The organism is Edaphobacter sp. HDX4, from assembly GCF_036877565.1.
In the GTDB taxonomy this organism is placed as follows: domain Bacteria; phylum Acidobacteriota; class Terriglobia; order Terriglobales; family Acidobacteriaceae; genus Edaphobacter.
Genome location: NZ_JAEDXW010000008.1, coordinates 1 through 57671 on the forward strand (window position 1 = coordinate 1; position 57671 = coordinate 57671).

Genomic DNA, 57671 nt, shown 5'->3' on the forward strand with positions numbered 1-57671 from the left:
GCGTTGATGCCTGTGACGCCCGCAGCCTTGCCCTTCGCCTGTGAGTACAGCGCCAGCCGAAGACCCTCCGTGAGCAGTATCGCCATACGATCGACAGCAACACCGCCCGCGCGCGCATTCCGATGCAGCGTGACCGGCAGCTGTCCCAACACAGGCAGACCATAGCGCGACGCCGCCGACACAAGCCCCTCCGCCAGATTCAGCCCCGTGCGCGCCGTCACTCCCATGCCGCCAAGCAGAGCCGCCCACAGACCATCCAGACTAGGGCTGTTCGCAGCAATACGATAGGGCAGACCTGCCGTCTCCAGTTGCTGTATCGCGCACCGGCGAAAAGCGCACTGTGGACCCAGCACAGCCAGCGGCAACGGCTGTTCCCGAGGTGGCATAAACGAAGACGAGGCAATCCAGACCACATCCAGCTTCCCAACCATCTCCGCCGCAGCACGATCCTCATGACCGATCACCACGGCGAGATCGATCTCCGTCTTCTCAACCGCATCCGCCAGCGCAGCGTTGCCCTCAATGCGCAGTTCGATCTGCATCCGCGGGTAAAGCGATGAGAAGTGCGACAGCACCTGCGGCAGCATCGCCGCAAAGTCCTGCGGACAGCCCATGCGGATGTGACCCGCCATCTTTGCGCCCTGCATCGTGTCCACCAGCTCGTCATTCAGCGTAAGAATGCGACGCGCATACGCCAGTGCAACTTCTCCGGCTTCGGTCAGAGCCAACCCGCGCCCGCGCTTGCGGAACAGCGGCGCGCCCAGCTCTTCCTGCAATCGCTTCATCTGCAGGCTGATGGCCGAAGGAGTACGTCCAAGACGTTCCGCCGCCTGTGCCAGACTGCCAAGGTCGTGCGCAACCGAAAGCGTACGCAGCGTATCCAGATCGAGATTGATTCGCATTGGCATCCCCAGCGCAACTCCTGACCCCAGCGCAACTCCTGGACCTCAGCACAACTCCTGACCCCAGCAGACAACCAAAATCCTCACCCCGCCGCCAGCGCCCGCAGCACACCGACGTTCCGCGCCTCATCGCCCGGAGCATCTACCGGGGTCTCTGCAATAAATGCGCAGTGGCTGAAGCGATCATCGTGCAGCAATCTCCGGAACGCCTCCGCCCCAATCGTTCCTTCGCCGATGTGCTCATGCCGGTCCAGCTTCGAGCCCATCGCCGCCTTGGCATCGTTGCAGTGCCACACCTTCACGGCATCGAACCCCACCGTGGACTCGACCAGCTTCATCGTCTCGATATACCCATCCACCGAAACGATGTTATACCCTGCGACATGCACGTGGCAGGTATCGAGACACACCGCCACCGGAGCGCATGCCTTCAGGCACTCCACCAACTCCGCCACCTGCTCCAGCTTTCCACCCAACGAAAACTCCGCCCCCGCCGTGTTCTCAATCAGGATCTTGAAGTTCTTCCCTGGGCCGTTGGTTCTAGAGAAGTCGATCCCATCGATCGCGCGTTCAATCGACTGCGCCGCATAGGTCAGACCCTGCTCCCGCGTCAGCCCCTTCCAGCTTCCGGGATGCAGCACCAGAAACTCCGCACCCAATGCGAGCGCCCTCTCCACCTCGCCCCGAAACGCCGTCGTCGAGTTCTCCCGCACGCTCTCCGTCTGGCTGCAGAGATTGATCAGGTAGCTCGCATGGATCGCCACCGGGTTCACATCATTCTTGGCTCGCAGCTCCTGCATCTTCGCCGCATCGACGGGCTTCACCGGCGCGGCCTTCCACATCCTCGGGCTGGACGAAAAGATCTGAAACGTATTCGCTCCCGCGGCAGCAGCCCGCTCCACCGCCGTCCAAACCCCGCCAGCCGTCCCTACATGAACTCCAATCCTCTTCTTCGCCTTCGTCGCCATCCCTCCAGCCTACCGCACTTCAATGCTGCTATTTTGCGAGCTGTTATCGGGAGGAAGAGACCAAGTGTCATCCTGAGCGAAGCGCAGCGAAGTCGAAGGATCTGCGGTTATGCTGCCATCCCGTCTATCCGTAGCGAACGCAAGAACCTGTCCGCGCTAACCCGCATGCTATCCTCATCCCGCATCCACACGAACAGAACGAAAGGATCTCCATGGCCCCTCCGCAGAGCTACGCCACGCACGCCCGCGTCGATGCCCCAATGCACCTATTCGTCTTCCCGACGCTCATCGCCAACCTTGGCGTAGCCATCTGGATTGCAATCCACTTCCGGCACGACTATCCGTACCTCGGCCACTGGTCCATCATCGTCTCGCTGGCACTCTTCATCCTCGCCCTCAAGTGCCGCGTCAACGATCTCAAGCTGCAGGACCGCATCATCCGCCTGGAGGAACGTCTCCGCATCGCCTCCGTGCTTCCGCCCGATGAGATCAAGCACATTCCTGAGCTCTCGATCCGGCAGCTGATTGCGCTCCGCTTTGCTTCGGATGAAGAACTCGCCGCGCTCGTTCGCACGACTCTCACCCAGAACCTCGAGCCCAAGGCCATCAAGCAAAGCATCACCCACTGGAGAGCAGACAATCACCGCGTCTGAATAGATAACTCGCGACCTGCTCAGAACTGATCCAGCGGCAGATCCGATGGCTCAATGAGCCCATTGCCTTTGTTATCCCTACTCGTAGACCTGAATGGGGTTTGATAGGTAAACATAAGCCGACATATCGTTACTAATCTGGGCTCGATGATTGACTTGCGATTTGGTGTAAAACGAGAACTCTCCCGGTACCAGAAGGGCTACGGCAGTGGAAGAGGGGTTGAGTCCTGGTACTCCATGGGCATACCTCCAACAACTTCTAAGTAGTCATAAACTTTTTAGTGCTTTGAGGCACGGGATCGGCCGGACCGCTTAGAGACTGCTCTCTTCGGCAATCGCGGAACAGCCTGGACGCCCGCCCAAAGCGTGGCGATCGTTTGCTCGACCACGAGATTTTGGTCAGGCAAGTCAGGCACAACACCCTGGATGACCATGAGCGTGGCGAGACCGAAGATCGTGTACCACCAGGTGTGAGCCACCACTATGTCATCGCTACTTGGCAATCCTTCTTCCCTCGCAACTTCGAAGAAGAGCTGCACGAAACGTTGGAACAAAGGCCTGCCAATGTCGTCGATATATCGTCCAGCGCGGATGCCGTTGCGGTTCTCCGGTCCGAAGAAGACGTTGCGGAACTGCTGTGGATTGGCGGTGCAGAACTGAATCAAGCCACGTGAAGTCGCAAAAAGACGCTCTTTCGGTACAGGATGTTTAGCGGCAATCGCGTCGAAGTTCCGAATCAGCAGCCCGATCGTCTCGTTGCTTAACTCGGCAAGAATATGCCATTTGTCAGGAAAATGTTGGTAGATCACGGCGTGCGTATAGCCGATCTCTTTAGCGATCTCACGAAGCGTCACGGCTTCGTAACCCCGATCGGCAAACATTTTGCTGGCAGCTGCGAGGATTTCACCCCGCAACCTCTCCTTGCGCTCTGCCCGGCGACTTGGTGATGTCGATGTCATTTCGATAGCTTAGTTCTTTCCAACGATATTGTCGGCCATTTGTTAATTACCAACCATCGGTTATGCCTCTGGACGGTACGGGCATTGATCGGCTGAATTTAATAACCCATGATTATTTTGTAACCAATGGTTAAAGTATGTCTCTAATGGTCAGGTCGCTCGTTTAGATGGGCGGCAAAAAATACGAGCAGAAGGAGAAAACGAGCATGTTTTTAGTCATGGGCATTACTGGAAAAGTTGGAGGAGCCACCGCGCGGCACCTGCTGAAGCAAGGCAAAAAGGTGCGGGCACTTGTGCGTGATCGCGAGAAGGCGGCGAACTGGGCAGACCAGGGCGTGGAGTTGGTCGAGGGAGACTGGAACAATTCCACGGCCATAGCGGCGGCGCTCAAAGGTGTTGAGGGCGCGTTTGTTATGTTGCCGGCTGTATGGGCACCATCGCCTGATTACAGCGAAGCAAAGGGCGTCATTGCGAATTATGTCGAGGCGCTGACCAAGGTAGTGCCCTCACGGCTGGTGGCGCTCTCCTCTATGGGCGCAAATAGGACAAGCGGGCTGGGGATGATCACGGCCTTATCGCTCTTGGAGCAAGGTTTTCGCAGCTTGCCCTCTCCTGTTGCATTTGTGCGCGCAGGCGGCTTCTTCGAAAACTTCCTCTTCGGCTTACAGGCCGCCCAAGGCGGAACACTACCGGTCTTCTACAATCCTACAAACCGGAAATCGACAATGGTCGCATCAGACGACATCGGCGCGGAGGTGGCAAACCTTCTCGCTGGGCCGACATGGTCAGGTCATCGCGTCATCGAGCTGGGTTCGATGGTAAGCGCGGATGAAGTGGCCGCACAATTGGGTGAAGTCCTGACGCTCGACGTAAAAGCTTTTGCGGTCCCGCGTGCAGGGTGGGCGCAAGCGTTCGAGCAGTTCGGCATCCCGAAGGGCCACACTGGGCCTGCCGAAGAAATGTACGAGAGCGTTAACGCGGGATGGATGGACCTAGGAGTCACGGGTACAGAGCACGTAGCAGGTAAGACGTCCGCACGCGATGTATTTGCGGCTGCACAAAACGCCCTCAAGGCATAAGTCCGGAGCAAGCCTAACCAGCGTGGCTCCTTGGGAAGCTGTGGCGCTAACGGCCAAAACGATTGAGCCAAACATGAAAGTTCTTGTTGGGTGCAACGGGCGGGACCGGACGGCTGACCGTCCGGTTCCGCGCAGGCGAAAGGCTATCCCATCGGGACCGCAAGAGAGGATTCTTTTTACTATGAAAACCGGACAAACAATAAATAAATCCATGCGGGCAGGCCGAGCAACTCAAATAGCCGCGATGGGAACAACCGTGCTTGTAGCCTTCATGTGGATGTACTTCGGAAGGTTATATCTAATTCACGATCCGGGCGAATGGAGGATCGCCAACCAGCAGCTCGGATACCCGCTCTATATCATCCCTTTGATTGGCGTGACCCACATCCTTGGTGGAGTGGGTCTTCTGATTCCCAATGTGCCTCGATTGACCGAGTGGATTTATGCGGGTTTCGCGATCACTCTTTTACTCGCGTTCTATTCACAACTGAATGGCGGAGGCAGTACCTGGGATAAATTCGATCCGATTCTCGTCATGGCGTTCGTCTTCGCTTCGTATGTATTAAGGCGCTGCATGCGCGCAAATAGATGGTCGATATGAAGAACACGCTCCGCGGCAGTTTTACTCTTTCCAGGCACATCGCGCAGGCCCAACGACGGTCCAGCCCGCTCATCCGAACTCTAAACGTACAAGTCGTCGCTTAACTTCTGGGCAGCGAAAGTTCAAATGGCGAGAATAGGTCAATGCACTCATTGGACAGGGCCTGCGTCCGTTTGGATCAGTCCCGAGAAACGCAGATATGGGTAGAAGGGACGAGTAAGGCATGTCCCTCGCGACAGTAGACAACGAAAAGGGGCGGCCTACGGCCGCCCCTTCCTGCCAGAAAAAATTTAATATCCGACTGAGAACAAGGTACGCTCATGCTTCGGCGTCTCGATCTCATCCACCAGGGCGATCGCATAATCCGCGAAGGAAATCCTGCTGTCGTTCTTCTCATCCGCCACCAGGTTGTTCGTTCCCGTCCGGTACTTGCCAGTGCGGTCTCCCGGGACGAAATACGCCGCCGGAGCAATGTAAGTCCAGTTGATGTCTGAACCCTTCAGCACCTGGGCGGCCTTCTCGTGCGAGATCGCAATTGGCATATACTCTGCCGGAAGATAACCCGACTTGATCAGGGTTACTCCGGGGGCCACTTCAAGCTGTCCCGCTCCGCCAACCACAACCAGGCGAGGCACACCTGCCTTCTTCACCGCTTCAATCTGGCGGCCCGTTACATCAATCAGGGCATCCGTGTTATCCGCAGGCGGCTGATAGGCGGAGACTACAACATCCGCTCCCTTGATCACCGCTGCAATTGCATCGACATTCGACAGATCGTCCGTCTTCGCCGTGACTCCGGGCTGGCCCTCAAGCGACTCAACATTGCGGGCAACACCCGTTACCTTGTGCCCACGACGAACTAGTTCCTTGACGATCTCAGAACCCGCATTTCCAGTAGCTCCATAAACAACAACGTTCATCACTTTCCTCCTCTTGCATTCCGTTTACTTAGATGGCCCACGGATCCGTTAGATTCTATTTAGACGACACTTGTTGTTTTAACCCAGGCAGAGAATTTACGATCTACGTGCCGTCAGGCCCCCAGAGCGTAAACATACTGTTATCAGTAACATGTAAGTGCCGATCTGTTTAGCTCAGCCTGCTACTCTTAAAAGAGAATCAGCCTGGCGGGATACCCGCCAGGCTGATTCGCATGGACGCAAAAGAAAACGAAGGATCGAGCATAAATCCTCTTCTATGAAGACTTTGGCATAAAGGTCCAAGCCTAAGTCCAATCGTTTGAAGATTTTGCACGAAAAAGGGTAGGAGGGGGCTAGTAGACGTCCCTCTGATAACGCTTCTGCTTCTTCATCGTGGCCAGGTACTCTGCAGCGTGCTCCAGCGTCCCATTGGAACCCTTTGCGATCGCGTCCAGAAGCGCATTCTCGACGTCTTTGGCCATACGTGTAGCGTCGCCGCAGACGTAGAAGTAGGCGCCGTTCTCCAGCCACTCGAACACCTCGCGAGCGTGCTCCTGGATGCGGTCCTGCACATACACCTTGTTGTGCTGGTCGCGTGAGAAGGCCGTATGCAGGTGCGTCAGCACGCCGCCGTTCACCATGCTCTGCAGCTGGTCCTTGTAGAGAAAGTCCAGCTTCTCACGTTGCTCTCCGAAGAAGAGCCAGTTCTTGCCGGGTGCTCCCGTAGCATCGCGCTCCTCGAGGAACGCACGGAACGGAGCGATGCCGGTGCCCGGGCCCACCATGATCACGGGAGCCGAAGCATCTTCAGGAAGGCGGAAGTTGTTGTTCGAGTGCAGGAAGATCGGCAGATTGGCGCCTTCCCCGGCCCGGTCCCCGAGATGGCCGCTGGCCACTCCCTGGCGGCTGCGTCCATGGGCGTCGTAGCGAATCACGCGGACCGTCGTGTGAACGCTGTCGGTATGAACCTTCTGGCTCGAAGAGATCGAGTACATGCGCGGCGTCAGCCGCTGAAGGATATTGAAAAGCTGCTGCGGGTCGGTGACGACGCCGGGAAAATCCGTGGCGAGATCGACGAACTCGCGGCCCCAGCAGTACTCTTCCGCGCGAGCGCGATTGTCAGGTCCGGTCAGAACTTTCAAACCCTCCGTCTCCGGAGCAAGCTTCGCGAACTGGCCTACACTGCCGCGCGACAGCTTTCCAATTCCGAGCCGCGTCCGCAGAGCCTCTTCAAGGGAGATCTCAACCTTGTAATGATCCAGCACCCGCTCATCGCCCTTGAAACCGAGCGCCTTCAGAACGTCCTCGACAGCTTCCGCGCGATTCTCCGGAATGATTCCAACGGCATCGCCGGGCGTATAAGTCATGCCCTCTTCCAGGGCCAGCTCTACATGACGCGTCTCCTTCTCCGACCCTTCCGCGGTCAGGAGATAGTTGACGTTGACGACAGACATGTAGGGGTTATTACGGGTGTACTTCTGGGCGTGCCCCGCCCCAGTTTTTGTTTCCTGCTCCAGAACTTCGCTCATCCCTATATGGTAAACGCTTCGCGGCCAAATTCCATGGTTCGGATGCAGCAAAAATCTGCGCCGGAGAGGCGCAATTGACGCATTCTGACCGTAGTTCAGGCGACAAGAATTGGCTCTGACGAACTCTCCGTCCGGCCTCTAAACCACCTTCAGAAACCTCTCCGCAACCTGGGTCGCGATCTCACTAACAGACTGGCTCCAAAGCCTTTCATTGAAGATCTCAACCTCAATCGGTCCCTTGTAGCCGGCCTGTTCGACAGCACGCCGGAGCCTTTGGATCTCGATGACACCGTCTCCCATCAACCCGCGACCCATCAGCGTATCGGGGAGTGGGACGATCCAGTCGGAGACATGAAAGCCGAAGATGCGTTCGCCGGCCCGTGAAATCTCATCGTAGACACGCGGATCCCACCAGACGTGGTAGACATCGATCACCAGTCCGACTGTGCCCGGAGAGAAGCTCTCCGCAATTGAGTTCGCCTGGTCCATGGTTACGATGACGCTCCGGTCCGCGGCGAACATGGGGTGGAGCGGTTCGATACCCAGCCGGACGCCGCACTTTTCTGCGTGACTCACGACCGCACCGATTCCGTCGGCAACCATCTGCCGTGCTCCCTGGATGTCTCTACCAGGAGCAGGTCCGTTCACAAGCACCAGCAGATCTGTGCCGAGGGCTGCAGCCTCATCGATGGCCCGAAGATTGTCGTCGATCCTCTTTCGCCGCTCTTCGGAGGTCGCTGCTGGAAACATTCCTCCCCGGCAGAGACTCGAGACCCTAAGACCCGCCTCGCGCAGGTCTCTTCCCCACTGTACTGGGTTCTCAGCGATGGCATGACGCCACGGACCGATCCACTGTATCCCGGACTGGAGGCAGGCATTCATAACCTCCCGCAAGGAGGCTTTGCCTGCCGTCATCTGGTTGAAGCTCAGCCTCTCGAGATCAGCCACTATGCCTCCACTCCGGATAGTTCAAGTACCAACCTCATCCGATGCAGCGCCAGCTCAGGGTCCGACAACAGCCGCGACCTGTCGGCCAGCACGAAGAGCTTAGCGAGGTGCTGGATAGAGCGAGCGCTCTCCTGACCACCCAACATGCGAAAGTGTCTCTGATGGCCGTTGAGGTAAGCAAGGAAGATGAGACCCGTCTTATAGAAGTAAGTCGGAGCCTCGAAGATGTGTCTGGATAAGGGAACGGTCGGCTCCAGGATCTTCCGGTAGGCAACAGGGTCTCCGTCGTCGAGCGCCCGGAAGGCTGCCACCGCTGCAGGTGCGATTCCGTCAAAGATACCCAGCAGCGCGTCGCTGTAACCAAGGTCATCTCCCTGAATCAACTCCGCGTAGTCGAAGTCGTCGCCGGTATACATGCGCACGCCTTCCGGCAGCAGACGGCGCATCTTGATCTCCTGCTGTTTATCGAGCAGCGAGATCTTCACTCCGTCGATCATGGATCGATTTTCGCCAATAATCGCGAGGCAGGTCTCCATAGCTTCAGGAATCGATGAGGAACCCCAGTACCCTTTCAGCTGAGGGTCGAAGGATTCGCCCAGCCAATGCAGTATCGCCGGCTGTCGCAAACCAGAGAGCAGGCGGCTATAGACGCGGACATAGTCGTCGGCGCCGCGCGCGCATCGTGCCAGAACACGGCTGGCCATCAGGATTACCCGCCCACCAGCGGTCTCGATGACCTCGCATTGTTCCTCATATGCCCGGATGACATCATCCACCGTGGCTGGCGTGTCGGCATCCAGTTTGTCGGTGTTTGCTCCGCAGGCAATCGCTCCGGATCGGTCGCTGGCCGAAATTCGGATGAGTTCTCGAGCACTCTTCCAATCCAGTCCCATTCCTCGTTGCGCCGTGTCCATCGCTTCGGCTACTCCAAATCCAAGCGACCAGAGATGACGCCTGAAAGCCATGGTCGCTTCCATATCGAGCCTCTGCGGCTGGAGAGGATCGATCACGACGTGGGCGGCAGCGTAGACCACGCGCGAACGAGGGGGCGGGCTGGGAGAAGCGGGCCAGGGGCTTTGATCGCTCAGGCAATACTCAGTTATCCCTCCCTCGAGGGGGAGCCGAATCTTCTTCATCATTGCTCCTATCATTGTTCGGCGAGATCAGCCTTCGTTCAGAATAAGTTCGGGGACGTCCACCCAACGTCTTTCAGACCAGGAACGCATCCCTGCTTCCGCAAGCTGTACACCTTTCGCAGCCTCGAGAAAGGTGTGAGGGAATGGAGCATCTTCGAGTACGTGACGCAGGAACATCTCCCACTGGACCTTAAATGCATTCTCTTCCGGAACGATCGCAGGAACGGATTGCCAGCCATCCAGGAATGGAATCGGGTTGGGAATATCAGGGTTCCAGATTGCCTTCGGAGTGACGGCTCTGGGTTGGACCTTGCACTCACGAAGGCCAGCAACAGCGCTACCTTCCGTGCCGTCAACATGGATCTCCAGGAGCTCTTCGCGATTGACCCGCGTGACCCATGACGAGTTGATGTGGGCGACGGCGCCTCCCTCCAGCTCGAAGGTCGCATAGGCAGCATCGTCTGCTGTACATGCGTATTCGGATCCCGTCTCGTCGACGCGGCGAGGAATAGTGGTGCGGGCTGTGCAGCTTACGGTTTTAACCTCGCCGAACAGATTGCTGAGAACGTACTGCCAATGAGGGAACATGTCGAGGATGATGCCTCCACCTTCTTCCCTGCGGTAGTTCCAGGAGGGGCGCTGGGCGGGAGGATTTGGACCTTCGAAGACCCAGTATCCAAACTCGCCCCGGACTGAAAGAACTTTGCCCAGCAGGCCGGTTTGTAGCACATGCCTCAGCTTAATGATTCCGGGAAGAAAGAGCTTATCCTGCACGACTCCATTCTTGATGCCAACGCTCTGAGCCTCCCGAGCGAGTTGCAGGCTTTCCTCAACCGTGGAAGCCAATGGCTTTTCGCAGTAGATATGTTTGCCAGCCTTGAGAGCTGCCTGGACGCTGTTGAAGCGAAGGCGGGTAAGCTGCGCGTCGAAGTAGATGGTGTTTTGCTTATCGGAGAGGCAGGCATCGAGATCGGTCGAGAAGCGATCGACACCCCAATGATCTGCAAGAGCCCTGAGCTTCTCTTCGTTTCTACCAACGAGCACCGGGTCAGGCATGACAACGGTCTGGTTCTGCAGACGGAGCCCGCCCTGCTTACGAATTGCCGCGATGGACCGCCCCAGGTGCTGGTTGGTTCCCATGCGCCCGGTCACGCCATTCATGATGATGCCAATCTTTTGCATTCACACTCCAGGAAAAGTGAATGTCCTCCAAGTAAATTGAAGCCCTGCAGGAGGACAAAATTCGGGATTGCAGCAGAAAGAAACTTTCACGGGATCATAATGAAGGATGGGAGCGGTGGCAATTTGAGCAGAAGAATCGGATGGGATTTACCGGTATGGAGCCCGCTGTTATGGCTCCTGATCGTGCTTCCGTTGTGGCAACCGCTTTCAGCCGAAGAGCCTCGTATCGTGGGTCCGGGTGGAGGAGGCGCGATGTTTCATGTCACGATCAACCCGCACGATCCGAATGAGGTTCTGTTGTCGTGTGATATGACGGGAGCATATATCAGCCACGATGGCGGCCATCATTGGCGGATGTTCGATCTCAGAGGAAGCATCCACTTCTTCGCCTTCGATCCGAATCGCCGCGGCACCCTTTATGCAGGAACCGATGTTCTGTGGCGGAGCACCAATGATGGCGCGACCTGGCAGCTGGTATGGCCCAGGCCCGAGACTGTGAGCGCCATTGTGATGGATTCCGACCATGCTGATGAGACGGTGGTCGCAAAGTCGAACCTGATCGGTAGCATCACAAGCATTGCTGTCGATCCTGCAAATTCAAAGACCCTTTATGCCACCGCTGAAAACCAAGGTAGTAATGAGGTAGTTGTGTCGTACGACGAAGGGAGAGCGTGGCGCGTGTTGCTCCATCTCTCGGAGGGTGCGTTTCGTCTATGGTTGGACCCGCGTTCTGAGGAGCATGAGCGCGATATTTATGTCGCCACGGCGCACGGTATCCAGACTCGCCTTCATGGAGAGTGGCGGGAGAGATCCGTTCCCGCGGGGATGACCCTCCGTAGTCTGTCACTCGGCTTTCCCGCGACAGTGGATCTTCCTTCGACTGCGTACGGGGTGACCGACGGAACACACCCAGAACTGATGGTTACGAAGGATGGGGGCAGTACATGGGAACGATCAGTCCTCCCCGGCGAGGGAACAAAGGTTCGAGAAGTCGCCACGAGCCTCTCTCACCCCGAGATTGCATATGCCTCTTACCGAGGCATGCAACTGGATAGAGAGACGCTGCAGGGAGTCGCCAGGACCGACGATTTCGGGCAGCATTGGCAGCTGGTCTGGAGATCGACTCCGAATCGAGAGGCCAGCAATGTTCACGATGCGTGGATCGCGGACGCTATGACGCCCGCGTGGACGGAGGAACCGCTCAGCCTCACGGTGGACGACCAGAATCCTGATCTTGCTTATGTAACGGACCTGGGAAGAACGCTCGCGACAACGGATGGGGGGCATGTCTGGACAGCTCGATACTCGAAGCCGCTAACCGATTCTGGTGGAGCTAAGCAAGCGTGGACTAGTACCGGACTGGACGTGACGACTACCTATGGGTACCTCTTCGATCCATTCGATTCGAAGCGCCGGTTCATCCTTACTACCGACATTGGACTCTTCAGGAGCGAGGATGGTGGCCGTTCGTGGTTGCGGTCCGTCGATGGTGTTCCTGCACGATGGCGGAACACGACATACTCGGTCATGTTCGATCCCACGATACCGGGAAAGATGTGGGCCGCGATGAGTGACATTCACGATCTTCCACGACCCAAGATGTGGCGTCACCGCTCGACCGAGGAGTACATAGGAGGAATCTGCGTCTCGGAAGATGGGGGCCGAACATGGCGGTCGTCAAGTACGGGGATGCCGTCGACGGCGCCAACTTCGTTGGTGATCGATCCGAGTACTCAGCCCGGCCATAGAACGTTGTGGGCCGCAACCATGGGACACGGAATCTATCGATCGAGAGACGATGGACACTCGTGGTCTCCGGTGAATGCAGGCATTGCACAGAAGAATGCATTGGGATGGCGGCTAGCGCGCAGTTCCAACGGGGTTCTGTATGCGCTGATAGCGCGCCGGAGCGAAGACGGAAGCATTGGGAACTCGGGAGACGGAGCGCTGTATCAATCTACGGACAATGGTGAACATTGGACTTCGGTAGCGCTTCCGAAGGGTGCCAATGCGCCGAACGGCATTGCAATCGACCCGGAGGATAGCTCCCGTATCTACCTGGCGTTGTGGGCTCGGGCAACTCCGACGCTGGATCTGAAAGAGACGAAATCGAACGACAACAATCGCCCGGGGCGGGCCACACATGTATTCAACGGCCGTTATGGAGGTATTGCCATTTCTTCTGACGGCGGCCGCACCTGGCGATGGACGCTTGAGCGCGATCGCCACATCTACGATGTCACGATCGACCCCCATGATCCGCACACCTTATATGCGGCTGGTTTCGAATCGACGGCCTGGGTATCTCACGACCGAGGTGAACATTGGACGCGGATCCCGAGCTTCAACTTCAAATGGGGGCACCGTGTGCAGGCTGATCCGGAGCATCCCGGGAAGGTGTATATCTCCACCTTTGGAGGTGGCGTATGGCACATTTCTCTATCAGGCCCGGCAGCGCAGGACATAACGACCTCCAGGCTGAAGCCATAAGCAAGATCGTACGTTCGAAATAGTGAACAGATTCCCAGGTTTTGTCGTAATAGTAGACAAACGTTTCCTCCTACAGATAGAAACGAGACATAAGGCTACCTGGTAGCGCTCGAACGACCCCCAGGAGACAGATAGACACCGTGCCGAGAACTCCAAGTCAGGAAATTGCAGCCCTTCAACCGCTTGATAAAAGCGGCTTCATCCCTCTCTACTATCAAATCCAACGCGCACTTCTGGAGAGGATTCACTCGGGAGAACTTGCGGAAGGAGATCTGCTCGCGTCCGAAGAGGAACTCGCACGCTCCTATAAAGTGAGTCGAATGACCGCCCGACAGGCTCTCCATGGCCTGAAAAGCCGGGGATATGCGCTAAGTCAGAAAGGGCGCGGGACTTTTGTCACCAAGCCTAAGCTGGAGAAGAACATCATGCATCTCCGTGGGTTTACGGAGGACATGAAACAGCGGGGAATGCAACCCAGCTCACAGCTTCTGGAGCAGACCGTGATCGACGCAGGAGAGGATCTTGCAGAGACGCTGAGAATCTCACCTGAGATGCAGCTGCTGAAACTTCGGCGCCTGCGGCTGGCAGACGGGATGCCTATGGCGCTGGAAGAGTCCTTTGTTCCCCTGCAACGCTTTCCAGGACTGGAGAAGATCAGTTTCGCAAACCAGTCGCTCTATTACATCCTGCGTGAGAACTACGGGGTGAAGGTGGCGTGGGCAGATGAGATTATCGAAGCTTTGCCGGCCACACGCGAGGAGTCGGAGCTGCTGACGATTCCTAAGCGAGCAAGTGTCCTATCGATCTCCCGCACGATCATGACCAAGGAGCAGAGACCGATCGAAGTGGCGTGTTCGCGCTATCGCGGAGATCGATATCGCGCCCTGATTCGCATTCCGACGACGACGATCGAGTAGCTGCCTTACTCAGAGCGAGGTGCTGGCGGCAAAGAAGCCATTAGCGTGGCTGGAGAATCTTGTGGCACGCTAATGGCCTTTGTTGATCGATGCACACCCCTTTGGACCCTAGTTGTGGAGATGCATAGGCCAGCCGAGGTATTTGTGCGCTGCCTCCCGCACGGCTTCTGCAACGTGAGAGAAGTTTGCAGCGACATGGTGTTCGAAGCCGTTCTCGCAGATGTAGCGCAGGAGATGTTGCATATTCGGGATCTCTACAACGCCTGCTCCGCCAAAGGTGTTGAGCGAATCATCGGTGAAGCTTCCCTGCCCAACGTATCCCTTGATGGTGCCCCCGAAGTCATCGGTCGAGAATCGCACAAAGCTCATAGGACCGGCTTTAACCCTGCCGTCCAGAGTTCCGAATGTGTTGTCCTTCCCTACGGTTCCGGCGATGATCTGCTGGAAGTCCATCTTCACACCTTCGCGGAAGAAGTGCTTCGGGAGATTTGAGCAATGAAAACAGACAGCCTTGTCTGGATCGCCGCCGTAATTATTGTTCCAGTCGAGGAGAGCCGAGGGCGTCTCGCTTGCAAGGGTGAGAGCGTGCATAGATAGGGTTCCCATGGTGTCGACCTCGCAGGCACTGGGCAGGAGCTTTTCGCTCATCATGCTCATTACCGTGCATGGAACCACGCCGAAGAACTCTTCCATTGAGGTCCAGCACTGGACGGACGTCACATCGAGCGTGTTGGACTTCATCCAGTTATCTATAACCACGCCGAGTTTGGACATCTTGATGAGCGCGACCTCAGGCACCTCATGAACGGGAAGGTAGCTCTTGATCGCACTGAGCTTCTCCTGCACTTCGTGTTCTCCGTCCTCGAGACGATGAATCCTGCCGATGACCTCGCTCAGATCAAGGGTATCGACAGTAATGCCGCTCTTTTCGAGCAGTTTCTCGGAGTAACGCACGGTGTTGAAGGCCGCCGGACGGGCACCGATCGCCCCGATGCGGAGATTCCGGAAGCCACGAACGATACGGCAGGTGCCAGCGAAGGTCTGCAGATCGGTCGTGAACTCCTCGGAGTCCGGAGCTTCCGTATGCAATGTTGTAAGGGTATAGGGAATTCCATACTGACGCAGGTTGTTGCAGATAGACATCTTGCCGCAGAAGCTGTCGCGGCGAAAAGCGATGCTCATTTTGCCAGCGTCATCGGGAGTCGCCTGGATCAGAATAGGAACCTGAAGGTTAGCTAAACGGATAGCGTCGGCTATACCCCGCTCTTCGCCGAAGTTCGGCAAGGTAACGACGATTCCGTCGATCTCGTTGGCGTGCCGCTGAAACAGGTCGGCACAGATCTTTGCTTCTGTATAACTCTCCACCGCTCCGAAAGCAGTCTGCTCCGGAGTGACAACGACTGCTTTGTAACCCTGCCGCTCAATAGCTGCAATCATTTCCGTCCGGCCTGTCGCTGCCAGGTGGCTCGGAAAGAAGCCGCGATTCCCTACAATAACGCCAAAAGTCATCTGCCTGCCCATACTTCCTTTACCTCTTTTCTTGATGCCGCGAACGGCTGTTTTTAGAGACCTCAACCTTTACGAGGTCGAAAACGGATTACGTAAAATGCACCGAAGATCAGCAGCAGCAGCCCCCACCACATCGTCGGATGAAGCTGATGGAGGGTGGTCGGGGACTCATGTCCCATTGCTTCATAGATCCCGTAAGGAAGCAGAATTATCCCGTACATCAACGGTAGGATCCCAACAAAAAACCAGATGGAGAGCTTCTCTCCACGCCCTGTCCCTTCAGCCATCACTGTTCTCCTTACCAGAACATCAGGTTTAAGATAAAGAAGACCACGATTACGACGCAGGCCCAAAAGATAGGCTTTTGCCAAAGATGTGGCGAATCGTCGTCCGGGATCTCGGTCGCTCCGTAGACGAGACCCGCCAACTCAGCAACCGGTGTCGGTTTTGTGAGCAGGCTTACAACATAAGTGACCACGACGCAGATCAGAAAGCTCCAAAGTGCGCGATATAGGTTCTCTGCCATCGGACGGGCATCCGGCGAAAGCGCAATATAGCGCAGAGCTGCACCGTCCCGCTGAACCCAAATCCACATGGCTATAGACGCTACGGTTCCCGAGAGCAGACCCCAGAAACCGCCGGAGCGTGTTGCTCGCTTCCAAAGCATGCCCAGGATCACGGTTCCGAACAGCGGCGCGATAAAGAAGCTGAACAATGCCTGGACATAGTCCATGATGCTGGCTGCATGGGCCACCAGGTAGGCGGTTCCTACCGACACCAGCATGCCGACAATCGTCGACCAGCGCCCCATAGAGACATAGTGACTATCCGGAGCATCCTTCTTCATGTAGGCTCCGTAGAGATCGTAGGTCCATACGGTCGAGAATGCGCTGACATTGCCTGCCATGCCGCTCATGAATCCTGCGACAAGAGCCGTAATTCCAAGTCCAAGCAGTCCAGGACCGCAATACCGAATCAACATCAGCGGAAGAACTTCGTTATAGCTGTGCTGGCCAGTCGCAGCAGCTACGTCCTGCCCCACGAGATGCATCATGCTTCCATCCGGGTTCTTGAGGACGGTAAGAGCGAGAAGGCCCGGCACGATGACGATGAGAGGAACTGCCATCTTGAAGGCCGCCCCGATAATTGGGGCCAACTTCGCGGAGCGAAGATTATTCGCGGAGAGCACACGCTGTACGACAAGGAAGTCTGTGGTCCAGTATCCGAAGCTGATGACGAAGCCGAGACCGAAGATGATTCCGGTCCAGTGGACACCCATGGGATTATCGCGGAAGCTGCCCAGTGTGCTCCACAGATGGGTGTAGTCGTTTGAGCCTACGTTGGCAGCAATCTGAGCCTTCAGGTTCTGCCAACCACCTGCTTCGATCAGGCCGAGAATCGGTATCAGTGCAGCGCCGGCCCAGATGAGCACAAACTGCAGCACTTCATTGATGATGGCCGAGCGGAGCCCACCCAACATAACGTAAACAGCCACTGTGACGGCGCCGATCCAGATGGAGAAGCTGATGTTCCAGCCGAGTACCACTTTCATCACCAGAGCCATGGAGTACATGTTGACTCCGCTCATCAGTACTGTCATGAGGGCAAAGGAGACAGCGCTAACCCCTCTGGCACCTTCTCCGAACCTGAGTTGCAGATAGCCAGGAACAGAGTGTGTCTTCGAGATGTAATAGAACGGCATCATCACGATGCCCAAGAAGAGCATAGCGGGAATCGCGCCGATCCAATACCAGTGCGCTGCCAGGATGCCGTACTGGTACGCCGCACCTGCCCACCCCATCAATTCAAGAGAGCCAAGGTTCGCTGAGACGAAGCTCAACCCTGCTATCCAAGCCGACATCTCCCGTCCGGCGAGAAAGAACTCTTCGCTTGTATTTGTAGATCCTTTGACGTAGAAGCCGATGAAGATAACGAGTACAAAGTAGAGCGCGAGAACCGCGATGTCGATGGGGGCCAGAACGGTCAGTTGATGAGGAGCAAAGAGCAATAACAAATGTGAGCAGGAGATCGGCATCAGGCTAGCCCCAGAAGATTACAGATGAGATTTATTTGTTCCCGCGAAATAACCATGACAGTCTACAACCTCTCAGAGGTCCTGACGAAGATAAAGTTCCTGTAATTGAGACCGATACTTCTGGATTGCGGTGCGATAGGCTTCCCAATATTCAGGACGTGGCACCTGCTTGTCCTGTTGGGAGACGGCAACGCACCGATCCGCGATTTCCGCCATTGTTTCGGCGCGTCCGGAGGCCTGTCCGAAGGCATACATCGCCTGCATCGCTGCTCCCAGGCATCCGGCTTCTTCCTCGACCGGGACCTGAATGGTTGCACCAGTAGCATCAGCCAGAAGCTGACGCCACTCCTTTGACCGTGCCCCCCCACCAATAGCGAAGATAACGCTCGGTTTCCTACCATCAAGGACCAGATCCAAGCCACTCAGAATCCCAAAACTTACACCTTCTACTGCGGCACGGATCAAATTGTCGGCCGTGAAATTGGTCGACGAAATTCCGGTAAGCGTTCCCCTCGCACCCGGAAGGTCAGGCGTACGTTCTCCATTGAGGAAAGGGATAAAGCAAAGGCCATCTGCTCCTGGTCTGGTTTGGGCAAGCGCGATATCGAGATAGTCGACGTTCTTGCCGACCGTATTCAGCGTCTGCGTTACGACGTTGGTGGCGTTCATGGTGCAAACCAGAGGCAGCCATCCGCCGGAGGAAGAACTGAAGGGAGCAACAGAGCCTGTGGTGTCTGCGACGGGATGGCGGGAGAAGGAGTAAACAGTGGAGGAGGTGCCGAGGCTCAATGTGACGATGCCCTCTTTCACGTTGCCGGTACCGATTGCTCCCATCATGTTGTCACCCCCACCTGTGGAGACGACACAATCCATGGGAAGGCCCAGTTCACTTGCGACCTCGGGTCGAATGGAACCAATGATGTCCTCTGCCTTATGTAGTTTCGGTAGAGCCTTCCAGAGATGTCCTGATCCATCATCGATGGAATCCAAAACCTGCCTGGACCACTCGCGCGTCCGAACATCGAAGAAGGCGGTGCCTGAAGCGTCACCATATTCGGCGACGCATTGCCCAGTCAGCCAGAAGTTCAGATAGTCATGCGGCAGGAGAATATGGCGGATGCGAGAGAAGTTTTCCGGCTCATTCTGCTTGAGCCAGAGGAGCTTTGAGGCCGTATAGCCGGTCAGGGGAAGAATGCCGATTTTGTCGAGTACTCCGGTAGCACCCCCGAGGCGGGCAATCAGTTCTGCATTTTGAGGTGCAGTCTCCGTGTCGTTCCAAAGCTTTGCCGGCCGAATTACCTGCATGAATTCGTCCAAAACCACCAAGCCATGCTGTTGTCCGGACACCCCGATGGCCAACACCTTGGCGGTGGGAGCCTCAGCCATGGCCTGCCGAACTGCACTTCGCAGGGCGTCGATCCACCATTGCGGCTCCTGCTCGCGCGCTCCTGTCTCCCGCTCGATCAATGCGTGTCGTGCGTAGCCTCTGCCTAGTGGCTTTCCTTTCTCCTCGATGAGGAGAGCTTTCGTTCCCTGCGTTCCGCAGTCAATCCCGAGGTACATCCCTTGCCTCCGCACAGAGCACAACGCCTCTGCCTGCCGCTCTTCTCTTGAGTAAACGTATACCGAAAATCGACGAACAATGCATGATGCCTGAAGTTGCTGATAAAAAGCTAATTTCTACTCTTAGGACTGGGTTCGCGATCGTCGCTCCCGGCGGTTCGCGCGTGATACATGTGTGGATCGGTGATACCGGGAGTGTCTTTGCATCAGCAGCGCGGCTCCCCCGCTCAAGCGGGCGAGATAGCCATCTCCGGCCGGCATCAGTTGCGGAGCTGATCCAGCAAGCATTCCAGACTCCAGTTCCGCCCGCATTAGCGGTCCGACAACATCCCAGCATGAGGTTATCTCTCCGGTGATCAGGATTCTTTCGGGGGACAGGGCCGCGGTGACCAAGCGGAGGCCCCGTCCAATAGCCACAGCCTGTGCCTTGATCGCCTTCAACGCGGAAGCATCTCGATCCTGGACCAGACGGAGAAGCCCCTGGATATCTTTCACCTGGGAATTGCGAGAGAACTTACGGTGGGCCCTGAGGGCAGCACGCGACGAAGCAAACATCTCCCAACAGCCGCGCTGACCACAACCACAGAGCGGCCCGCGGGGATCCACCGGGATGTGGCCGAACTCGCCGGCGAGTCCGTTAAAACCGGACAGTATTTGGCCGCCAGCCAGAATCGCTGTGCCTAGACCTTCAGATACCGCAATGAGAATCGCATTCCGCACGCCTTCCAGATGTCCGAACCATAGTTCAGATAAAAGGCAGGCGTTCGCATCGTTATCGATCTCTACCTGCAGGCCCATGCTTTTTTCGAGCGCAGCCTTGATATCGAAACCACCCCACTTTAGGTTGGGAGCCATCAGCAGGCGAGAGGTAACGGGATCGACACGCCCCGGGACGCTTACCCCAATGCCTTCGAACGTCTTCTCTTTGTATCTACTCCGTAAAGACTGCATCTTCTTTACGAGTTTGGCGACAGCGGCTTCGGGGGATGTAGCGGTTGCGATAGTTTCGTGTGAGAGGAAGCGTCCGGTCAGATCGACTACGGCGACAATTGCCTGATTGGGGCGTATATCCAGGGCAAGAGTTACTAGGTCTTCATTCACCGACAACATCGTTGAGGGACGGCCACGGCCTCCTCGAACGACAGCTCCCTCCTTGACCCAGCCTTCGGCGATCAAGTCTTCTACGATGGCAGAAATTGTACTCGGCTGCAGTCCGGAAAGCCTGGACAAATCGACTCGAGACACTGGTTGTCTGAATCGGATGAACTCCAGAACAATGTCGCGATTGATATCGCGAGCCATTTCGCTGGACGCAAGCTGGGCAGAAGAAAGGTCGATTCGCCGTATTCCGTACTGTTGCGAAGATACGGTCGGACCCATGGCGCCTTCACGTTTATCAGATTGAGTCTTCATTAATTTCGACGATCATAATATAAGCCGGTTTATGGAAGGTAAGATAGTCACCCCCTAAACCGCATATGTTCGTCTACGGTTCACCTGGACTCTACTCTGGAAGGTAACTTCCAATTTGGACGAACGAAGTGACAGGTATAGCCGTGCGGGATGCGCTGAAGATAGTCCTGATGCTCTGGCTCCGCCTCCCAGAAGGGGCCGGCGGGTACAACCTCCGTCACCACGGTTCCAGGCCAGAGTCCAGAGGCATTCACGTCTGCGATGGTCTCCTCCGCCGTCTCTTTTTGACGAGGGGTCATGTAGAAGATCACCGATCGATAACTCGCTCCCATGTCGTTTCCCTGCCGATTTCGCGTCGTGGGATCGTGAATCTGAAAGAAAAATTCAAGCAATTGACGATAGCTGATGATGTCAGGGTCGAACAAGATTTCTATCGATTCAGCATGAGAGCCGTGGTTGCGGTAGGTTGCATTGGGCACATCACCACCGCTATAGCCAACCCGAGTCGAGATGATGCCGAGGCGATGACGCAGCAGCTCCTGCATCCCCCAAAAACATCCACCCGCGAGAACCGCCCGTTCGCTTGAAGCCATGATTCACCTCCAGGTTTGCACGCGCCCTAAGCGCTTCGGCGCCTTTCGGATCAAGTCTATCGGAAGTCTCTGTCAAAAGCTGCACACTCCAAGTGCGAACAAGCTCGACATGCGGTGCGGGACTTTCAGGTCTGCAGGCTAGAAAGTGCCTGAGTCTTGCAGGGCTTTTTTCATCCCGCTCCAGCTGACGCGAGTCGATTCCTCCGGGGTCGCTCCTCCATGCCAATGAGTCTCAAGGCTCACGGCATCGCGATAACCCGCTCGGGCCAGGTCACGGAATTGCGCGGTCCAATCGACGAAACCCTTGCCAGTTGGCGACCATACAATCTTGTTGTCGGGTCCCTTAACGGCATTCTTCACATGGCAGTGGTGAATGCGCTCCTTTGGGAGCATGTTCCAAGCCGTCGGATATGCATCGAACTCTCCGCGCATAACGGCGTTTGCCGGGTCCCAGTTCAACGCAAGGTGAGGCGAACTTACGGATTTTAAAAGACGGGCAGCCTCTCGTCCAGTCGCAGTGTTGCATGCCGGTTCATTTTCGACAACCAGCAGAATCCCCTGCTTGCCGCAGAGATCCGCGGCTTCGGTCAGCTTCTGGTCGATCTCGTTCCGGTAGGGCGCAACGTCTTCAATTCGCCAGAAGTCGAAACACCTCACCTTGTTTGTCCTGAAACGCTTGGCAAGCGCCATGCTCTTCTCAAGCACCTGGTCCTGCTCTTTGAAAACGTCTCCTGTAGATCCTCCCTGTTTCGGTCCCTCAGAAGACCGCGGTGCACCGGGCCAATATGCTTTAAAAAGCGGGCTAGCGATATCTGTGACCTGAAGACTGTACCTGGATAGGATCTTCTCGACTTCGGCCAGCTCTGAATCGGATAAAGACAAGAGGCTCTTCTTCCACATCCCACGCAGTTCTACCCACTGCATGCCGAATTCTTTAGAGGCAACGGAGCATGCATGATCGAAGTCCTGAGTGATCTCATCTGTAATCACGCCGACTTTGAACGGATCCGACTGCATGAAGCTGAAGGAGTATCTGCCAGCCAGACCTACAGATGCCATCGCCGTGGCACGCTGTACGAAGTTCCTTCTCGAAATTCCAACCATTCCGTATCCTCGTTGCTAAGTATCGGTTAGCTGAAAACCGAACCGTTCTAGCAAAGCCGGCCAGCTCTCATATCAATATCGTATCTAAAACGTAATTCGTACAGAGGCCTGAAGACTGCGGCCACCACCGACACCATTTACGCTACCCTGCCCACTACCCAATGTACTCGTGACCCGTCCGAAATTTCCCGCGGTGAAGATATTGCCACTTCCCGAGTTCGGGTTGTTGAACTGAGGAGTATTGCTTAGCTGAAAAGCATCCAGACGGGCGTCCAACGATGCTTCCCGCCAGACAGGAAAGCTCTTGAAGATCGAGAGATTATCCTGCACATAGCCAGGACCGCGGAACTGGTTTCTGCCAGTGTTTCCCAACCCGACGTTTTGCGCGTTGCACCCGGTCGACGGACAGCCACGGGGTTGTAAAAAGGCAGTCGGATCAAGCCAAGGTGCATTGGAGCCTATTCCATGTAGCACTTTGTAAGTTCCTGTCAGATTTGCAAGCTGAGCGGTCCCAGGAGTGTTCAAGCTTGCACCGTTAGCGTACACAGAGAATGGCAAGCCGGAAACGGCAGAGATGATGCCTGCAAGTTTCCAACCACCTAAAACTATCGATCCGATTCCAGTGCTGAGATAACAATGACCTCGTCCAACGGGCAGCTCATAGGTAAAACTCTGCTCGTAATTCAAAGTTCGATCGTAATCATTCGGAGCATAGTTCCTTCGGAGATTTGCCGTTGAAAAGAAGAGAATGCCACCATCGTCACCTGTAACATATCCCAGCCCCTTGCCCCACGTGAACGCTGTCGTAAAGGAGAGACCGCCCGAAAACCGCTTGTTGAGTTGAGCCTGGAGCGAATGATAGTTCGAGGAAAAGCCCTGAAAGAGTTTTTGCGTTGAGGCCGTTCTGTGCACACCTGGAGGACACCCCTCACAGTTGTATTCCGGCTTCGATGCATTGCCTCCACCATAGATATCCGTAGGATTGTTGATGTCGATGTTACCGGGTATTCCTACACCATGGTTTCCAACATAAGCAATCTGCATAGACATATCGTGCGGTAGTGCCTGTTGGATCGCGACGTTCCAGGATTCTACGTAAGGATTTTTATAATCCAAGGGAACGTAGAACATTTGCTGCGACGCTAGACCTCCGGTCGTGGCGGGGATGATTCCGTTGGAAGGGATGGGAACGGGAGCGGGAAACCCAGCCTGAAAGGTCGCTACTGTCGAACCATCTGCGAGAACCGCTGGGGTCAAGGTACTTGCCCCGACCGGCCCGTAGGAATTATTCGAGCGCACCGGATAATTGAATGCGTAACTGTTGTATCGATAGCGAGTTTGCATTCCAAGATTCGAATGGATTATCCCCGACTCCGGCGATAACAAGATTATTGTTCTGGGGATCGTAATTTCAGAATCCACTGGCGATCTTAGGGGTGGCTGAGGGGTAAAATTCCCAGCGAACACCAAGATCAACCGTGAGACGTGAGGTCATCTGCCATTTATCGGTAGCGAACGCGAAGAGCCACCACTGTCGGTAGGCTGGAAAATAAGTATTAACATCTCTGCCGACCTGATTGGGAAGATCCAGAAGGAAGCTCGCGACGTTGTTTGCAATGTTAGTCGTTCCACGTACGTCGGAGGTCTGCAGGTCAGAGAAGTTGAAAACTCCACGTGGGCTGAAGGTCTGATCCTGCAGTAAGTCATCGCGCACTCGGCGAAGATCACCACCTAACTTGATGGTGTGGTTTCGAATAATTTTGGTCCAGTTATTTACCAGATCGATGTTCGACTCGCCACGAATCCATGGCACTGATGCCGAGTAGCCGATCATCGTTCCCGTAAAAGCGCCTCCTAACGAGACCCCGACCTGGCCACTGGTGAATTGATTGATATTGACACCGGGAATCCCAAGCGCCGTCGCATCCTCAGCACCGTAGTCGCTTGGCTCGGCATTGTTGCGCAGATGTGCAACTCCAAACCGGATTTCGGTAAATAGAGTAGGCGAAAAGACATGGTCATAGTTGACGCCAGTACTGTAGGAGGTTTGCTTACCGGTGCCTTGGAAGCCTCCACCAGCCGGACCTCCGAGGAATGCGCCGAACGCAGGTGCCTGGAACGTATTAACTCTTTGCCAGCTGAACCGCCCGTTCACGTGATTTCGTTCATTCAGCGTGTAGTCGATCTTTGTATCCCAGCTATTGGTCGATTTAGTGAGGGGAAGATTGCTTGTGTAGTTGTTGCTGGGATTGGATAAAGGCCAGGGAGGAATTGAGTCTACCGTACTGTGAGGCGGCTGCATTGAGCCTCCTCAAAATGTCGAGTGAGACTGGATTGACACGGCTTATAGGGATTTGATTGTTTGGAAACGCTGTACGCGGGCCTAGAGCTGTTCCGTTTCCCGTTGCGGGATCGAAGATCTGTCCGGTACGAAAGCCGTTCTGGTTTGTGCTTCCCAGTGCTGCACTTAGATCGATGAGCCCTTGAGCGTTGGGGGTAAAGTATCGAGCGTCAGGAATTGTAAAAGTATTCGAGACAGTCTCATGATCCGATGTTCCGAGATAGTCCGCGAAGAAGAATAGCTTGTCTTTGATGATCGGCCCACCAAAAGAGCCGCCGTAATAGTTGTAGGAGAGGTGTCCGAGCGGCCCAGTGAAATAGGAACGCGCATTCACGGCATTGTTTTGTATGTACTCGAAGGCCGATCCGTGAAAAGCGTTGGTGCCCGATTTGAGTATGACATTCGTTACAGCTCCCATTGCGCGCCCCATCTCCGCGTCAAAGTTGTTGGCCGAGATGTCTACGGACTGAATGGCATCTGCGGGGGGAATGATTATCTGCAAAAGACCAGTCCGCTCATCGTCATCGATACCCTCAATTAGATAAAGATTGCCCATTCTCGGCATGCCGTTACCTGCGTTTGCAGGGAACTCTGCGCATTGAAAAATTGGGAGTGCTGGAATGTAGCTGGAGATGTACCCGGAACCAGATTGAGTAATGACTGGAAGTTCCGGTTGGTCGACATGGGCAAGTTCTCAAGTTGATGAGTTTCGAGCTTTGTACTGATGTCTGCCCGATCGGTCTGAAGCAATGGAGGTGCCGCAGTCACCATAACTTCTTCCGTAACACTACCCGGGGCAACGGCGAAGTCGACGCGCGTAGAAGAGTTGATCAATACGTTGATGTTTTGATGAGTTTCTTTCTTGAACCCAGATGCAACCACAGTCACTACATAGAGACCAGGAGGAACATTCGGTATCGTGTAGTTTCCTCCGTCGTTTGTGACAGATTCATAGACAGTCGATGTCGCCGCAGCAACAGCCGTTACCTTAGCATTTGCAACCGTGGCACCCGTGGAGTCGGTAACCGTTCCTAATAATGTTGCGTTCACAGCTTGCGCAGAGGAGAACTGCGGGAGAGCCAGCGCACATAGGGCGATTACAGTGAGATATAACCTTCGAAACATAAGACTTCCTCCCGCAAAAGAGAGAGGCTCGCCGCCTCCCGACAAGACTATTGTTTGAACTGCGAACGGACGGTACCAACATTCCGGCGCGAGTGTCAACACAAAAGAACGTTGGAGCGAACGAGTTATCCGAAGTTCTAAATTCGCAGAATTGGAGGAACCTACTTTTTAACCAACGGCGCGACTACATAGAGGTTCGCTGTACTGAGTACACGGCCAACCTCATTTTGAACGCCGATGCCGCTTGACGAACCCCACAGTCCTCCATATGGCTCGAACTCGCTGGCATCCAAAGCTGTGTAGATGTCCAGATCGGAACATCCATAGTCCATCACATAGTAACCGTAAGTCTGCATCGCCTGGAGAATGCGATATGCGGGAAGAGATAAATTCAGTCGGGCCAGATCGAGGTGCGGATCAAGCTGGATGACCCCACCATACGGAACGAGTCCACTATTCATCATCCCCTTGCCGGAGCATGTATCCGTAGCGGTAGTCACACCAGCATCCCAGGCGCTTGCAGGATATACACGGGCGGCCCAAACGCGACGGACCGGCCCGCCGATCGCATGCGGAATCGGCTTATCACGATTCGTACTCTCTCCAGGCTGTATCAACAAGGGAAGCTCTGAAAAGTTCGCTGCAATCGAGCCGCCGCTGTCTCCCATCGAGTCAAATTGGGTAGGTGTCGCAGCATAGAGGGCGTTGGGAGCTCCAGTAGACGAGTCAACGGATGTCTTGTAAGTGCTCACGAAGGACATGCTCCGCGGATCGATGAAGATCACGTGGCGATCTCCTGCGGGGGTCGTGGGCAACTCCTTCGACCAGCCCGAAGGAATTCGAAACGGGATCTCCTCCAACGTCGATTGCACGTTGTACCACTGACTCCGCACGAGACGCGTCGAACTCTCCTCATCTGAAACAACAACACCAAATCCGATTCCGTCCCCGCCGTGTGCGGTGTTGAGCTGAATCGTGTGAAAGTACCCGGAGGGGAGAGCAACACGGGGCCATTCAGCAGGAATCGCGTGATAAAAGACAGAATCAGGTGAAAACCTCATGCTCCACGGACCATTGTGGTCTTTCGCTTCAGAATGTGCCCAACCCCTAGGAGCAAGCGATCGAAGGCGTGCCGAGCGATCCGCTCCCGAATCGAAGAATATGTCGATTCCCCAGTTGCGGTACATGGCTTCAACGGCTCGTCTTACGACCTGATCGGTTAATGATAGTGATGAAGCAGATGGGAAACTTTCATCAGATATATGAGGGTGACCGGAAAGATACGGGAGATTTGCGACGTAGGGAGAAAGGCCTCTGCTGAAACTCTCGTCATTTGAACGGATCACATGGATCGCAATTACATCGCTGGGATGGATCCTCTGAGCCGGGTCAGTGATCACCGCACGGACTGTATGGTTACCATATCCAACCTCTTCTACGCGGAAACCCGTAGGTTTCCCGTCTCTGGTACCTCCTAGCCAGTAAGGAGATCGAGATTGTGTATCTACTACCTTTCCGTCTATATAGAACGTTACACGTGCACCTAGCGGTGCCTTGTCTAGGCACAAGAAGATCGAATTGGAGACAGTTGCGGGACTAGTGAGCCCCACGAGATGAAATGTATCGTTCCCGTTGCGTTTGTCTGAGGAATTCTTGTGGATTGTGGCAGAAGAGTTTGCCGCTCCAGCAGTCATCAGCAAAAGCGCTCCCAGAAGCGTCATCCATCGCATGGAGCAATACTTTGGCCCTTTGACAAGCATGGGACTAGCTTTCTAGGTGATTCACTGCTTCGCGAGATGCGATACCGGTCGCATCACTGTGATGTCTCGTACCAGCCGCACGTGATTGACTACGGCTGATTTCTTCATACAACTGATGAAGTTGTTTAGAAATAGCATCTAGGCTACAGGTTGCGTGAATTGTCTTAGCTGCTTCCTCGCCCATCCTGTTGCTTTTAGCAGGATCATCTAGCAGTTGGAGCAACGACTCAGCGATCGAGACAGGATCGCCCGCGACAGCGAAGAGACCATTCCGATCGTGTTCGATGTAGTCAGGCAAGCCGCCGACCTTTGTACAAACGACAGGTAGCCCGCGCCCCATGGCTTCTAGAACGACCATCGGAACCCCCTCGTTGTAGCTTGGAAGGCAGAAGATCGTCGCGTCTTCGTAGGCAGAAGACATTGCATCAACATTCAGCCAACCCATAAATCTCACGGATCCCCTTACCCCAAGAGTTTCCGCCATCATCGCAGCTATCTCAACATCGCCATGCCCAGCAAACCAGAACTGCGCCGCAGGGTATGAGCGCAATACGGGTACAGCCGCAGCTAACAAATCTTGATAGCCTTTGCGCTGCTCGAGCTTGCCGGCAAACAGAATGACCGGTTCTCGTCCGACTGGGCGCACCTTAGTTGGCGAAGCGGATACGGGATTGGGGATAACGGAAAGTCTGAGGGATTGATCCCGTGCGTTTATAGCGTCTGCCCAGGTTTGTGATAGGGCGATTACACGATCCGCATGTCTCAATGCCCATTTACCAGCAGATAAGGCCGTGTTGTCGAAAAGAGACTCCACACTGAAAGCATGGACATGAACAATCATCGGTTTGCGGAATAGTTTTGCCAATAAAATCAGCGGGAGTTTTCTAAGTACGCTCTTTTGGCCTGCAAGATGAACGTGGACGATGCCTGCGCGATAGATTGCAGTGGGTGCCACGCAATATGCCTTCAGGGCTGCTACTATCTTTCGCCGAGAACTCCTATCATCGTATGTCGATAACAGCTGGCAACCCTTTGTCCGCCAAACTTCAGTCTGAGCATGCAGCCGAATCACCGAAGCGATTCCGCCTCTTCCGTCTGCTGGAGCGATAACCAGAATCGGCGCATTTTTAGGAGTCTTAGTCATTCACGCTCCAGCTAGTTAGAGCTGCGGCGGATTCAGGAACCTGATTGGCGGATGGGAAATTAACCGCTCTCACAACAGCTGAGCGACGGGGGGAAGTCTGCGCTGGAAGTCGGATGTCCTGCTCGATGGAATGGACTATCGTATAGTCGATGCCACTCAATTTGCAAAGCTGAATCAATGCAAGCGCGGCTTTTGAGGAAACGTAGTTCGACGGCAGCAGAAGCTCATGAATCCCATAGGTCTCCACGGTGGTTAGAACTGCAGTAGCTGTTCCTAGGACCGGGAGGCCACATAGGTATGCACCTTGAAGTTCTTGCCTGCTATCAATAAATCCGAGTGGTTCATACTCGGTGCACAGCCGTCGAAGGCTAGCCAGGATGTCGGCACCCGCCTGATCAGCTCCGAAGATAGCTATGCGTCTCCTAGTTCGTACATTCTTGCGCGTACGCAATGCGTTCACAGCTAACGGAGTGGCTATCTGCATGCCAACGGTCAGAAAAATCAGAAAGAAACATTCGAACAGAACAAAGCGCTGAGGAGCTATGGCGAAGCTTCCGGGGAACAATGCAAACCCGACTACGGCACCGATAAGAGCTGCAACCAAACTCATGCCGGCAATTGTGGGAATCTCCTCCATGGACATGAGGCGCCACTGTGTTCGGTAGACGCGAAATAGCACTAAAATCATGCTCTGGGTCACAGCCCAAACGAGGGTCATCGGAGAGAACATGGTCACGTTAGCGACAGCTTGCGTAAACTGACTCAGTAGGGCCAAATAGAGTGCGAAGCAGCTTAGTCCGGCCAAAAGAAGGATCTTCGCGGCATTCATGAAAGCCGAGGATTCGACAATCGCTGGGACGCATACGCTATCGAAAAAACCAAATCCTCTCCCTTGCTGCCCCGACGCTTTCAGAAGGAAGCTCTTCCCAGGTAGCAGGTCCGAATCGGTCTGTTTTGAAACTGCTCCCGCTCCTAAATGATGAGCCATCACAACCAAGGGCAACCACGCTACAGCAAGTAGCAACCATCCCCTGGATGAGTAAGACTCGGCGAGAACGGCAAGGGGTGCAAGCCAGATGATATTGATAGCGGCAACCGCAGAAGTAGTTCTCAGGTGACCGTAACGTTTGGCAGCATGCTGAAATGCATGAGTACAGTGAGGTAGGTACCAACGCTCTCCGCGAATCATACGCTTGCCCAGAGTCAAACTAGCATCGATGATGAAGACTCCCAGGAGAATCAGTGGCGTTGCCAAGGATAGATCGCCGCGCACCACCGCCGTCAAGATCAATGCCCCAAGCATGTAACCGAGAAAGCAACTGCCTGCGTCTCCCATGAACACTGAAGCCGGCGGCCAATTCCAAAACAAAAACCCGGAGGTGCTAACAGCCAGCAAAGCGAACGAGAGGGCGACGGTATCGAAATTATGGCGTGCCAGGACCATGAGGCAGCAGATGGATGAGACGCATACGATCTCTGTAGTAGCTATTCCATCGATGCCATCCATAAAGTTCGTTAGATTTATGAGCCAAACAAATCCAAAAACCGCCCCGATAAGAATGAGCGGAAGGAAGTGATGGTTCCATACCTGGGGCCACCATGTCCTTAGCACACAAAAGACCGCAATTATAGAAACAAGGATCTGCGCAGCGAGCCGGCCTATAATCGGCAGTCCTGCGATGTCATCCCAGAAACCCACGACCGCCACAAGGGCACCCGCAAATAGACTGACAATCTCAAGAGGTTGTAAGAGATGCAGTGCGGCGAGAGATGCCACCCCCCCAAGAAAAACAGTTGCGAATACGATGCCGCCACCACGAGGAGTAGGAACGCTATGGGAACTTCGATGATTTGGCACATCTACCAACTTATGCTCAAGGGCGATCAGCAGGTATTTCTTCGTGCCGAACCACGAAAGCCAACCACATGCCAGAAGACTTGCGCTGACCAACAAAACATTCATTGGGCAATCTCCAGATGTTCATGGTCCTGACTGCTCTCTTCCGCTACATTCCCTACCGGCACGACTCGGTCAGCCATGGGGAAACTGCGGCCTATCCTCTGCTTCAGCGGTTTCTCCGATGCTGTCGGAAGTGTGTGGATTCGTCCCGGCATGAAGAGATGCTGAATAATTTGTTGGAAGGCCAGCCAAGCAAATACCGGAGAGGCCAAGTTCCGACGAAATAATCTCCTTGGCTCTTGGCAAAGCCTGATCAACCAGTTCAGACCGAGGCGCTGAATCCAAAATGGGGGGAGAGTCTTCTCTCCAGAGAAGAATTCAAACGCCGCACCGACCCCTAAACTCACACAGGGTATCTCCGCCGCCCATCGCCGCATCCAAAGCTCTTGTTTCGGCGATCCGAGACCGACGAACAATATCTCCGTCCCGGTTTGTTTGATTCGCTCGAGATCCTTTTTTTGCTCGTTCTGACTCAAAGGCCTAAACGGAGGCGAATGCACATAGGATATTTCGAGATCTGGTATATCCCGCCTGATGCGTGAGGAGATACGTTGCAGCGTTTCTTCTCTGCCACCATAAAAGCCCACACGGAGACCATTCTCTGCGGCCAGACGTAGCAGCCGTGGGAATAGGGTGGGACCACTTACACATTCGGCATTCCTGAAACCCAACATTCTCAGAGTCCAGGCTATGGGAACACCGTCAGGATTTACCATGTCTGCCGTTTGATACGACTCGTGAATCTCCGGGTCACGCGTCGCTTCCACCAGCATGTGAGCCGTGGCAAAGCAGATGTAGGACGGCCTACGCTCGCGGGCAAGATTTATAATTTGCCCACACGTAGCACACATGGTCGTAACATCTATGGCCGTGTTTAGGACCCTTGCGGTTTCTCTGGTGGTTGACAACATCGTCAGCTTCCTCTTAGGCAGTGTGATAGGGATGTCTCAGATCCGTGAAGCCGATAGACGAGGCTTCTATTTCGGTTCTTTCTTCGCACAACGGAGCGTTACGTAGAACAAAAAATGATGATAGTGCGATCGTGTAATAGGTCATGGAATCTGTGCCCCATATCTGACCTGTAAGCTGACCATGACATAGATAGATCAGCAGAACCGCAGCAGCAGCGGCCCTGGACCGCGAAGCAACGGGACAGCGCACCGCTCTGGACGTAAAGTCGAACAGGAGCGTCAACAGCCACACACCACCTGCGACCCCACCCACGAGCAACATATCCAGCGCATCGTTATGGGTATGCTTGATATCGTCCCCATATTTCTCGTACAACATCGTCGACATCGAGAAGTAGCCACGTCCCGCGATCTGATCAAGCACGTCTTCTTGTGCGAAGTTGTCTACTGCAATCTTCCAGAACGTGGCTCGCCCGGATCCTGCCTCCCCACCATCTTCGACGTCATTCCAGCGTGAGAGTAGTTGGGTCGGTGATACAGCCGCAGCCGCAAGGATGACAATGACAAGACAGAGCGATGCGAATTTGATTCCAGAACGTCGCGATCCGTATCCCCACACACATAACCAAACTAAAAGCCAAACCAGCGCCGCCAGCATGGCTACTGTTCCTGCCCTCGCATATGTTAGAACGCAGGCAGCAAAGTTAAAACATGCGAGCACCGGATAGAGCCAACCTTGTCTCTTCTGACCGAGGTAGAGCAAGACAACCCCTCCGGTCGTGAGAACTCCGGTGATCATCTTCGCTGTCTCAAACCACCCAGCCGATGCACTCACAGCATCCCCGCTGTAGAAATTACCAACTCCGACCACTAAGCCAAGGAAGACCGAGGCCGCAGTCATTACGGATCCGAGCGCCAAGCCTTTCAAGAGGATCAAAGCGTCTGCTGTGGTGGAGCAGAAGAGGGCTACTGTCGTCCATAGCATTAGCCAATAAAGCATTTGGCCGTATGGAACGGATCCCGCAACCACAAGCGTACCGGTTCGGCTAAGCTCTTTTGACACAGCCAAAGCTATAAGCGCCACGCCAGCAAATACAGAGATGGGTATAGTGAGTAGCTTCCGAGGGTTCTTTAGAACTGCGGAGCCACATGCAGCAACAAACACCAGCAAGAGGGTACCCCGGACAATCTGAAGGATACTGACTCCACTGCCGCTTGAAGCAAGTACGGTATTTACCTGATTCAGTACGCAGTCACAGATTGGAATGGCCGCGAGGGCGACCGCCGTTCGGCTAGACGGCGGATTAACGGACAGACTCGTTGTCATGAGACCGCCTTGTTTTCAGAAAACGATCGAACAGCCAAACGGGCTGCTGGCAACATGTAGATGACACTAAACGAGATCACCGTTCCCCAAACCACACCAGGCAGCCAACCGTGTCTGGCGAAGGCAATCTTCAGCGCCAAACTCACAAGGGACCCCGCACCAAACAGGACCAGGTGTCGGTGCATCATAGAGGGCTGGTTCAAAAGTGCATTCATCGTAGCTATATATCCAGCAACGACAACCCACAGCGCAAACCCTACCCGAAGCGAATCGATAGGGCCTGGATCGACCTTGAACCACATCTTTATGATCGGCCTGCTCGCCAGGAGAAGAAGGGTCGACAACGCCACACTGAATACGCTCCCGCCAATGATCGCGCGTTTGGTTGCGCGCGCGGCCCAAGCGTAATCAGCCCGAGCGCGCGCCTCACCAATAGCCGGCCAAAGCGGAGCAACCATGTATTGAGTTATGAGCCCAAGGGAGAAGAGCCGTTGGACTAAGGCGTATTGAGCGACACTCGTCGCTCCCATCGTCTTCGCGATAACGATGTTGTCGCTCGCATAGTAAATAAGTCCGAAACATTGCTGGACGAAGAACAGGAAGCCAATTCCAGCAAGTTGCAGCCCCTCCCTCATATCGAATAGCGCTGCACGTGGCCTGAGAGATGGATTCCTGATGGCAAATTCTGTGATGAAGTTACACAGTGTCATTAGAACCGGCATCCCACCAAACACGAGAACCAGCAGTGCGAGGTCGCCTTTGTAGATCACAACAAAAATGGATCCGATCAGAACCAGGATGTTCGCTAGGCCATTCCATAAATCTGGGATGAACCCTCGTTGATAGCCAAGCTGCACACGGGGCGCTATGCCGAGAGGCATATTCGCCGCCGTACACAACATGAGAATCAAAGTTGATAGAGCTGCCTCGCGCCCCATCGAAGTTGATGTCAAGCCATAGAACTTCGTCCACCTAACGGAGCGGAAGCAGGCGAACGCGATCGATGAGAAGAGGACACATATTGCACATAATAGATAAAACGCACAAGAGATCTGCCGAATCGCGAATTGCCTATCCTCTCTTCCATTGGCTTCTGCGATACGCATCGTTAACCCATTGCCGATACCTAGGTCGGCGAACGTCATAAAGAGGACAAAGGATGTCATTGTCATCCAGAGACCGAATTGCTCGGGTCCAAGATATCGATAGGCTAACGGGGACACTACCAACGTAATGACGAGAGTTCCCGCCTTTGCCACAAGAGACGTACAGCCGTTGACGACCATACTGCGATAACGGCGCAGGCTATGAGCGCGATTCTCGTTGCTATCGATTCCGCCAACGTGTGCGCCTTCCATGGCCGCAGGAGTCACCATGGCGGGGAATTCCAGCGAGGAATCGGCACAGGCAGAACTATCGTGCTGGATTGTAAATGGCACCGAATTGTCCTAAGCGCATAATTCGCTCGAATTTGCTAAAGCCACTTTGAGTGACATAAATGACGTCACCTGACCGGAGATCTGGCGCTTCTTCGAGCTTTCGCTGTTTAACCAACTGTTGGAGATTCACGACCCTTGTCTGATTCGAATCCCTTCGAAGCAAGAGGACTTCTGAAGCCTTTCCAGTGTTCTTGAACCCTCCAGCGAGCGCCACTGCATCCAGTGCAGTCAAGTGACCACGCATCTCGACGCGTCCTGGGGAGTTGACTTCTCCCTCGACAAATATGTGAGGCTTCACATACTCCTTTAGAAGCACTGAGATCTCAGGATTGACCAATCGTGCTGTGGAGAGGGTTACGAGCCGAGACTTGAACTCATCGACGCTGAGACCGGCTGCGTCGACAGACCCAATTCCCATAATGGCCGCCTGACCGTCGGGCCCCACACTAACGGTCTGATCGAATTCGGGAGTGTACCTGTAATGCACTTCCAGAACATCACTCGGCTGGATGCGATAAGGCTCGTTGTGGCTCTTAAGCTCCTGGCCCACAGCAACACCGCAAAGCACTAGTGAAAAGAACAGAGATCGATATTGCATTCTCATTTTCTACCTACCATTTCTGGACGTCTCTATATAAATGCCACCTATCGCGCGGGCACCATTTTTATCTAGGTATTTACGAAGATTTGAGATTTGCTGAACTTCGGTTCTTCCCTCGGTGGTCACCAAGACAAAACCGTCAACACAACTGAGTAGACCCTGTGCCTTACACACTGCCGAGGTGGCGCCGGCATCAACAACAATGAAATCAAACTGACGCTTCAGGTTTGTCATCGTTACCGACAGCATAGCTTCGTCAGCGAACTCCCCAGGTACTCCTGAGCGGTCACGGGGAACAACCCAGATCGGGTTATCGCCGGCCTTAGCGAAATCGACCTCTCTAATCTCGCGCATATCTGTTCTTTTTCTCAGCAGATCTTGGGCGCTAATTACTAGAACCGGCCCATGCATCTGACCTAGTTTGCAGCCGAGGAAGGCACAGAGAAGAGATAGATCTTTGTCTGGTGTAGGCGAAGTGAAGGCGACAACTTGATAACCACAGCCATCCGCTCCAACAAATACCTTCCGAATAAGATCACTAAGGGCGCTTTCGAAGGTTGTGGACGGATACAAGGCTGATGCAGGCGATCTCCCTGCTCTGTCGGGAAGTAGTGTGGCTATGCTCACGATAACCTCCATGCGGGAACGTGGGGTTCACGGTGTAGCGAACTGTAGATTGCTGCGCTCATCTCGTTGTAGCCCGGAATTGCAGCATCTGCCGGCAGCAGACCGACCAAAGGAGCGCCGAGCGCCAATTCAAGATCGTACGGCGAGTCGATTCGCTTTGCCGTTAGATCTGCTATGAGCGCGGTGGCAAGCCCCAAGACTGCCGCCCAGATGGTACCGATGAGAAGAAGTAACCCGCGCCTGGGAGATACCGGTGAAGAAGCCGTCATCGGCGCCTCGACAATCGCAACATTGGCGACTCGCTCCTTATCCAGCAACTCCCCTGCCTGAGCCTCGTAGGCCTTTTTCTCGTAAACCTGGTTTAGGTCTGCGAGTCTGGCAACTGCTCTTGTCAAGGTGTCATAGGCGGCCGTCTCGCCATCTAGATCTGAAATCCTCTTCTGCTGTCGGCTCAGTTGCCTTTGGATTTCGCTGGCTTGTCTGGTGAGTCCAGCTATTTCTGTCTCCGTCTTCATGAAGTCGCTTTGAGCTGAGACGTGGAGTGTGTTTCTCTCTGTTGAGACTTCTTCTGACTTGGTCCTCTGGGAGGTATTTAGTGCTTCTTGCGTAACTCTTATCTGCTCGTCGATGTCATGCACAACCCGGTCCGTCGGCTGATATCGTGCTGCTGCTTCTACACGCTTGTTCTCCAGATTGACCAGATTTACGTTGAGTTGCTCCGTTTCAAGTTGGTTTGGAAGTGAGCGCCTCTCCCTCTCGACGATTGGAGGAGTTGTGGCAATAAACTCTTGTAGGCGGCTGCGCTGATTCTGATCGCGCTTGATCGCCACCTCTACATCGGAACTCTGCTTGCTCAGGTCGGCAACTTGCTGGAGCGTTAGCGCCTTTTCATCAGGGAGTGATGCGATTGCGTGCTGTTTCTTAAACTCATCGAGCTTCGCCTGCTCAAGATCGCGTTCACGGGCGTAATTCCCTGCCATCTGCCTGAAGACATCTGCGGCACCAGGGGCACTGTGCAAACGAAGATGAAACTCGAGATATAACTCCATCAGCGCCCGGAGTACCTTTGCTGCCTCCGCTGGATCTTTCGAGGTATAGCTGACGGCGATAATATCTGACCTTCGGACAGGAGCAATGGTCAAATTTTCCTCGAGATGCTTAACGGCTAAGTCCATGCTTTTTTCTGCAGATGAGGAGTGTTCCCGCGATGCCAGATTGCACCTACGAACAACTTCTCGGATGAGCTGGCGACTCCTCATTAATTCAGTTTCAGTGTTGATCCTGGCTTCACTTACCTGGTCTACGTAATAAAGTCCCTCCGTCTGGGAGTCAGAGCTGACGACAGGATTGACTCGTTCGTTCTTGAGGAGAACTTTGAGATCAGCTCTGTAGAGCTTGGGAAGCAGGAGGGTGACAAGAACTACTACGGCGAGCATCGACAACGCGACGCCGACCGCCAGCTTCTTCCGAGTGGCGATTCTTTCTAAAAGACTAGGTTCAGCGCTGTTTTGACGTTCCAAATATTGCATAGAAACTCTCATCTCATCCATGAAAGAAGATGCCGTGGGATTGGTTCCCGCTAGTCAGGTCAGTTCGTTGATGCTGTCATACTGCGATTTGAATTGTGTCGTCATCGGACCACATTCCGTCTAACAGCGACACAATGTAACGCCAACTGCGGAGACACTACCTTCAACAATGCCAGCGTGGGGCTACAGAACCTCGCAACGACCTAGCGCTGTTGGGCCCAGATTTGATATTGCTTGCTGCATCTCCACTGCACTAGCGCACTACAAGTAACCATACAGATGGTTACCTATAGCGAGAGGATATTCCGATGATTAAGATACACAGCCTGCTTTCGTTGTCACTGCTTGCCTTGGGAAGTGCCGTCGCGTCTGGCGCAACGACGTACTATGTAAGTCCGACGGGCAGTGATTCTTCCCCTGGCACATCTACCACGCAGCCCTGGAAGACAGTTGCCAAGGTAAACAACTTCACCTTCAGCTCCGGCGATCAGATTCTGTTTCTACGGGGCGGCACATGGCGCGAGATGTTAACGCCCAAGGCAAGCGGGCTGTCGTTCGGCGCATACGGAAGTGGCGGTCGGCCGGTGATCACAGGAGCAAATCTGGTTACCAGTGGATGGACGCAAAACTCCGCGAATATATGGTCTTATCTGTTAGGAGGCTATCAACCCACCCAAGTTTGGTTCAACACGGTACTCGGCCACCAGGTTTCATCCAGTGCATCCATAATCGCTCCAAGACAGTGGGCATATAGTTCGGGTAGGCTCTACGTCTATTCCGCATCTAATCCATCCTCAGCTTACAGTGCGCCAGGCGTTGAGGTGACACAGCGTGATCGTGGACTTCTAATACAGAACATAGGAAATATCACAGTAAAGAATCTCGCATTTGTGAATGCGACATATACAGCTGTATACGTTGCTGGCGGGGTTACCGGTTATCAAATTTTTGACGATATTGTCTGGCAGGGGTCCCCTTATGAAGGCTTTCGGGTAGATTCGGGGTCTCCTTCTATAACGAACAGTAAGGGACTATACAACGCCACAGGGATCGGAGTGGGTGGCGGCGGCGGAATAAGCATCAGCAATTCGATTTTGAGCGGGAATTATGATGATGCAATCGAGATCTATGGCACATCAGGTCCAAGCACGATAGATAGTTCAACCATCACAGGAAATTCGACGAGCGCGGCCACTTGGAATACGATCTCGAACTGGAGTTCGTATCCTCTGCAGGTTGGCAACTCCGTGCTTCTTCCCAACCCTTACGATCCCAAAACTTATAGCTACGTAGGGATTACTGATCTCGGGACCAATATCTATACGAGTCCGCGGTTTCAGACACGCGCAGCGCCAATGTTTATACTTCCTTTCATAGATGACTACAACAACCTCGGAGTCGCTGAGGACGTAGCTGCATTAGCCTCGAATTATGGATGCCATATCAGTTATGCGCTTAATACAAAACTGGTGACACCCGCAAATTGGACACGAATTGCAGCTCTGGCGGCTGCTGGAAACGAAATCGTCGCGCATACTCGAAGCCACGCCGACATAGCAAACAACAATGTATTCACGATGAAGTATCTAGGTTCGGCGACTTCGGCGACGATGACTATCAACCAGGCAGCCGGCACCGTGACCACCTATCTAAACGGTCTGACTACACCAGATCTGACAGTGCCGTTACTCGATTCATACAACAGCATGCTGAATGTATGCACACAAATTAACGCAAATTCCTCCTACAGCTGTGTGATCCAAGACAATCAGAACTACTTCACGCCGCTCATGCTGGCGGATGTGTCACAGGTCAATATAAAATCTCCATATGTCGCTCAAGCGAGTGCGGGGTTCCTAAACTTTGAGATTAATGGATCTATCGCAGACATTCAGGCGAATATCCCCGGGTATGTGGTCAAAGCGTTCGCTACACCGTTTACCTCATCAAGCATCACCGCTGAGAGTCAAATGCACTCAGCTGGTGTTCTGGCGAATAGAAACGGTATCTTCACGCCGAAATACACACCTAATGGCAATTGGCTGCTCTCGGGACTCGATGTTTACAACATCGGCGCAGAGTGGCTTCCCGATGGGTACGATGCGACCAAGCCCGATGCGTCCATTGGAACCCTCACAGAAGGATTAGGAGCTGCAGGTGGTGTTTTGTCCGTTTACTCTCATGGCTATGATGAGTTCACTCTTGCACAATGGCAGCAGTTATTTGCAACATTGCAAAGTATTGGAGGAACATGCGCAACAATTTCCGAGGCATCGAGCTACATAAGCTCTCATGGAAATCTCGTGCCGGACGGTACGGGCAGGAATTGGGTCGTAAATGTTCCGCTGCAGCCTAACTATGCCACCACCAGCAACTCTCCTAGCCAAGGTGCTCACAATCTTCTTCCCTAGGGATAACTTCCAAGATAAAATGGCGAGACTAGATGGAAATTTTACTGGAACATGCCTTTACACGGTATAAAGTCTCATCGTAAGAGACAATGACACTAAACGGATTCATCCGGTGCTTCTGAGTACATTCGGGTTATCTTCAAGGGCTCATTTTCCTCCATAAGGTAAAGAGCATGATAGCTAATGATCGACTTCTGCCAGGTCAACCTTCTCGATCGAGCGGGTATGTGGCTTCGCACGATTTCACTAGGTTTTCTCAACTGCAGCGCAACAGCAGTTACTCATCCGCGGATATAAGCAGCCGTTTTGGTGCTCGCCTTCGAGAGCTTCGGAGATCTCGCAACATGACCCAGCTCGAGATGGCAATCGCCTTCGGAATCGACCGTAGTTATATTTCCGATGTTGAACGCGGCCGCAAGGCAATATCACTACCTACTCTTGAGGTAATTGCGTTGGGGATGGATGTATCGCTCTCAATGCTCTTGAAGGACATTTGAAGAACAACTGAAGGGGCAATGTGAAACATCACCACCTTGCCCCTTCAGTTTTACTGCTTTTTGATTAGCGGCGCCACGACATAGAGGTCACTCGTCGAAATGACTCGCTGCACCTCGTTCTGGACTCCAGGACCGTTCACGTTGCCGTACATGCCTCCATACGGTTCCACTTCCGACTCTGAGATAGCCGAGTAGATGTCCATATCTCCGCACCCGAAATCCATCACGTAATAGCCATAGGTCTGCATGGCTTGGAGGATTCGGAGAGCAGGAAGAGAGAGTGACAGCTTGGTGAGGTCCAGTTTAGGATCCAGTTGGATTACACCACCATATGGCACGAGGCCAGTGTTGGTATATCCGCTGTTCGAACATGAGTTGGTGCTCGTCATCATACCGGCATCACGAGCAGTTGCAGGATAGACGCGAGCTCCCCATGTTCGCTCCACGGGGCCCCCGATGGCGTGCTTGATAGGTTGTGCGGGATTTGTTGCTTCTCCGGGCTGAATCATAACCGGCAGCTCAGCGAATTTCGCCGCTGTTGAACCGCCCGAGTCTCCAAGCGAATTGAACGAAGTGGGATTGCTGGCATACAGTGCGTTGGGACCGCCGGTCTGCGAATTGAGTGTGGTCTTGTAGGTGCTAACAAACGTGTTTGTTGCTGGATCCACAAAGATCACATGGCTATCGCCTTCAGGAAGACTGGGCAGGCTGCTAGTCCAGCCTCGAGTCATGTGAAAAGGAAAGGTTCGAAGAGTACTTCTGTCGGAATACCACTGGCTTGTGACGGTCAGCTGCGGATCGGAAGATGCGGCAACGGTTTCTCCGTACCCGATCCCGTCTCCTCCATGAGCCGCATTCATCTGCAGTTGCTGAATGTAGCCACTCGGTAATTGAACCTTGGCCCAAGCGGCTGGAATTGCGTGGTAATACGGCGAATCCGGAGAGAATGACATGCTGAGGTTAGAATTCGCCGCTACTGAGGCCGCGGGAGCCTTCCAACCTTTGGGCTCGAGACTCGCCAGGACGTTTGACTCGTCGTTGCCTGAATCCAAAGAAGGATCGATACCCCAATTGAGATACATTACGAGCACCGCCTGTCGTGCACTCTGTTCTGTAGAAGACAGAGACGCCCCGGACGTTGCGACTTTAGTGAGAACGGCGCTAGGGGTGGCCTGCTGAGCTGTTGGCTGATTCGCATAAGGAGTCAGTGCGCCGCTGAACTGCGGATTGACGGAAGGAACAATGTTCAGAGTGACATCATTTGAGGAAACGGTGGTTCCGTCAGATAAAGTTGCAGTGGCCCGCAGAATGTGTGTGCCACTTCCGATCCCGTTAACATTGAATCCTCGAGGAGTGGATCCAGACACTCCTCCCATCCAAAACGGCGAAGTGCTCTCTGTCGACTGAAGCACATTGTCTATGAAGTAGGAGACCGTCGCCCCCGCAGAAAGCGCGTTGGCAGAGACAAAGATCGATTCCGTCACAGTAGCAGGACTCTGAAGGCCGGTTAATGAGAAGTTCGCTGGGTTCGTCGAAGGGGTGGTAGTTTGAGGCGAGGATGGTGGAGGTGCCGACGGGCTTGAGGTAGGGGTGGACGTCGATTGAGCGGGAGTGGAGGAAGTGGTTGTCTTCGAAGGGCTCCTGCGCCCCTTAGCCGCAAAGGAGTGGACAGGAAGCACCAACTCGGTGGGTCCTAGAATGGATAATGTGACTGTTGAAAGGAGAGCAAAACGGAGTCGTTTCGAAGCTCGTGCGGGGAGTAAGTTCTTCACAGATTGAAGCTTTCTTGGTTGGATGGAACTCGGCGTAAACCATGTGTGGGGGGCCCTTGTCAACAACCGTTGATTGAAACTGCGAGCCACAGGAGCATCGCAGCCAACGGTCAAATTGGATGTGCAATTGATTGCCACTAATGCGCATGCAATTGCACACCCAAACTTGTCGCGCTAGCCAACCTCAGCCCAGCCAACAGCATCGTTAAGCCGTCGACAAGGAGGCGGGAAGTTTTTACCTTCCAGAGCTTCAAAAGTTCGAACTGCTAACAGAAGTTTCGGCGGGCGAAAGAAATTCGCCTGGGATTCAGACCGCGAGGAATCACGATGACGAAACCTTAGAGGGGAAATTCACTCACTTGCGATTGGATGGAAGCAGCTGGTTTTATTGTTTTCAGCAAGCGGACGAATGCTGTGAAGGCGCTGATCGCCGCGCGGAAGCATCACCTGGGACGGCATACGCAACAGCAGCGCCTATGAGTGCGGGGGATTTTAAAGCTGTTTCCACCGTAAGCTTCCGCAACGGGAACCAGGATAGCCAGAGATATCTCGTAAGCCGTTGCGATGAAAGACACCATACCGACTGCCGCGTACAGACCAACAATCGGTCTCTGAACGATAGACTGCGCAAAAGCAACCCACCTGACAATGTATTCGCATGTGCGCCAGCGACCTGCAGCAGAAGTCGATGCTGTCGAGGGTAGTCCTACGCGATGAGCCGCAGCTCGCTAACTGCAGAAACGCGCTAAGCGTTGCTCCAAATCAGCAATTCCACGAAGTTTCGCTACGAATCAGAGAGGGCTTGGAATTCCCGAGCGGTGAGTATTTCCAAATACGTATACGAAGGGCTCTAATGGGTCATCGCATAGATAACATAGTTCACACCAATCTCTGTACCAAGCACTGAAAAGCGGGAGGGATACCGCGAGTCGTCCAAAAACTCCCAGGAATCCCCGAGGTCGGAGTTTAGCGAAAACGCCACCATCACTCTATGCTTGTCGTCATAAATTCCCTTCCAGTGAGCTATATATCCATCTTTCTTATGCCCAGTACCCAAATGCTCGGCTCCTGGAACTTGAAAACGATCTTCGAGATCGAAAAAGGTATGGAAGATAGGGTCGTCATTTGGGATATCCACAAGGTCCCGTTCGGGGAATACCATTTTCATCGTCTTTTCGAAGTAGGCCTGCTCTTGAGAACCATGGCAGTCGTCCGCCATGAAGAAGCCGCCGCGCAACAGATAATCGCGCAACTTCTTCGCCTGCTTCTCGGTCAAGCCCCATTCGCCTACCTGTACTGCATATATCCATGGCCAGTTATAGATCTCATCGCCGTCGTCAAGATTAACGGGCTGCTCAACGGATCGAGCGTCAATGTTAGTAAGGCGACGAACTGCATTGGCCATAGCGCGATCTGCGCGCGGATAATCCTGGGTCCACAATGAGAGTCCCTGCTGCCATGGTCCGTCAAAACGTCCGCGATAACCATCCAGAGGCCCCGGAGGAAACATCAGCCGGGCAAACGTCCACTCACCCGAACGATTCCAATCGGAAGGAAGAGGGAGATGCGAGCCATACTCAACCGAGGGATATTCTCGAAAGCTCCGCTGCGCCAAGAGGCCGCCTGCTAGAAGTCCGATCAGAAAAACAAAATAGCTGACCCTCTTTCGCAGATGTTTCATTGTGATAGCCTCGCCGTTTGGATTGTAGATCAGCTATGGAGAAACAGGTGCTTTATAGCCCAATCGACGTACTGCTGAACATCACAGGACAGTGAAAAAGAGAGCCCGGGGGCATAGCAGCCATGAATTCAACAGGCGGCGTCCGAAGCAGGATGCGGCCACCGTCTCTCTCATTTTCGAGGTGTTCTTACCCTTGAGCTCCTGGTAATTTCCAGGGCAAATGAATATATATCGGATACGCGTCCTCGATCCTGTTTGAGAGTTTCGTGCCGCGCCGAAGTTATTGCTTAAGAGCAACTTCCCGGTAATCCAGATGTGGCTATCATTCCTTCGGTCATCGATCAGAAAGAACGGAGGCAAAGCTTTCTGATAGTCTCCTCATCACCCCACCGCACTAGGAGGGTTCTGATGAAGCTCTAGAGAACTGCAGTTGCACCTGTCTTATCTTGCCGACAGTGCGGACCGCACGCATAGGCCCCGCAATGCTGACCCCGACCCCGGTAACAACTTGCACCTAGTGCTGGATCTGTACACGACACGAACTCGATTACAGACATAAAGAGGGCCGCTGCCGGATTGAAGTGCGTCCGGAACATGAGGGAAGGCTGCTAATCTCATCTGCCACATCACGGGCTCGGTCACTGGTTGTGACCGGTAGATGATGGGCTAACCCGTATGTGGCTGAACTGATTTTCCTTTCGAGTGGGACTTGATTCATCATCCATGACATGACACAGTAAGAAACCTTAGGTGCAACAGGCATGTTTGAATTCTTGTTCAAATATCCGCCGCCGGTCTTCACGAAGGGACACTTCGTGCTTCTCTCGGCGTGGCCTGTCTGGTTGCTTGCCTCATCGATAATTCTGCTGATAGCAGCACTGGGGTGGCTGACCTACCGCCGCTTTTCAAGCCTTGCGCTCAAGCTTAGGACATGGAGGGTCTGGGCACTTTGGGGGATGCAATCTACCTTCCTTGCCCTCATTCTTATCCTCTTATGGCAACCGGCGATGTTGGTTGCGGCACTCACCTCCCAGCAAAACATTATCGCTGTAGTCATCGATAACTCTCGAAGCATGGCATCACGGGACAGCGATGGAAAAACACGTGAATCGGTCGCGCTCTCGCTTCTTGAGAAGGACCTTCTCCCCGAGATCCGAAAGAAATTTCAGGTACGGCTCTACCGTTTAGGAAACAGCGTCTCTCGGGTCGACAATCTTCCAGATCTCCAGCCTCAAGATCCGGCTACCAACATCAATGGCGGCCTGAAAAAACTTGTCGAAGACACAAGCAATCTGCCGATCGGAGCGCTGCTTCTGCTGAGCGATGGAGGCCAGAATTCGGCCGAAATAGGCGAATCTGGAATCGCACTTGACACGCTGCGGGCGCTTCAGAATCGCAAACTACCAGTGCACACGATCGGCTTCGGACGACTACAGATATCCCACGACATTGAATTAGAGAACATCAGTCTCCCCTCTACGGCTGTCCTCCACTCTCGCTTATCTGCCGACCTAAGCTTTATGCAACATGGGTTTGCTGGCCAATCGGCAGCTATCACCATCTGGGATGGAGAGGGGTATCTCGCCAGGCGCACGGTAAAGCTGGCTCCAGACGGAGTACTTCAGACAGAACCACTTTTCTTCTCTGCCGGTATCGCTGGAATTAGAGATCTCCGGTTCACAATCGACACTTTGCAAGGAGAGGAAAACCTCAAAAATAACGCGGTAACGCGATCGCTTCTAGTGAACGCAAGCAAACGACGAGTCTTGTATGTCGAGGGGGAACCGCGATGGGAGTTCAAGTTTATTAGGCGGGCCGAAGAAGAAGATCCAACCATACAACTGATTTCGATGTTGAGGACAAGCGAGAACAAAATATACCGGCAGGGCGTTAGCGGTCCAGGCGAACTCGCCGACGGGTTCCCCACACGTCCAGAAGACCTGTTTGGTTACTCCGCTATTATCATCGGATCGATTGACGCGAATTACTTTTCGCCAATGCAACGCGAACTGCTGCGAGAGTATGCCGACCGAAGAGGTGGAGGCATCCTATTTCTTGGGGGGAGAATGTCACTCAGCGAAGGTGGCTGGGGAACATCCAACATCAGCGAGTTGCTGCCTACCTCCCTACCCTCGGAACGTGACAGCTTCCATCGAAATGCGGCTACCGTTGAGCTTACAGCGATCGGGGCGGACTCAGCGATTACGCGCCTGCGCGATGATCCCATAGAGAATGCTCAGCGCTGGAAAAGACTGACGTATTTGGCGGATTTCCAGAACGCCGGCTCACCTAAGCCAGGCGCTGTTGTGCTTCTTCAGATGAACACTGGACGACGCGAGCTCCCCTTGCTTGTCACGCAGAGCTACGGTCACGGACGCACCGCTGTGCTTGCAACTGGAGGAACATGGCGTTGGCAGATGGGCGAGCCGTTAGGAGATCCGTCGCATGACCTGTTCTGGCAGCAGTTGATCCGCTGGCTTGTAGCCGACTCCCCGACAGCAGTAATGGCGTCAGTGTCACCCTCGCTGCTAATAAACGAAGGGAGAATACAGCTAAGCGCTCAGGTCTATGATGCGCAATTCAATCCAGCTGTTGATCTACACGTAGCCGCACATATCCTTGGTCCTGAAGGCAGCGACGCCTTGATCGATCTGCCATCTTCTCAACTGAATCCCGGAAAGTACACAGTGAGCTGGAATGCAGAGAAGCCTGGCGACTATCTGGCAGAGCTCACGGCCATAAACAATGCGACACATCAAGAGCTTGGCCGTGATACCGTAATCTTCCGTCGAGAAGACGGTATCGCCGAAGACTTCCGCACCCAGCAGAATCGCGAGTTACTACAACAGCTGGCTTCCCAGACCGGCGGCCGATATTGGGAGCCGAACGCAATAGGAGATCTTCCACAAAATATCTCGTACTCCGAGGCGGGTATTTCGGTCCGTACCACAAACCCACTCTGGAATATGCCTGCTGTCTTTCTCATGCTTAGCAGCCTTTTGATCGCAGAATGGCTCTTACGACGTAAGTGGGGAGTTATATGAAGTCGCTGTGGCGAGGAAAGCGACGGTTCAACCTAGGCGGTTTTGGGCTTCTTCTGATCGCCTTATCTTCTCCATCACTTCACGCACGTGCAGCGACCTACTACCTCATCGTCTCTGGCCTTGGTGGTGAGGCCGATTATGAACAACGCTTCACATCTGCGGCGAGGGATATCGCAAGAATCGCTAAGGCCTCGAACACGGACGTTCAGTCTTATGAACTCACTGGTCAGGACGCAACGGCGGCTCGGATGAAAGATGCCTTATCCATCATCTCTCGCTCCGCGACCCCGCAAGACGATTTCATCCTTATATTGATCGGTCACGGTTCGTTCGATGGCACTATTTACAAGTTCAACCTTCCCGGTCCTGATGTCAGCGCTGAAGAAATTGCGGACATGTGCAGCGGCATTCGAGCTGGCCGACAACTCATTGTGGATACATCGAGCGCCAGCGGTGCCGCTGTATCGCCACTTCGTCATCCGGGCCGTGCCATCATCGCTGCAACCAAATCAGGCACGGAGAAAAGCGCCACCGTCTTCGTTCGTTACTGGATTGAGGCCTTGCAGGACCCTTCCGCAGACACGGACAAAAGCGGCTCGATTAGTGCATTGGAAGCTTTTATGTACGCCACAGGCAAAACGAATGATTTCTATAAGAAGCAGAACCTGCTGGCGACAGAGCATGCCGTTTTCACCGATGTTTCACACTCTGAACCAGTTCGTGATGTGAGCACCGGTCAAGGAGCCTTGCTGGCGAGTCTTACCTTAGTGCGACTGGATAGCGTCCGGCCGTCTGCAAGCAATCCAGCTAACGTTGAGCTGCTCAGGAAGAAAGAAGAACTCGAACAGAAGATTGATGCGCTGAAATTCCAAAAAGCGGGTATGGATTCGACTGAGTACAAGAAGCAGCTTACAACGCTGTTGTTACAGCTGGCACGGGTTCAGCAGGAGCTGGATCGATGAGACGGATGCCTGAATTCGCCATGTTTATCGTGCTCAGCACTACCGCATCTGCTGTCGTGCCTGCAGATTGCTGGTTGTTCCGAAAACATGGGCAAGAGAAGGAGTCACAGTCATGCTTCCAGATGTTGACTCAAAGCAATCAACCAAACGTTCGCGCCGAAGGGCTATGGGGCCTTGAGCAGTGGGATCAGGCAAATGAACAATTCCGTCTAGCGGCCCGATGGGCGCCCGGAGATCCGGAAACAAAAGTCCGCTGGGCGATGCTGTTACACGAACGATTTAACGATAGAGAGGCAGCAGACTTACTACACGAAGCTATAGATCGGGATCCTGCGAACGTGAATGCCTACCTGGGTCTTGCAATAATCTCTGCCGAGAGCTTCGATGGTAAGGCAACGTTCTATGTAGAAAAGGCGCTTGCCCTCGATCCGAAACGCGCTATGGCACATGAGCTTGCTGCAAACCTTGCCCTACAAAACGACGAACGCGACCGGGCATCCGCCGAGGCTCGGGAGGCTATCGCGCTCGAACCCGATGCACTGGATGCGATGTCGGTCCTTGCAGCTAACGAGCTATTGAATGAAAACTCGCCAGAGATGTGGGTCTCTCGGATACAAGAAATCAACCCACGCTATGGATCTGCATATGCGCAGATCGCCCATCAAATGGAACTGCACTATAGACAAACCGATGCGGTGGCCTATTACCGGAAAGCCATCGCTGTCGAACCTCGACTGTGGTCATCCCACTCGAAACTGGGTATAGGTCTGATGAGACTCGGCCAGCGGGAGGAAGCACGGAAAGAGCTCGAGATCAGCTACGACAACGGATATCGCGATGCTGCGACCGTCAATAGTCTTCGCCTGCTGGACAGCTACAAGAGCTATATCACCACTCGAGATGACCATGCAGTCCTTATATTGAAAAACACAGAATCGGACCTATTGCTTCCGTACCTTCAAGACGAGCTGCGTCAGATCATCACCACCTATAACCGAAAGTACATCATGAAGTTGCCTGGGCTGGTACAGGTTGAGCTGTATCCAGACCACGAAGACTTTGCCGTCAGAACCATGGGCATGCCTGGACTGGGAGCGCTTGGAGTGACATTCGGTCAGGTGATTGCAATGGACAGCCCTTCAGCCCGCAGACCCGGTGATTTCAATTGGGCTAGTACGTTATGGCATGAAATGAGCCATGTTTATGTGCTTAGCGCAACAGCGAATCATGTGCCGCGGTGGTTCACCGAAGGTCTCGCGGTCCACGAGGAAGGTCAACGTTCAGTGGAGTGGGCCAATCGAGCGACTCCAGATGTTCTGATCGCTATTCGAGAGAAGAGGCTCTTGCCAATCCTCAAACTCGATCGCGGCTTCGTCTATCCCGACTATCCCTCACAAGTAGCCGTCTCCTACTTCCAGGCCGGCAGCATCTGCGACTTCATCAGCCAGCGATGGGGAGAGACTAAGCTCCTTGACATGATTCACGCATATGCCGACCTTAAATCGACAGCTGATGTGGTCAACCATAATCTGGGCCTTAAGCCCGAGGAATTCGACAGTGAGTATCTTCTTTGGATTGAGAAACGCTATGGATCCGAAACATCCAATTGGGATCAATGGCGAGTTCGTATTAGAGCACTTGCCGCTGCAACTCGAGACCAACATTGGAAAACAGTACTCAACGATGGTAATGCTGTAATCGACCTCTACCCGGAGTACATAGGTGAAGGCAATGCCTACGAGTTTTTGGCAGAAGCTGAGCGCGCCTCGGATGACGTTCAGGCCGAGGTCAGAGTTCTGGCGGCTTACGAACGTATGGGGGGGCAAGATCCGACGCTGCTAAAACGTCTTGCCACAATCGAAGAGCAGAGCGGGGACAGGTCTGGCGCAACGGAGACATTGGTCAGGATTAACTATGTCTATCCGGTGAATGACGCTGATCTTCATCGCCATCTCGGAGATCTACTGTTTGACCAGCAGCATTATGAGCAAGCCGCAAGAGAATACAGTTCCGCAATAGCATCCCATCCGGTCGATAAAGCTGGCCTCAACTTCCTTCTCGCGCGAGCCTATCTGGCTGCTGGGCACAAGAAGGAAGCAGAGGAAAGTATTCTCGCTGCACTTGAAATCGCACCGGGATATGTCCCCGCACAAAAACTGCTGCTCGAATTACACCAAATCGAAAAACAGTGAGGCACCCTTTGATGGCCACGTTTGCTGATCTCAGCTCAGATGCTAATCAACTCCAGCGACGTGTCGAGCGGTTCCACATCGTAAGGGAACGCATCCTCAGCCAGGTCCACCGCGTCATTGTGGGTCAGGAGGAGGTTCTCGATCAGATTTTGATAGCCCTGTTTGTTGGCGGCCATTGTCTAATGACAGGAATGCCGGGCACTGCGAAGACACTCATGGTCAGAACTATAGCAGAGACGCTTGGCCTCGAGTTTCGTCGAATTCAGTTCACGCCTGATTTAATGCCCTCCGACATCACTGGCACGGACATTATCGAAGAAGATTTTGCTACCGGCCATCGCAAGTGGACCTTCGTTCCAGGCCCTATCTTCGGCAATATTTTGCTTGCAGACGAAATCAACCGGACCCCTCCCAAAACTCAGTCCGCACTACTCGAGGCGATGCAGGAACGCTCCTGCACCGTGCGAGGTCACATCTATCCACTACCAGCGCCGTTCTTCGTACTGGCCACCCAGAATCCGATAGAACTCGAGGGAACATATCCCCTCCCTGAGGCACAGTTAGATCGTTTCTTGTTCAATGCAAGATTGGATTACCTCAGCGCCGATGACGAGTTGAAGGTCCTCAGTTTGACTACCTCTACAAATACAGCAGAGATGACTGTCGTAACGTCAGCCGAAGAACTTTTAGACTTTCAACAGCTGGTGAGGATGGTTCCGATCGCAGACTCCGTCGCGCGTTACGTAGTCGATCTCGTGCGCGCAACTCGCCACAAGAGCGACAATGCTCCAGATTTCGTAAAGAAGTATGTCAGCTACGGGGGCAGCGTCCGGGCTGCACAATTTATCGTTCTTGCCGCGAAAGCGCGAGCGTTGTCTCGAATGCGATATCACGTGTCCTACGAAGACATACTTTCATTGGCCATACCTGTGTTGCGCCATCGCATACTGCTCAACTTTCATGCAGAATCTGAACGAATCGATGCTGATGAAATCCTAAGGCGTCTCCTGATCGATCTGCCTCCAAAGAAGGAGGCATGATGGAACGCTTCCTCGATCCTGCGATATTAGCCAGCATCTCTTCGCTCGATCTTGTGGCCAGAACTGTCGTCGATGGTTTCGTCTCGGGGCTGCACCGGTCCCCCGATTTCGGATTCAGCCAGGAGTTTGCTGAATACCGCGCCTATTCGCCAGGCGACGACCTTCGCCATGTCGACTGGAACCTCTTCGCACGCACGGAGCGCTTGTATCTGAAGAGATATCAGGGTGAGACAAATGGGCAGCTCGTGATCCTTCTAGACGCCAGCAATTCAATGCAGTTCACGTCACGCAGACCGAGTAAGGCTGACTACGCACGCTACATCGCAGCATCCCTGTTCTATCTAGCTATTCGTAACCAACATGATTCCGCTGGACTCATTGTGTTCGATAGCGAAGTACGAAACTACATACAACCTTCTACACGTTCGGGCCAATTACGGCGCCTGTTCGCTGCACTCGAACAGGCCGAGCCGCGCGAGCGAACAGACTTTTCCAAGCCACTCGAACATTTCCGAGCACAGCTGCACCGTCGCGGAATAGTTATCGTGATCTCTGATTTTTACGAATCACCTGAGGTAATCGTGCACGCCCTCGAATCTCTTCGATTCAAAGGCAATGATGTCGTGCTCTTTCACGTTCTCGATCCACACGAACTCCAGCCAGTGATGAAAGGTCCAGCCATTCTGGTAGATCTTGAGTCCGAGCAAACGATGGAGGTGGTACCTGAATCGATCAATTCGAGCTATCGCTACAAGCTCCAGGCACACATCGATGATCTTCGGTCACGAGCACTAGCTGCACGTCTCGAATACCAGCTCATATCGACGGATCAGCCTCTTGACAGCATGTTGCGCGATTACCTCTCCCTGCGGAAGGCTGGCGCGTGATGGGCTTCCTATACCCATGGTTTTTTGTAGGTCTCGTTGGATTAGGAATACCAATCTTTGTGCACCTACTCCGGAAGCACACCACGATACCTCAACCGGTCAGTTCTCTCATGTTCTTCGAGCATGGCATCCAGAGTTCTACGCGACACCGGCGCCTCAAGCACTTTCTCCTCTTCGCCCTTCGTTTTCTCCTGCTGCTGTTAGTCATACTTGCATTTGCAGATCCATTCCTTCGCCGATCAGCGAGCCCCAAAGACAGTCTCTTGTTGGTTGTGGTTGATAAGTCTTTCAGCATGCAGGCGGGTTCGCGGTTCACAGATGCAAAGAGAGAGGCTCTGGAGACACTGCAGAACAAGCCGCGATCACAGCCAGCGAAAATTATTGCGCTTGGAGGACATTCGGAATTGTTGACGCCGCCAACCTCCGATACCGCTGAGCTAATCGCCGCCCTCAACACTATTCATGTGGAAGATAGCTATGCGAGTTTCGCCGATCTCAGCCGTTCTGTTCACGCTCTGAGCGATTCGTCATCTGGAGCGATAGAGCTTCACCTGTTCAGTGACGTGCAACGTACGGCAATGCCGGACAATTTCGCTGAGGCCGTGCTTCCTGACAAAGTGAGATTGACCATTCATTCGGTGTCAGGGCATTCCCCTTCGCCCAATTGGACAGTTGAAAGCACGGATGCACCTGCCGAAGTTGCGGACCCCGCTAACCAGTCCGTATCACATGTAAAAGCAGTAATTAGGGGCTTTGCGACTGCCAGCGCTGAGAAAACTGTCGCCTTACTTGTAAATGGGAAGACTGCTGTTACCCGCACGATCACAATACCTCCCGGTGGCAGTTCGTCGGTCGAATTCGCTCCTTTTCATGTGAGTTACGGCTTCAATCACTGTGAGGTTCGGATCGAAGGGAGCGATTCTCTGCCTGCAGACGATGTAGCGAGATTCGTTATTCGCCGCATCGATCCGCAACGGATTCTCTTCGTTCACAGTCCCACAGACCAGCGATCTCCGCTCTATTTCGAAACAGCCCTCAATGCCACTAAAAGTGGTAGTTACGTACTGCAATCTGCCGCTGCCGATCAAACCACGAGTATTGATCCTACGAAATTTGCTTTCGTCGTCTTGTCGGATTCAACGTCTCTCCCTTCCACCTTCGAACACGCACTTGAGCAGTTCGTCTCAAACGGAGGCGGGGTTCTCATTACTCTTGGCCTCGACGCTGAGCGCCGCAAACATATCCCATTATGGCCCGGCTTACTTCAGCAAGTTCATGATTATTCAGCACAAGGTGGGGAAGACGTCGGTCAGATCGACTTCACATTTCCTGCGGTCGAACAAAACAAGCCGAGCCGCGGAAACGGAGGGTGGGCAGGGACGAAGATATCGTACGTCGCATCCGTTGACCCATCCGGTGCCCGTGTTGTGGCGAAACTGAGCGACGGCATCCCCCTGTTATTGGCAAAGCAGATCGGGAATGGCCATCTCCTGCTTTTCTCCTCAGGCTTGGACAATATCACCAACAATCTGCCTCTCCAGCCTGTATTCGTCCATTTCATAGATAAAACTTCGGAGTATCTTTCGGACACCGGACAACTCAGCGGTTCAAGAATAGTTGATTCTTTTGTCCAGCTTCGTTCCCCCGCTGCTAACGGTCGAGAGGTCTCCCGTGTGGAAGTTGTCGACCCTCAAGGACGTCGACCGCTTTCCCTCACCGAGGGCAGAACGGTCCAGACTTTCCGATTGGCGCAGGCTGGTTTCTATAAGATTCACCCGGCAAATGGGCGAGAGGCCCAATTTGGTGTTAACCCCGATCGCAGAGAATCTGATCTCACTCCGATGTCCCCTGAAATGGAGAGCTTATGGGCCCGGAGCAACGATTCTCATCCCGGACCTCAAAGGGGGGTCACACCTGCCGCGAGATATCGCAACGTGGACCTTTGGTGGTACATTATGCTACTTGCATTCGTAGTGGCAGTCGCTGAGATACTACTCTCGAACGCCTACTTGAGTACGCAGCGGGAGGAAATATGAGCAAGCAAAGCGAGCTCAACTCCTATATCTCGCAGTTGCTTGGAAGGCTGCGCCTACGTACATGGCTGCTGGGTTGTACCGTCCTGATCATCACAGCTCTGGCGACGACCGTACCGCTCGTCCTGATTCTGAATCATTTTGCGTTTCCTGCCGGAGGGGTAAACAGCGCTCGGTTCGTTCTCATATTTGCTCTCGCATTTACTGCGGCACTCGCGATCCTCCTGCCGTTACTTCGTCTTTCCCCTGATCAAGCAGTCCGGCAGGCCGAAGCGACATATTCAGGTCTTGAGCAGCGGCTTACCACATTTCGCGATCGTCAAAAGGCTGGTGATGACGGCTTCCTCGAATTACTTGCGGCAGACACACTGGAGCACACCAGGGATGCACCGCCATCTTTCGTTGCGCCCAATAACCACCTGTTTGCAATCGTAGGCGTGGGACTCGGCTGTCTCGCCACTCTGGTGTGGATGGTCACAACAAGGCCTGGATTCGTCGGGTATGGAGCGGCGCTTCTATGGACAGGCGAGCACAAGAACACTAGCCCGCTCTACAGCCTTAGGGTAGTGCCAGGCAATGTGACTGTTAGACGCAACAGCAATCAGCTGATTTCAGCTCGTATCGCGGGTCTCCATCCCAGCAATGTCCAAATCTTCGCGCGTTATCAAAGTGCTAAAGCTTGGGAATCAGTCAATATGCAAGCACAACCAGACCTGGGAGAGGCCGCAAACTATCAGTTCATATTTGCCGGTTTGCCTGAGAACGTAGATTACTATGTGAAAGCTGGCCCTCTGATCTCACCTCGTTACCACGTTCGTGTTGTCGATCTCCCATCCATTAAAAAAATCCACGTCACCTATCAGTATCCCCGTTGGACTGGAATGGAATCGGCTACCCAAGAGCAAGGAGGAGACCTTCGCGCAATTGAAGGCGCTGACGCTCACATCAAGATTGAGATGGATAAGCCGCTGACAGATGGAAAGCTCACTCTCGATGACAACCGCACGATACCCCTCTCTTCAGCAGGCCCGAACCAATACACCGGCACGATCCGCATGAAGAACGACGGCTCCTATCATCTCAGCGCTCGAGATCAAGGACAACCCATTCGACTTTCAGAAAATTACTTCATCGCTACAGATAAAGCCGAGTCTCCTCAGGTGATTGTCACTCGGCCCGCTGGAGACTATCGCGCATCGCCAATAGAGGAAGTGACAATCAGAGTCCAGGCAACCGCTCAATTTGGACTTCGCAATTTGCATCTGCACTACTCCGTCAACGCGGGGCCCGATCACGACGTCAGCATCTTGAAATTTCAGGGAGCCAAGAATGCGGAGGCTTCGCACACCGTCCAACTGGAAGACTATAAGCTGGTGCCTGGCGATCTCGTCAGCATCTACGCCACGGCACAGGATGGTCATGCCGAGACTCGCACAGATATGAGTTTTGTACAGGTGGATCCATTCCGACGTGAATTTTCACAGTCACAACAATCTCCCAGCGGCGGTGGCGGCGGTGGAGGTCAAAGCAGTCAGAACGACATGTCCAAACGGCAGAAGGAGCTGATTGCGGCAACGTGGAAACAGCGAAGTGACAGGTCGCCAGGCGCAAAGGAAAACGATTCCGCAGCTCAGTTTCTGGCTGACGCGCAGAACAAACTGCGAGACCAGGTGACGGCTCTCTCTTCTCGCATGCACAGTCGCGAACTTTCCGACGCCAATGAGGAGTTCACGGCCTTCGATAAAGACATGGAGCAGGCAGCTTCATTCATGACCCCTTCTGCGAAGAAACTGAAAGAGAAGCAGTGGAAGGATGCGCTCCCCCTGGAGCAGAGAGCATTACAGGCTCTTCTCCATGCTGAAGCCACATTTCGTCAAATTCAGGTCGAATTTGGGCAGCAGGCTGGCGGTGGTGGAGGTGGCAGCAGTTCAGCAGGACGTGATCTCGATAGTCTCTTCGATCTCGAACTTGATACCAAAAAAAATCAGTACGAAACTGCACAGAACACCTCGCCTGTCGACAAGCAGCAAAAAGACATCGATGATGTCCTAGCTAAGCTGGATGCACTTGCCAAGCGGCAAGACGAACTGTCGAAACAGCAAAAGAACTCGCAACAAACCTTTCAGGAGCGATGGCAACAGGAGATGCTGCGGCGCGAAACTGAACAACTCCAACGCGACATGGAACAGCTTGCTCGAAACGGGCAACAGAAAAGCTCAGCCGAGCAGAACCAGCAGAGCACATCTGCTTCCAGCGGTTCCGGCTCGCAAAAGCAACAGAGCTCTTCTTTGAACAACTCGTCAGCATCATCTCAAAATTCCGTTCAGGACCAGCGGATTCAACAGGCTCTTAACCGTTTGCGAGAAGCTGGCGAAGCGATGAAGCGCAACAGCGAACCGCAACAAGGATCTGATGCACCTCGCCGGGCCTCGGACCAACTAGAGCAAGCTAAGAACCTGCTGGGTGCGCATCAACAGCAATCGGCTTCTGGACGGCTGGGCTCTCTCTCCCAAGAAGCCGAGCGAATCACACAGGAAGAGCGTGCGCAAAGCGTGCGCATTGATCAATTCGCAAGTCCGGAGGGAGTCGATCCGAACAAGCGACAGCAGAACATGCAGCAACGAATGCAAGAGCGGAACAGGCTTGTTGAAGACCGGCAGCAACTCTCAAATGACCTCACCAAACTCCAACAGAAGCTACGCGAATCTGCACGTATCATGGCCCCGATCCAGCCCGAGGCCGCTGAGAAATTGCGTCATGCGATCACCGAAATGGAGGAATCTGATCTTAACAATCACCTGCAAAGAAGTGCCGACCGGATACGCAGAGGAATCAATCCGAACGCTGACGGTAGTGAATCCGAGATAACACAACAGTTGCAAAAGCTAAGCCAGCAGCTCCATGAGGCTCAAAGAAGCGCTCGACGGGGACAGCCGAACGATATCATTGCATCAACTTCAGACAGTCGGCGAGCCACCCTCGACCAGCTTAGGAGGATGCGAGAGCGGCTTGAGAGCTTTCCTGGTCTGAAAAATCAAAATACACGCCCAAAGTCGGAAGCTGAGGCGAGAAATACAACAGGCGTTCGCAACCTCCCGCAAGCAACCACAGCCAATCAGAGCCAGCAACCTCCGACTGCGGACCGGGAAAGCCGGTCAAGCCAGCCGAAGGTTTCCGCACAGAGCCCTTCAGCCCCTTCGGGGCAGCAGGGAGCCGATAGTGGACGATTGCCAAACAGCAGTGGAGCCAACACTGGTGGCGCTGCGGGCAACAGGAATACCGGCAGTGGTACATATGCCTCCGGCCCTTCGGCGAATGCTCCCTCGCCCACCTACGGAGATGCACCAACTCCCGAGCAGGTCTATCGCGATCAATTGCAGGGATTGGACCGATTAGGCCGAATCGTCCACGGCGACTCTGATCTGAGCAAAAAGGTCAGCGACCTAAAACGACGCATACAGCAGCTCGACCCCGAGAGCTTCCATGGCAACCGTGAACTGCTCGAGCAGCTACATCGAGAAATACTTAGCTCGATTGATCGCATGGAGATCGAGATAATGAATGAGGGATCAGAGACTGAAGCTCGATCGGGACGATCTTCCGTAATCCCAAACGGCTATCAAGACTCCGTCGCTGATTACTATCGCCGCTTGAGCAAATCGCACTAATCGAGGACTTGATCCGCTGCATTCGCAGAAGAGTCGGCAGTAATCACTACGTGCTCTGCTGGAGTGCTGCCAAGGCAAAGAAAACAGAAGCCGCACGATCGAAACTTAACCCTTAGCAGCTTCTACAGACCAATCGACATACATTCTCGTCACCCTCATCGTTTCTGTATTCGCTGGCTGCTCAACCATTCCGCAACAACTCGATGCCCCACCTCATAA

44 protein-coding genes and 1 pseudogene (1 of these 45 running past the window's edge) are annotated in these 57671 nt (G+C 53.9%); 14 read left to right on the top strand and 31 right to left on the bottom strand.

All coding sequences use genetic code 11. From position 1 onward, the window contains the following. The coding region (locus JAO29_RS09655; RefSeq protein ID WP_334267999.1) for a LysR substrate-binding domain-containing protein at nucleotides 1-908 on the bottom strand (908 nt) is incomplete at its 3' end. Nucleotides 909-985: 77 nt separating this feature from the next. Then, nucleotides 986-1870: a deoxyribonuclease IV gene (locus JAO29_RS09660; RefSeq protein WP_334268000.1), complete on the bottom strand. Its 885-nt coding sequence runs from the start codon at nucleotides 1868-1870 to the stop codon at nucleotides 986-988. A gap of 212 nt (nucleotides 1871-2082) precedes the next feature. Between JAO29_RS09660 and JAO29_RS09665 the strand changes: the two genes are divergently transcribed. Further along, nucleotides 2083-2523: a DUF6526 family protein gene (locus tag JAO29_RS09665; protein WP_334268001.1), complete on the top strand. Its 441-nt coding sequence runs from the start codon at nucleotides 2083-2085 to the stop codon at nucleotides 2521-2523. A 278-nt stretch (nucleotides 2524-2801) separates the two neighbouring features. On the opposite strand, the gene JAO29_RS09670 is transcribed toward JAO29_RS09665, so the two are convergent. Continuing rightward, nucleotides 2802-3482: a TetR/AcrR family transcriptional regulator gene (locus tag JAO29_RS09670; RefSeq protein ID WP_334268002.1), complete on the bottom strand. Its 681-nt coding sequence runs from the start codon at nucleotides 3480-3482 to the stop codon at nucleotides 2802-2804. A gap of 167 nt (nucleotides 3483-3649) precedes the next feature. Here JAO29_RS09670 and JAO29_RS09675 point away from each other — a divergent pair, with 167 nt between their 5' ends. Together JAO29_RS09675 and JAO29_RS09680 are read left to right on the top strand one after the other, a co-directional pair. Beyond that, nucleotides 3650-4561, top strand: a complete 912-nt coding sequence (locus JAO29_RS09675; RefSeq protein WP_334268003.1) for an NmrA family NAD(P)-binding protein — start codon at nucleotides 3650-3652, stop codon at nucleotides 4559-4561. A 211-nt stretch (nucleotides 4562-4772) separates the two neighbouring features. Continuing rightward, nucleotides 4773-5162 (top strand): DoxX family protein, encoded by a 390-nt coding sequence (locus JAO29_RS09680; protein ID WP_334268004.1) that lies wholly within the window; start codon nucleotides 4773-4775, stop codon nucleotides 5160-5162. A gap of 290 nt (nucleotides 5163-5452) precedes the next feature. On the opposite strand, the gene JAO29_RS09685 is transcribed toward JAO29_RS09680, so the two are convergent. From JAO29_RS09685 to JAO29_RS09705, 5 genes are all read right to left on the bottom strand, one after another. Next, nucleotides 5453-6082, bottom strand: a complete 630-nt coding sequence (locus JAO29_RS09685) for an NAD(P)-dependent oxidoreductase (RefSeq protein ID WP_334268005.1) — start codon at nucleotides 6080-6082, stop codon at nucleotides 5453-5455. A 353-nt stretch (nucleotides 6083-6435) separates the two neighbouring features. Further along, on the bottom strand, nucleotides 6436-7611 hold the full coding sequence (locus tag JAO29_RS09690) for a diflavin oxidoreductase (RefSeq protein WP_334268006.1): 1176 nt from the start codon (nucleotides 7609-7611) through the stop codon (nucleotides 6436-6438). Between the two features lie 138 nt (nucleotides 7612-7749). Next, the gene (locus tag JAO29_RS09695; RefSeq protein WP_334268007.1) at nucleotides 7750-8559 is read right to left on the bottom strand and encodes a sugar phosphate isomerase/epimerase family protein; all 810 of its coding nucleotides are present in this window, start codon (nucleotides 8557-8559) and stop codon (nucleotides 7750-7752) included. Then, entirely contained in the window at nucleotides 8559-9698 is a 1140-nt protein-coding gene (locus JAO29_RS09700; protein WP_334268008.1) for a dihydrodipicolinate synthase family protein, read from the bottom strand. The genes JAO29_RS09695 and JAO29_RS09700 overlap by 1 nt, the downstream gene beginning before the upstream one ends. Nucleotides 9699-9722: 24 nt before the next feature. Next, nucleotides 9723-10877, bottom strand: coding sequence for a Gfo/Idh/MocA family protein (locus tag JAO29_RS09705; protein ID WP_334268009.1), 1155 nt, complete (start codon nucleotides 10875-10877; stop codon nucleotides 9723-9725). 123 nt (nucleotides 10878-11000) lie between these two features. Here JAO29_RS09705 and JAO29_RS09710 point away from each other — a divergent pair, with 123 nt between their 5' ends. Together JAO29_RS09710 and JAO29_RS09715 are read left to right on the top strand one after the other, a co-directional pair. Then, nucleotides 11001-13367, top strand: coding sequence for a WD40/YVTN/BNR-like repeat-containing protein (locus JAO29_RS09710; RefSeq protein ID WP_334268010.1), 2367 nt, complete (start codon nucleotides 11001-11003; stop codon nucleotides 13365-13367). A 140-nt stretch (nucleotides 13368-13507) separates the two neighbouring features. After that, nucleotides 13508-14284 (top strand): GntR family transcriptional regulator, encoded by a 777-nt coding sequence (locus JAO29_RS09715; protein ID WP_334268011.1) that lies wholly within the window; start codon nucleotides 13508-13510, stop codon nucleotides 14282-14284. 108 nt (nucleotides 14285-14392) lie between these two features. Here JAO29_RS09715 and JAO29_RS09720 read toward each other — a convergent pair whose 3' ends face one another. The 20 genes from JAO29_RS09720 to JAO29_RS09815 all read right to left on the bottom strand — a co-directional run bounded on the left by JAO29_RS09720 (nucleotide 14393) and on the right by JAO29_RS09815 (nucleotide 37265). Then, a complete protein-coding gene (locus tag JAO29_RS09720) occupies nucleotides 14393-15805 on the bottom strand; it encodes an L-fucose/L-arabinose isomerase family protein (protein ID WP_334268012.1) in 1413 nt (470 codons plus the stop codon). Nucleotides 15806-15855: 50 nt separating this feature from the next. Further along, nucleotides 15856-16080: a hypothetical protein gene (locus tag JAO29_RS09725; RefSeq protein ID WP_334268013.1), complete on the bottom strand. Its 225-nt coding sequence runs from the start codon at nucleotides 16078-16080 to the stop codon at nucleotides 15856-15858. Between the two features lie 11 nt (nucleotides 16081-16091). After that, nucleotides 16092-17828, bottom strand: a complete 1737-nt coding sequence (locus JAO29_RS09730) for a sodium:solute symporter family protein (protein WP_334268014.1) — start codon at nucleotides 17826-17828, stop codon at nucleotides 16092-16094. Between the two features lie 72 nt (nucleotides 17829-17900). After that, nucleotides 17901-19391 (bottom strand): xylulokinase, encoded by a 1491-nt coding sequence (xylB, locus tag JAO29_RS09735; RefSeq protein ID WP_334268015.1) that lies wholly within the window; start codon nucleotides 19389-19391, stop codon nucleotides 17901-17903. 123 nt (nucleotides 19392-19514) lie between these two features. Further along, entirely contained in the window at nucleotides 19515-20771 is a 1257-nt protein-coding gene (locus tag JAO29_RS09740; protein ID WP_334268016.1) for an ROK family transcriptional regulator, read from the bottom strand. 113 nt (nucleotides 20772-20884) lie between these two features. Beyond that, nucleotides 20885-21397, bottom strand: a complete 513-nt coding sequence (gene msrA / locus JAO29_RS09745; protein WP_334268017.1) for a peptide-methionine (S)-S-oxide reductase MsrA — start codon at nucleotides 21395-21397, stop codon at nucleotides 20885-20887. A 138-nt stretch (nucleotides 21398-21535) separates the two neighbouring features. Continuing rightward, nucleotides 21536-22501, bottom strand: coding sequence for a sugar phosphate isomerase/epimerase family protein (locus JAO29_RS09750; protein ID WP_334268018.1), 966 nt, complete (start codon nucleotides 22499-22501; stop codon nucleotides 21536-21538). Nucleotides 22502-22585: 84 nt separating this feature from the next. Beyond that, nucleotides 22586-23845, bottom strand: a complete 1260-nt coding sequence (locus JAO29_RS09755) for a hypothetical protein (RefSeq protein WP_334268019.1) — start codon at nucleotides 23843-23845, stop codon at nucleotides 22586-22588. Between the two features lie 67 nt (nucleotides 23846-23912). Next, the gene (locus JAO29_RS09760; RefSeq protein ID WP_334268020.1) at nucleotides 23913-24803 is read right to left on the bottom strand and encodes a hypothetical protein; all 891 of its coding nucleotides are present in this window, start codon (nucleotides 24801-24803) and stop codon (nucleotides 23913-23915) included. Beyond that, on the bottom strand, nucleotides 24712-25407 hold the full coding sequence (locus JAO29_RS09765) for a hypothetical protein (RefSeq protein ID WP_334268021.1): 696 nt from the start codon (nucleotides 25405-25407) through the stop codon (nucleotides 24712-24714). Before JAO29_RS09765 ends, JAO29_RS09760 begins: the two co-directional genes overlap by 92 nt. Beyond that, the gene (locus JAO29_RS09770; protein WP_334268022.1) at nucleotides 25380-25967 is read right to left on the bottom strand and encodes a carboxypeptidase-like regulatory domain-containing protein; all 588 of its coding nucleotides are present in this window, start codon (nucleotides 25965-25967) and stop codon (nucleotides 25380-25382) included. The genes JAO29_RS09765 and JAO29_RS09770 overlap by 28 nt, the downstream gene beginning before the upstream one ends. Nucleotides 25968-26128: 161 nt before the next feature. Further along, entirely contained in the window at nucleotides 26129-27028 is a 900-nt protein-coding gene (locus JAO29_RS09775) for a hypothetical protein (RefSeq protein WP_334268023.1), read from the bottom strand. A 703-nt stretch (nucleotides 27029-27731) separates the two neighbouring features. Next, nucleotides 27732-28871, bottom strand: a complete 1140-nt coding sequence (locus tag JAO29_RS09780) for a glycosyltransferase family 4 protein (protein WP_334268024.1) — start codon at nucleotides 28869-28871, stop codon at nucleotides 27732-27734. Beyond that, entirely contained in the window at nucleotides 28864-30834 is a 1971-nt protein-coding gene (locus JAO29_RS09785; protein WP_334268025.1) for a hypothetical protein, read from the bottom strand. The genes JAO29_RS09780 and JAO29_RS09785 overlap by 8 nt, the downstream gene beginning before the upstream one ends. Then, entirely contained in the window at nucleotides 30831-31742 is a 912-nt protein-coding gene (locus JAO29_RS09790) for a WecB/TagA/CpsF family glycosyltransferase (RefSeq protein WP_334268026.1), read from the bottom strand. Before JAO29_RS09790 ends, JAO29_RS09785 begins: the two co-directional genes overlap by 4 nt. 13 nt (nucleotides 31743-31755) lie before the next feature. After that, entirely contained in the window at nucleotides 31756-32643 is an 888-nt protein-coding gene (locus JAO29_RS09795) for an O-antigen ligase family protein (protein WP_334268027.1), read from the bottom strand. A 422-nt stretch (nucleotides 32644-33065) separates the two neighbouring features. Further along, complete coding sequence (locus tag JAO29_RS09800) at nucleotides 33066-34508, bottom strand: lipopolysaccharide biosynthesis protein (protein ID WP_334268028.1); 1443 nt, start codon at nucleotides 34506-34508, stop codon at nucleotides 33066-33068. After that, nucleotides 34483-35106, bottom strand: a complete 624-nt coding sequence (locus tag JAO29_RS09805) for a polysaccharide biosynthesis/export family protein (protein WP_334268029.1) — start codon at nucleotides 35104-35106, stop codon at nucleotides 34483-34485. The genes JAO29_RS09800 and JAO29_RS09805 overlap by 26 nt, the downstream gene beginning before the upstream one ends. Before the next feature lie 9 nt (nucleotides 35107-35115). Beyond that, a complete protein-coding gene (locus JAO29_RS09810) occupies nucleotides 35116-35736 on the bottom strand; it encodes a hypothetical protein (protein WP_334268030.1) in 621 nt (206 codons plus the stop codon). After that, the gene (locus tag JAO29_RS09815; RefSeq protein ID WP_334268031.1) at nucleotides 35733-37265 is read right to left on the bottom strand and encodes a GumC family protein; all 1533 of its coding nucleotides are present in this window, start codon (nucleotides 37263-37265) and stop codon (nucleotides 35733-35735) included. The genes JAO29_RS09810 and JAO29_RS09815 overlap by 4 nt, the downstream gene beginning before the upstream one ends. Nucleotides 37266-37573: 308 nt before the next feature. On the opposite strand from JAO29_RS09815, the gene JAO29_RS09820 reads away from it, so the two are divergent. Both JAO29_RS09820 and JAO29_RS09825 read left to right on the top strand, forming a co-directional pair. After that, entirely contained in the window at nucleotides 37574-39676 is a 2103-nt protein-coding gene (locus tag JAO29_RS09820; protein WP_334268032.1) for a right-handed parallel beta-helix repeat-containing protein, read from the top strand. Nucleotides 39677-39849: 173 nt separating this feature from the next. Further along, a complete protein-coding gene (locus JAO29_RS09825) occupies nucleotides 39850-40173 on the top strand; it encodes a helix-turn-helix domain-containing protein (RefSeq protein WP_334268033.1) in 324 nt (107 codons plus the stop codon). A 50-nt stretch (nucleotides 40174-40223) separates the two neighbouring features. Here the strand turns inward: JAO29_RS09825 and JAO29_RS09830 are convergent, their stop codons facing one another. Further along, nucleotides 40224-41657 (bottom strand): hypothetical protein, encoded by a 1434-nt coding sequence (locus tag JAO29_RS09830; protein WP_334268034.1) that lies wholly within the window; start codon nucleotides 41655-41657, stop codon nucleotides 40224-40226. A 1138-nt stretch (nucleotides 41658-42795) separates the two neighbouring features. Continuing rightward, nucleotides 42796-43626: a DUF4159 domain-containing protein gene (locus JAO29_RS09835; RefSeq protein ID WP_334268035.1), complete on the bottom strand. Its 831-nt coding sequence runs from the start codon at nucleotides 43624-43626 to the stop codon at nucleotides 42796-42798. Between the two features lie 761 nt (nucleotides 43627-44387). Here JAO29_RS09835 and JAO29_RS09840 point away from each other — a divergent pair. The 7 genes from JAO29_RS09840 to JAO29_RS09870 all read left to right on the top strand — a co-directional run bounded on the left by JAO29_RS09840 (nucleotide 44388) and on the right by JAO29_RS09870 (nucleotide 57452). Beyond that, the gene (locus JAO29_RS09840; protein WP_334268036.1) at nucleotides 44388-46670 is read left to right on the top strand and encodes a hypothetical protein; all 2283 of its coding nucleotides are present in this window, start codon (nucleotides 44388-44390) and stop codon (nucleotides 46668-46670) included. Next, nucleotides 46667-47632: a hypothetical protein gene (locus tag JAO29_RS09845; RefSeq protein ID WP_334268037.1), complete on the top strand. Its 966-nt coding sequence runs from the start codon at nucleotides 46667-46669 to the stop codon at nucleotides 47630-47632. Before JAO29_RS09840 ends, JAO29_RS09845 begins: the two co-directional genes overlap by 4 nt. 5 nt (nucleotides 47633-47637) lie before the next feature. Continuing rightward, the gene (locus JAO29_RS09850) at nucleotides 47638-49824 is read left to right on the top strand and encodes a tetratricopeptide repeat protein (RefSeq protein WP_334268038.1); all 2187 of its coding nucleotides are present in this window, start codon (nucleotides 47638-47640) and stop codon (nucleotides 49822-49824) included. An 11-nt stretch (nucleotides 49825-49835) separates the two neighbouring features. After that, nucleotides 49836-50864 carry an AAA family ATPase gene (locus JAO29_RS09855; protein ID WP_334268039.1) on the top strand — a complete coding sequence of 343 codons (1029 nt, stop codon included), beginning with the start codon at nucleotides 49836-49838 and terminating at the stop codon, nucleotides 50862-50864. Continuing rightward, nucleotides 50861-51751, top strand: a complete 891-nt coding sequence (locus JAO29_RS09860) for a DUF58 domain-containing protein (RefSeq protein WP_334268040.1) — start codon at nucleotides 50861-50863, stop codon at nucleotides 51749-51751. The genes JAO29_RS09855 and JAO29_RS09860 overlap by 4 nt, the downstream gene beginning before the upstream one ends. Beyond that, nucleotides 51751-53787, top strand: a complete 2037-nt coding sequence (locus JAO29_RS09865) for a BatA and WFA domain-containing protein (protein WP_334268041.1) — start codon at nucleotides 51751-51753, stop codon at nucleotides 53785-53787. Before JAO29_RS09860 ends, JAO29_RS09865 begins: the two co-directional genes overlap by 1 nt. 1745 nt (nucleotides 53788-55532) lie before the next feature. After that, nucleotides 55533-57452: a hypothetical protein gene (locus JAO29_RS09870; RefSeq protein WP_334268042.1), complete on the top strand. Its 1920-nt coding sequence runs from the start codon at nucleotides 55533-55535 to the stop codon at nucleotides 57450-57452. 155 nt (nucleotides 57453-57607) lie between these two features. Here the strand turns inward: JAO29_RS09870 and JAO29_RS09875 are convergent. Beyond that, nucleotides 57608-57671 (bottom strand): annotated as a pseudogene (locus JAO29_RS09875) (purine nucleoside permease); it runs 1034 nt beyond the window's last position.

Bases quoted from the DNA above. Each gene is read 5' to 3' on its own strand.
- JAO29_RS09660 (WP_334268000.1), bottom strand. From the start codon at position 1,870: ATGGCGACGAAGGCGAAGAAGAGGATTGGAGTTCATGTAGGGACGGCT.
- JAO29_RS09665 (WP_334268001.1), top strand. From the start codon at position 2,083: ATGGCCCCTCCGCAGAGCTACGCCACGCACGCCCGCGTCGATGCCCCA.
- JAO29_RS09670 (WP_334268002.1), bottom strand. From the start codon at position 3,482: ATGACATCGACATCACCAAGTCGCCGGGCAGAGCGCAAGGAGAGGTTG.
- JAO29_RS09675 (WP_334268003.1), top strand. From the start codon at position 3,650: ATGGGCGGCAAAAAATACGAGCAGAAGGAGAAAACGAGCATGTTTTTA.
- JAO29_RS09680 (WP_334268004.1), top strand. From the start codon at position 4,773: ATGCGGGCAGGCCGAGCAACTCAAATAGCCGCGATGGGAACAACCGTG.
- JAO29_RS09685 (WP_334268005.1), bottom strand. From the start codon at position 6,082: ATGAACGTTGTTGTTTATGGAGCTACTGGAAATGCGGGTTCTGAGATC.
- JAO29_RS09690 (WP_334268006.1), bottom strand. From the start codon at position 7,611: ATGAGCGAAGTTCTGGAGCAGGAAACAAAAACTGGGGCGGGGCACGCC.
- JAO29_RS09700 (WP_334268008.1), bottom strand. From the start codon at position 9,698: ATGATGAAGAAGATTCGGCTCCCCCTCGAGGGAGGGATAACTGAGTAT.
- JAO29_RS09705 (WP_334268009.1), bottom strand. From the start codon at position 10,877: ATGCAAAAGATTGGCATCATCATGAATGGCGTGACCGGGCGCATGGGA.
- JAO29_RS09720 (WP_334268012.1), bottom strand. From the start codon at position 15,805: ATGGGCAGGCAGATGACTTTTGGCGTTATTGTAGGGAATCGCGGCTTC.
- JAO29_RS09725 (WP_334268013.1), bottom strand. From the start codon at position 16,080: ATGGCTGAAGGGACAGGGCGTGGAGAGAAGCTCTCCATCTGGTTTTTT.
- JAO29_RS09730 (WP_334268014.1), bottom strand. From the start codon at position 17,828: ATGCCGATCTCCTGCTCACATTTGTTATTGCTCTTTGCTCCTCATCAA.
- xylB (WP_334268015.1), bottom strand. From the start codon at position 19,391: ATGTACCTCGGGATTGACTGCGGAACGCAGGGAACGAAAGCTCTCCTC.
- JAO29_RS09740 (WP_334268016.1), bottom strand. From the start codon at position 20,771: ATGGGTCCGACCGTATCTTCGCAACAGTACGGAATACGGCGAATCGAC.
- msrA (WP_334268017.1), bottom strand. From the start codon at position 21,397: ATGGCTTCAAGCGAACGGGCGGTTCTCGCGGGTGGATGTTTTTGGGGG.
- JAO29_RS09750 (WP_334268018.1), bottom strand. From the start codon at position 22,501: ATGGTTGGAATTTCGAGAAGGAACTTCGTACAGCGTGCCACGGCGATG.
- JAO29_RS09755 (WP_334268019.1), bottom strand. From the start codon at position 23,845: ATGCAAACTCGCTATCGATACAACAGTTACGCATTCAATTATCCGGTG.
- JAO29_RS09760 (WP_334268020.1), bottom strand. From the start codon at position 24,803: ATGCAGCCGCCTCACAGTACGGTAGACTCAATTCCTCCCTGGCCTTTA.
- JAO29_RS09765 (WP_334268021.1), bottom strand. From the start codon at position 25,407: ATGCCGAGAATGGGCAATCTTTATCTAATTGAGGGTATCGATGACGAT.
- JAO29_RS09770 (WP_334268022.1), bottom strand. From the start codon at position 25,967: ATGTTTCGAAGGTTATATCTCACTGTAATCGCCCTATGTGCGCTGGCT.
- JAO29_RS09775 (WP_334268023.1), bottom strand. From the start codon at position 27,028: ATGAGGTTTTCACCTGATTCTGTCTTTTATCACGCGATTCCTGCTGAA.
- JAO29_RS09780 (WP_334268024.1), bottom strand. From the start codon at position 28,871: ATGACTAAGACTCCTAAAAATGCGCCGATTCTGGTTATCGCTCCAGCA.
- JAO29_RS09785 (WP_334268025.1), bottom strand. From the start codon at position 30,834: ATGAATGTTTTGTTGGTCAGCGCAAGTCTTCTGGCATGTGGTTGGCTT.
- JAO29_RS09790 (WP_334268026.1), bottom strand. From the start codon at position 31,742: ATGTTGTCAACCACCAGAGAAACCGCAAGGGTCCTAAACACGGCCATA.
- JAO29_RS09795 (WP_334268027.1), bottom strand. From the start codon at position 32,643: ATGACTGCGGCCTCGGTCTTCCTTGGCTTAGTGGTCGGAGTTGGTAAT.
- JAO29_RS09805 (WP_334268029.1), bottom strand. From the start codon at position 35,106: ATGCAATATCGATCTCTGTTCTTTTCACTAGTGCTTTGCGGTGTTGCT.
- JAO29_RS09815 (WP_334268031.1), bottom strand. From the start codon at position 37,265: ATGCAATATTTGGAACGTCAAAACAGCGCTGAACCTAGTCTTTTAGAA.
- JAO29_RS09820 (WP_334268032.1), top strand. From the start codon at position 37,574: ATGATTAAGATACACAGCCTGCTTTCGTTGTCACTGCTTGCCTTGGGA.
- JAO29_RS09825 (WP_334268033.1), top strand. From the start codon at position 39,850: ATGATAGCTAATGATCGACTTCTGCCAGGTCAACCTTCTCGATCGAGC.
- JAO29_RS09835 (WP_334268035.1), bottom strand. From the start codon at position 43,626: ATGAAACATCTGCGAAAGAGGGTCAGCTATTTTGTTTTTCTGATCGGA.
- JAO29_RS09840 (WP_334268036.1), top strand. From the start codon at position 44,388: ATGTTTGAATTCTTGTTCAAATATCCGCCGCCGGTCTTCACGAAGGGA.
- JAO29_RS09845 (WP_334268037.1), top strand. From the start codon at position 46,667: ATGAAGTCGCTGTGGCGAGGAAAGCGACGGTTCAACCTAGGCGGTTTT.
- JAO29_RS09850 (WP_334268038.1), top strand. From the start codon at position 47,638: ATGCCTGAATTCGCCATGTTTATCGTGCTCAGCACTACCGCATCTGCT.
- JAO29_RS09855 (WP_334268039.1), top strand. From the start codon at position 49,836: ATGGCCACGTTTGCTGATCTCAGCTCAGATGCTAATCAACTCCAGCGA.
- JAO29_RS09860 (WP_334268040.1), top strand. From the start codon at position 50,861: ATGATGGAACGCTTCCTCGATCCTGCGATATTAGCCAGCATCTCTTCG.
- JAO29_RS09865 (WP_334268041.1), top strand. From the start codon at position 51,751: ATGGGCTTCCTATACCCATGGTTTTTTGTAGGTCTCGTTGGATTAGGA.
- JAO29_RS09870 (WP_334268042.1), top strand. From the start codon at position 55,533: ATGGAGCAGGCAGCTTCATTCATGACCCCTTCTGCGAAGAAACTGAAA.